Genomic DNA, 57,229 nt, shown 5'->3' on the forward strand with positions numbered 1-57,229 from the left:
CGCATTGGCGCGATGCGCCGGCCCGGGCCGGCGGCCCACAGAAGAATGCTTGATGGAGCGTGCATGGACGAGTTGACACTCGGATTGATCGGCGCGGGTGCCGTGGTGGTAGGGGGCGTGGTCGTGTACAACGCGTGGGCTGCGGCGAAGGTCCGTCGCCGGATGCCGAGACCAATGCCGCCCGATACTGTCGATCCGCATACGCGCCACGATCACGAGGAAGAGCGGCCGTTCATCGAGCCCGCGCGTCCGACCGCGCGGCGCGAGCCGGATGTCGGGGAGGCCCCGCGCCAAGGGGCGAGCGGGCGCATCGAGCCGAGCTTCGGCGGCGCCGCGCCGCTCGACACACCGGCCGACATTCAAGCCGACAGTACGATACCGAACGGCTATCTGGACGAAGCGGAGCCCTCGATCGACGAGAGTGGCGCCGCGAAGCCCGAGGAGCCGATTGCTCCGGCCGCGACGACGATCTCGGCCGCGCCGCCGCACGTCGTCGATCGGCGCATCGACTGCGTCGTGCCGATTCGCCTCGGCGGACCCATTGCGGGCGACAAGGCGATGCCGTTTGCGCAAAGGCTGCGGCGTGCGGGCAGCAAGCCCGTCTATATCGAAGGCAAGCCCGAAGGCGGGGCCGGCTGGGAGCTGCTGCAAAGCGGGCATCGCTATGAAGAGCTGCGGGCGGCCGTGCAGCTCGCGAATCGGTCCGGCGCGCTCAACGAGCTCGAGTTTTCCGAATTCGTCTCGGGCGTGCAGCAGTTTGCCGACGCGGTAGATGGCGGGCCGGAGTTTCCCGACATGCTCGAGACGGTCTCGATGGCGCGCGAGCTCGATGCATTCTCGGCGCAGTGCGATGCGCAGCTCTCGATCAACGTGCTTTCCGACGGCGCGCCATGGTCGGCGAACTACGTGCAGGCCGTCGCTTCTCAAGACGGCTTGCTGCTCTCACGCGACGGCACGCGCTTCGTGAAGCTCGATGCGAAGCAAAGCCCCGTCTTCATGCTGCAGTTCGGCGATACGAATTTTCTGCGCGACGACCTCACCTACAAGGGCGGGCAGACGATCACGCTGATTCTCGACGTGCCCGTCGCCGACGAAGACATCTTGCCGTTCCGGCTCATGTGCGATTACGCGAAGTCGCTCGCCGAGCGCATCGGGGGACGCGTCGTCGACGATCAGCGGCGGCCGCTGCCCGAAGCGGCATTGCTCGCGATCGAGAAGCAGCTCATGACGCTCTATGCGAAGCTTGAGGAGGCCGGCATTCCGGCCGGCTCGGCGGCAACGCGTCGGCTATTCAGCCAATGATCCTGCCCCGGTGAACGCAAGCCCGGGCTTGCCTGCGATAATGCGGGATCACCTGAAAAGCGAAGGCGAACGCCGACAGCATGGCCCTGAACACCGTTGAACCGCCCGCAGACAAGCCGGCCGAGCGCGCAGCGTGGCTGCGCGCCGAGATCGAACGCGCGAACCATGCGTATTACGTGCTCGATCAGCCGGAGATTCCCGATGCCGAATACGATCGAATGTTCCTCGAACTGCAGCGCATCGAGAGCGAGCATCCCGATCTGATCACGCCTGAATCGCCGACGCAGCGCGTCGGCGGCCAGGCAGCGAGCGGGTTCTTGCCCGTCGTGCACACCGTGCCGATGCTCTCGCTCAACAATGGCTTCTCTGACGACGACATCATCGCATTCGACCGCCGCAGCGCCGAGGCGCTCGGGCACGCGCCGATCGAATATGCGTGCGAACTCAAGTTCGACGGCCTCGCGATCGCGCTGCGCTACGAGGACGGCCGCCTCGTGCGGGCCGCGACGCGCGGCGATGGCGCAACGGGCGAGGATGTGACGCAAAACGTTCGAACGATCCGCGCGATCCCATTGAAGCTGAAAGGCGCAAACGTGCCGCGCGTGGTCGAAGTGCGCGGTGAAGTGCTGATGTTCAGACGCGACTTCGAGCGGATGAACGAGCGTCAGCGCGAGGCGGGGCAGCGCGAGTTCGCGAATCCGCGCAACGCCGCGGCCGGCAGTTTGCGCCAGCTCGATCCGAGAATGACGGCGCAGCGGCCGCTGTCGTTCTTTTCATATGGAATCGGCGAGCTCGAAGGCATCGAGATGCCCGATACGCATAGCGGGCTGCTTGAATGGTATGGCGAGCTGGGCCTTCCTGTGTGCGCGGAGCAGGCCGTCGTCAAAGGCGTGCAAGGGCTGCTCGAATTCTTCCGGCGCATCGGCGAAAAGCGCAAGTCGCTCCCGTATGACATCGACGGCGTCGTGTACAAGGTCAATCGGCGCGACGAGCAGGACAAGCTCGGCTTCGTCTCGCGCGCGCCACGCTTTGCGCTTGCGCACAAGTTTCCCGCCGAAGAAGCGATGACGGAGCTCGTCGATATCTACGTAAACGTCGGCCGCACGGGCGCGATCACACCAGTGGCGCGGCTCAGTCCTGTGTTCGTCGGCGGTGTGACGGTCACCAATGCCACGTTGCACAACGAGGACGAAGTGCGCCGCAAGGACGCGCGGATCGGCGACACGGTGATCGTGCGGCGCGCGGGCGACGTGATCCCGGAGCTCGTATCGGTCGTGCTCGAGCGCCGGCCCGAGAATGCGCGCGAATTCGTCATGCCGACGAACTGCCCCGTTTGCGGCTCGCGCATCGAGCGGCTGCCCGACGAGGCCGTCGCGCGCTGCACGGGCGGCCTCTTTTGCCCTGCCCAGCGCAAGCAGGCGCTCTGGCATTTCGCGCAGCGGCGAGCGCTCGATATCGACGGGCTCGGCGAGAAAATCATCGATCAGCTCGTCGAGCAAAATCTCGTGCGCACGCCCGCGGATCTGTTCAATCTCGGTTTCTCGACATTGGCGGAGCTCGACCGGTTCGCGGAGAAGTCGGCGCAAAATCTGCTTGATTCACTCGAAAAGGCGAAGAAGACGACGCTCACGCGCTTCATATACGCGCTCGGCATCCGCCATGTCGGTGAATCGACTGCCAAGGACCTCGCTCGCCATTTCGGCTCGCTCGATCCGCTGATGAATGCGTCGCTCGACGAATTGCTCGAGGTCAAGGACGTCGGGCCAGTCGTCGCCGAGGCGATACATCAGTTCTTTGCCGAGGAACACAACCGCACGGTGATCGAGCAATTGCGGGCGCCGGGTAAGGTGACGTGGCCGGAGGGGCCACCCGCGCCGCGCGCGCCGCAGGGTGTGCTGGCCGGCAAGACGGTCGTGCTGACCGGCACTTTGCCATCGCTGTCGCGCGAAGAGGCCAAGGAAATGCTGGAGGCGGCCGGCGCGAAGGTGGCCGGCTCAGTGTCGAAAAAGACCGATTACGTGGTGGCGGGCACAGAGGCCGGCAGTAAGCTGGCGAAGGCCGAGGAACTCGGCATCCCCGTACTCGACGAAGACGGTATGCGCAAGCTCCTGGAGGGCGACAATTCATGATACGAGAAATCCTCAAGATGGGCGATGAGCGCCTTTTGCGCATCGCCCAACCCGTCGACCATTTCGATACGCCGGAGCTGCACGAGCTCATCGCCGATATGTTCGAGACGATGCACGCGGTAAACGGCGCGGGGCTTGCGGCGCCGCAGATCGGCGTCGATCTCCAGGTCGTCATCTTCGGCTTCGGGCACAACGAACGGTATCCGGAGGCACCGGCGGTGCCGGAGACGGTCCTCATCAATCCGACGGTGACACCTGTCTCGCAGGACATGGAAGAGGGTTGGGAAGGGTGCTTGTCGGTGCCCGGGATGCGCGGCGTCGTCAGCCGGTTTTCGATGATCCGCTATCACGGCTTCGATCAGCACGGTCAGCCGATCGATCGCGTTGCGGAAGGATTTCATGCGCGCGTCGTGCAGCACGAGTGCGATCATCTGATCGGCAAGCTTTATCCGATGCGGATTACGGATTTCTCGAAGTTCGGTTATACCGAGGTGCTGTTTCCCGGCCTCGACCCGAACAGCGACGATTGACGTACAGCGCAGGTGCCGGGCGGCCGTGGCTGCTGCATCGCATATGAGGCAGCAGCGCTTGGCTGCGCCAGGTTTAGAGCACCCGGGTGGCGGTCGAGCGCCGGGTACGCTCGAGCGCCGGCGCTGCCCCGCTCAAAACGCCTCGTTCGGCAGCAGATAGCGCCATTTCCCCGGCGGCAGGGCGCCGAGCGTCACACTGCCCATCCGCACGCGCTTCAATCCCACCACCTGCAGGCCGACCAGTTCGCACATGCGGCGGATCTGCCGCTTCTTGCCTTCGCGAAGCACGAAGCGCAGCTGCTCTCCGTTTTGCCAGCTGACTTTGGCCGGCTTGAGCTGGCTGCCATCGAGCGAGAGGCCGTACCGCAACAGCGCGAGCTTGTCCGCCGGGAAGTGCTGCGCGACGTCGGTCGCCCGCTCGCCATAGGCGACGCGCACGAGATACTCCTTTTCCACGCTCGAATGCTCGCCGATGAGCAGCTTGGCGATACGGCCATCCTGCGTCAGTACGAGGAGTCCCGTCGAATCGATGTCGAGCCGGCCCGCCGGCGCCAGGCCGCGCAGGTGACTTGCCGAAAACCGCAGCGGCGAGCGATCGCCATCCCAGCGATTCGCCGCCGTGACGAGCGTGACCGCGGGTTCGTAGCCGTCTTCGGCCTGGCCCGAAACGTAGCCGACAGGCTTGTGCAGCAGGACCGTCACCTGGCGCGCCTGCACCGCGCGCGCATCGGCGCTGACTTCGATACGCTGGTCGGGACGCACGCGCGCGCCGAGCGTATCGACGCGTACGCCATCGACGTTCACCCAGCCGTTCTCGATCCACTCGTCGGCCTCGCGCCGCGAGCAAAGGCCGAGCTCGGACATCCGCTTCGATAGGCGCAGGGTGCCGGACGTGTCGCCGTCGCGCTGCTCGCGTTCTGGGCTTTCGGCGTGCGTGGAGCGTCGCGCGGCTCGCTCGCCGCTGAGGCGTTTAACGGGCTGAGGCCTGCGTTGCTCGCGTTCCCCACGTTCCCCACGTTCGGCGTGGGTTGCGCGCGCGGCCCGCTCGCCGCTGGCGCGTGTGGCGGGCTGAGGCTGGCGCTGCTCGCGTTCCCCGCGTTCCCCACGTTCGGCGTGCGTTGCGCGCGCGGCCCGCTCGCCAATCGAGCGCTTGGCGGGTTGCGGCTTGCGCGCTTCGCCTTCCCGACGCTCTGGCTGCCTCGATCGCGTGGCCTGCTCGCCGCTCACGCGTTTGACCGCCTGCGGTCTGCGCTCGTCGCGGTCCCGGCGTTCAGTGTGCGCGGATCGGGCAGCGAACCCGTCGCCCGAGCGCTTGACTGGACTGCCGGTCTTCCGCGCGCCGTTTCCCGCCTCGGTGTCGCTCCGGCGCGCGCCGGGCGTCACGTTGCTGCCGGCCGGTTTCGCCTTCGCCGGTTGTCTTGCCGAATCGGTCGCACGCGGCGCCTTCCTGGCCGGTGCGCGATCGGGGCGAGCGCTACTGCCAGGCTTCGGTTTCGGCGCGGCGCCTGGCGCCTTCGCCGGCGAGCGGTCCTGTCGGCCTCCGGACGGCACCGCTCCCGCCGGCTTGGCGGGGGCGGCGGCGCGAACCGGTTTTCGTCCGGAAGGGCTGCCGGCACGGACAGGCGCGCGATCCGGCGCGGCCGGTCGCGGATGCTTGGCTGTCAACTTGACGCGCATAAATTCTCGAAAAAGATGCAATAACAGAGGAAGCCCGATTATCGACGGCAGAGCAGCCGCCCGGGCTTACGGCTCAAAGGGCGATCGCGCGCAGCAGCTCCGTTTCGACCTGAATCTGCAGCCGATTGTCGGAAAGCCCCCGACCGTCGAGCAGGAACACGTCCTCGACGCGCTCGCCGAGCGTGTTGATGCGCGCCGCGTGCACGCCGACCCGATGCTCCGCGAGCACGCGCGAGATGGCGTACAGGAGACCGAGGCGGTCGTTCGCCGAAATCGACAGAATGTAGTACTGCCCGCGCTCGTCGGCCCGCAGGTCGACGCGCGGCGTGATCGGAAACGTTCGCGAGAGCCGCGAGAGGCGGCCCTTCGACGGTTCCGGCAGCGTCGCCTCGGAGGCGAGCCAGGCCGCGAGCTGCTGCTCGACGAGATTGGCGATGTTGCGGTACTGCACGTCCTCTTCGGTATGGGCAACGATGAAATTGTCGAGCGCATAGCCGTGACGCGTCGTGTTCACGCGCGCGTCGAGCACCGAAAGGCCGTTGCGGTCGAAATAAGCGCAAATGCCGGCGAAGAGATCGGGCCGATCGCGCGTATAGACCAGCACTTGCAGCGCCTCTCCGATAGGCGAGGGCCGCGCGCGGACGATCGGCGCGTCCGCCGCGACATGGCGGTACAGCACGCGCGTCTGCCAGGCGATATCGGCAGCATCGTGCCGCAGGAAGTAGCCGACGTCGAGCTGATCCCAAAGTGCGCGATGCGCGTTTTCGGGCACGGTCTCGAGGCGCAGCAGCGCGATCGCTTCCTCCTGGCGCATTTTGAGCTCCGAATGCTGGTCCGGATGCGCGCCCCCGAGCACGGCGAGCGTCGTGCGATAGAGATCCTCGAGCAGCTTGCCCTTCCAGGTGTTCCAGACTTTCGGGCTCGTGCCGCGAATGTCGGCCACGGTGAGCAGGTAGAGCGCCGTCAGGCGCCGCTCGCTGCCGACGAGCTCGGCAAACTGCTTGATGACCGCCGGATCGCTCGTGTCCTGCTTTTGCGCAACCTGGCTCATCGTCAAATGATGCTGAACGAGCCAGACGATGAGCGCCGCGTCGTCGCCCGTGATGCCGTGCTCGCGGCAAAAACGGCGCGCGTCGGCCATGCCGAGCGTCGAATGATCGCCGCCGCGGCCCTTGGCGATGTCGTGAAAGAGCGCCGCGACATAGAGCACCCATTGGCGTTCGAAGTTCGCCATGAGCTGGCTGCAGAACGGATACTCGTGCGCATGCTCCGCGAGCGCGAAGCGGCGCAGATTGCGCAGCACCATCAGGATGTGCTGATCGACCGTGTAGACGTGATAGAGGTCGTGCTGCATTTGCCCGACGATGCGCCGGAAATTCAGCAGATAGCGCCCGAGCACGCTCGTCTGATTCATGAGCCGCAGCGCATGCGTGATGCCATGCGGCTGCTTGAGGATCTCCATGAAGAGGCGCCGGTTCTCGGGGTTCTTGCGCCAAATGGCATCCATCGCGTCACGCACGTTGTAGAGCGCGCGCAGCGTGCGCGCCGACAGACCTTTCGTGCCCGGCGTGGCCTCGTAGAGCAGGAACGCCTCGAGGATTGCGGTGGGCGTGCGCTCGAAAACGTCGTCGCTGACGATTTCGATCATGCCCTGCTTTTCGACGAAACGCTCGGACAGCACGCGCGTCACGCCGCTCGTGCGCGGAAAGAGCTGGGCTTCGATGTTCTGGATCAGGATCGTGGCGAGCTGCGTCACCGCCTTGGCCGCCCAGTAGTAGCGGCGCATGAGCTGCTCGCTCGCGCGGCGCGCCGCCGTCGCCTTGTAGCCGAAGCTTTCGGCCGCCGCCGTCTGCAGATCGAAGACGAGCATGTCTTGGCGCCGCCCCGCGATCAGATGCAGGCGCGCGCGCAATGCCTTCAGGAACGCCTCGTTGCGGCGCAGCTCGCGCGCTTCGCGTGCCGTGATGAGCCCGCGCTCGTCGAGCTCGCGCCAGCTGCTGCCGAATCCCGCCGCGCGGGTGATCCAGAGGATCAGCTGCAAATCGCGCAGCCCGCCGGGGCTTTCCTTGACGTTCGGCTCGAGGCTGTAAGGCGAGTCCTGAAACTTCGCGTGACGCTGGCGCATCTCGAGGACTTTCGCCTGGAAGAACGCGCGCGCATCGAGCGTTTCGTTCAGGCGCAACGCGAAACGCTGAAAGAGCGTCGTGCTGCCGACGATGCGCCGCGCTTCGATGAGCGAGGTGCGCACCGTGATGTCGCGCTCCGCCTCCTCGAGGCATTCGCCGACCGTGCGAACGCTGCTGCCGATCTCGAGCCCGAGATCCCAGGCGAGGCCGATGAACCGCTCGATGCGCGCCTCGAGCGCGGGCTCGGGCGATTCGGGCAGCAACACCAGGATGTCGATATCGGAGAACGGAGCGAGCTCGCCGCGCCCATAGCCGCCGACGGCGACGAGCGCGAGCGAGGCAGGCATCTCGCAGCCGACCCAGGCGCGCCGCAAGGCGTCGTCCGTCGCGCGGGCGAGCGCGCGCATCGCCGTGTCGACGTTGCTCGCGGTCTTGAAGCGCTCGAGCAACGCGGTTTTGGCGACCCGATAATCGGCTTTCAGCGAAAGGGGATCGGGCAGGGCGGCGGCGACGCTCATCTCCCCGCTCATGCGGCGACGGGCAAGCGCGGCCGCTCGGGCGTTCCCGCCGAGACGGTCAGCACGTCGAAACCGGAATCGGTGACGAGCACCGTATGCTCCCATTGTGCAGAGAGGCTGCGGTCGCGCGTCTTGACGGTCCACTGATCGGGCATCGTACGGATTTCGCGGCGTCCGGCATTGATCATCGGCTCGATCGTGAAGATCATGCCCGACTGCAGTTCCAGACCGGCGCCCGGGCGGCCGTAATGGAGGATCTGCGGATCCTCGTGGAACACGGTGCCGATCCCGTGTCCGCAGTACTCGCGCACGACGCTGTAGCCGCTCGCCTCGGCGTGCCGCTGGATCGCGTGGCCGATGTCGCCGAGGTGCGCGCCTGGGCGGACCTGTTCGATGCCGAGCCACATGCACTCGTAAGTAACCTGCACGAGGCGCTTCGCGAGGATCGAGCCTTCGCCGGCGATGAACATTCGGCTCGTGTCCCCGAAGTAGCCGTCCTTGATCACGGTGATGTCGATGTTGAGCGCATCGCCGTTCTTGACGATTTTGTCGCCCGGAATGCCGTGGCAGATCACGTCGTTGACGGAAATGCACGTGGCCTTCGGGTAGGGCGGATAACCGGGCGGCTGATAGTTGAGCGGCGCGGGCACCGTGCCTTGCACGTCGAGCATGTAGTTATGGCAGAGGCGGTCGAGCTCGCCCGTCGTCACCCCTGGCTTGACGTGCGGCGTGATGTAATCGAGCACTTCGCTCGCAAGCCGGCACGCGACGCGCATTTTGGCGATGTCGTGTTCGTTTTTGATCGTAATGGCCATGGATTCGTGCCTGAAACGTGGATCCGGCGATTATCGCACCATATTCGGCCGCTGGCAGGGTCTATGCCGGGCCGCGCGCCTTCGCGGCGCCGGTTTCGAGCTACGGTGGCGGCAAGATTGGCATTCCCAGTGCGGCCTTGAGGCACCTTCGGCGCGCGTGCTATACTCTCGGGCTAGTCGTCGAGTGGAAGTTCGGCCCGATTCGATCCGGAATTGGATGGATCGGATGGGAGTCGAACATTCCGTCTGTCGGCGGCTGATTCGCAAGCCGGGGCATCCAAGGGTGCCGGTTGCGACGAGCGCGTAGTCCGCCGCGAGCGGGCGGGCTTTCCCGATGCGGGAGGCAGAGCGCGAGCGCGACCGGTGCGGCAGCCGGCTTAAGTCCCAACCCTCGTGGAGAATTTCATGGCAGTCACCATGCGTCAGATGCTGGAAGCCGGCGTCCATTTCGGACACCAGACGCGCTTCTGGAACCCCAAGATGGCCCCGTTCATTTTCGGCCATCGCAACAAGATTCACATCATCAACCTCGAAAAGACGCTGCCGATGTACAACGACGCACTGAAGTACGTGCGTCAGCTGGCGGCCAATCGCGGCACGATCCTCTTCGTCGGCACGAAGCGTCAGTCGCGCGACACGATCGCGGAAGAGGCGGCGCGCGCCGGCATGCCGTACGTGAACCAGCGCTGGCTCGGCGGCATGCTGACCAACTTCAAGACGCTCAAGCAGTCCATCAAGCGTCTGAAGGACATGGAAACCGCGGTCGAGGCGGGTGAGCTCGAGCGCATGAGCAAGAAGGAAGCGTTGCTGTTCGAGCGCGAAATCGCCAAGCTGCAGAAGTCGATCGGCGGTGTGAAGGACATGGGCGGGATTCCGGACGCGATCTTCGTCGTCGACGTCGGCTATCACAAGATCGCCGTGACCGAAGCGAACAAGCTCGGCGTGCCGGTGATTGCCGTTGTCGATACGAACCACTCCCCCGAGGGCGTCGACTACGTGATCCCGGGCAACGACGATGCAAGCAAGGCCGTGGCGCTTTACGCGCAAGGCGTGGCCGATGCGATCCTCGAAGGCCGTGCGAACGCGGTGAATGAAGTCGTGCAAGCCGTGCGCGGCGACGGCGACGAGTTCGTCGAGGTCAACGGGGAAGCGTAACGCAATCCCTCAGCCGGCAAAAAGGGGGCTTCTCAAAGGCCCCCTTTTTTTAAGTTACGAGACAAGTCTCAAGGAGCGAATGATGGCGGCAATTACCGCAAGCATGGTGGCAGAACTGCGCGCGAAAACCGACGCGCCGATGATGGAATGCAAGAAGGCGCTGACCGAAGCGGACGGCGACATGGGGCGTGCCGAAGAGCTGCTGCGCGTGAAGCTCGGCAACAAGGCCAGCAAGGCCGCTTCGCGCGTGACGGCGGAAGGCGTCATCGCCGCGTTCGTGAGCGGCGGCAAGGGCGCGCTCGTCGAGCTCAACTGCGAAACGGACTTCGTTGCGAAGAACGACGATTTCAACGCATTCGCCAAGCAAGTGGCCGAGCTCGTCGTCCAGCAAAACCCGGCCGACGTCGCGGCGCTTTCGGCACTGACGCTCGACGGCCAGACCGTCGACGCCGTCCGCCTGGCGCTCGTCGGCAAGATCGGCGAAAACCTGTCGATCCGTCGTTTCGAGCGCTATGAGACCGCGAACAAGCTGGCCACCTACCTGCACGGCACGCGTATCGGCGTGATCGTCGAGTACACGGGCGCGGACGAGCAGGTCGGCAAGGACGTCGCGATGCACGTGGCCGCGATGAAGCCAGTCTCGGTGTCGGCCGACGACGTTCCGGCCGAGCTCATCGCCAAGGAGCGCAGCATCGCCGAGCAGAAGGCGGCCGAATCGGGCAAGCCGGCCGAGATCGTCGCGAAGATGGTCGAAGGCAGCGTCCAGAAGTACCTGAAGGAAGTGTCGCTGTTGAACCAAACGTTCGTGAAGAATGACAAACAGACAGTCGAGCAGATGCTGAAGGCGGCTGGCTCGTCGGTCCAGCGGTTCGCGCTTTTCGTCGTCGGCGAAGGCATCGAAAAGCGGCAGGACGATTTCGCGGCCGAAGTGGCCGCGCAGGTCGCCGCGGCGCGTCAACAGTAAAGCAGGACGGCGGCGGGCGCCAAGCCGGGAGCAGTGCTTGCGCAGCTTTGGCCAGCCGCGCCTAAGCGGCCTGGCGCTCGCCCAGGACATCACGTCGGCGGGCATTCGGGGTTGCCGTTACGGGTTAACCCGAGTGTCCGGCGGCGAAACGTGCGGTTCGGCGCCTGCGCGCGCGGGGCCACGCGGCACGCGGCAAGGCGGGCATGCAGGAGGCGCCGGCGCTTGCTCCAATTCAGGTTTCACCCCTACAGTTCCACATTGTTGTCATCTCCTTCGGCGCGATCGGATACCGCTATGCCCACAGCCTACAAACGCGTTCTTCTCAAACTCTCCGGTGAAGCTTTGATGGGCGAAGATGCCTTCGGCATCAACCGCGCGACGATTGAAAGAATGGTGACGGATATCGCCGAGGTGGTGCGCCTCGGCACGCAGCTGGCGATCGTGATCGGCGGCGGCAACATCTTTCGCGGCGTAGCGGGCGGCGCGGCCGGCATGGACCGCGCGACGGCCGATTACATGGGCATGCTGGCGACGATGATGAACGCGCTCGCGCTGCAGGATGCGATGCGTCATGCGGGCATTGAGGCGCGCGTCCAATCGGCGCTGCGCATGGATCAGGTGGTCGAGCCGTACATCCGTCCGCGAGCGATTCGCCAGCTCGAGGAAGGCAAGGTCGTGATCTTCGCGGCCGGCACGGGCAACCCGTTCTTCACGACCGATACGGCGGCGGCGTTGCGCGGCTCGGAGATCGGCGCGGAAGTCGTTTTGAAGGCAACCAAAGTGGACGGCGTATACTCCGCGGACCCGAACAAGGACCCGACGGCCACGCGCTATTCCACGATCAGCTTCGACGAAGCGATCGGCCGCAACCTGCAGGTCATGGATGCGACGGCGTTTGCGCTCTGCCGCGATCAAAAGCTGCCGATCCGTGTGTTTTCGATCGTCAAACCCGGCGCATTGAAGCGCATCGTACAAGGTGAGGACGAGGGTACGCTCGTCCACGTGTAAACTCTCGCAGGGCGCGGGCGCGCCTCGCGCCAGCGGCGTTCGAGGCCGCTGGTGTGGCCGGCCCGTACTGCCATGAAGGTTCGGAGGTCCAAATGAGTGTCGCAGAGATAAAGAAGAGCGTCGATCAGAAAATGCAGCGCTCGATCGAGGCGTTCAAGAGCGATCTGGCCAAGATTCGCACGGGGCGCGCGCATACCGGGCTCCTCGACCACATTCAGGTCGATTATTACGGCTCGAACGTGCCGATTTCCCAGGTCGCGAATCTGACGCTCATCGACGCGCGGACGATCGGCGTGCAGCCGTGGGAGAAGAAGATGGTCGCCGTGGTCGAGAAGGCGATTCGCGAATCGGATCTCGGTCTCAACCCGGCCACGCAGGGCGATCTCATCCGCGTGCCGATGCCGGCGCTCACCGAGGAGCGTCGCCGCGAGCTGACGAAAGTCGTGAAGAGCGAGGGCGAAACGGCCAAAGTCGCTGTGCGCAATCTGCGCCGCGACGCAAACGAGCAGTTGAAGAAGCTCGTGAAGGACAAGGAAATCTCGGAAGACGACGAGCGCCGCGCCGGCGATGAAGTCCAGAAGCTGACCGACAAATACGTCGCGGAAATCGACAAGCTCGTTCATACGAAGGAAGCCGAGATCATGACCGTCTGAGGCCTCCGGGTCTCGACCGACTCGTCGGATCTCACTATTTCCAGCAGTTTTTCGTATCGGCGGCCATGACATATACCAGCTCAACTGTTCGCGTGCCTGATGTCGCAGCGGTCCCGCGCCATATCGCGATCATCATGGATGGCAACGGGCGCTGGGCAACGCAGCGCCGCTTGCCGCGCGTGGCGGGCCATACGCGCGGCGTCGATGCCGTGCGCGCCTGCGTCGAAGCGTGCGCGCGAGCCGGCGTCGAATATCTGACGCTCTTCGCGTTCAGCTCCGAGAACTGGCGCCGGCCCGTCGAAGAGGTCTCGTTCCTCATGCGTCTCTTCGTGACGGCGCTCGAGCGCGAAGTCGGCAAGCTGCACGCGAACGGCATCCGGCTGCGCGTGATCGGCGATCTCTCGCAATTCGATTCGCGCATTCAGGACCTCATTCGCCGGGCCGAAACGAAAACGGCCGGCAATAAGCGCCTTACGCTGACGATCGCGGCGAACTACGGCGGTCGCTGGGACATTCTGCAGGCGGCCCGGAAAGTCGCCGAACAGGCCACGCGCGAAGGCAGCGCCGGCGTCATCGACGAGCAGGCATTCGCCGAGCATCTGGCGATGGCCTACGCGCCCGAGCCGGACCTTTTCATCCGTACGGGCGGCGAAACGCGCATCAGCAACTTTTTGCTCTGGCAACTCGCTTACACGGAACTCTACTTCACCGACACGTTCTGGCCCGATTTCAACGCTGACACGTTGGCCGACGCCATCGCCTCGTTTGGGCGGCGCGAGCGCCGGTTCGGCCGGACGAGCGCTCAGCTCGAGCCGCAATCGCAGGACGCCGATTCGCTCCCATGCTGAAGACCCGTGTCGTCACAGCCGTCGTGCTGCTGGCGGTGTTCGTTCCGGTGACGCTCTATGCGCCGGCGGCCGGGTTCGGCGCGCTGATCGGGCTCGTAGTCGTACTGGCGGCCTGGGAATGGGCACGTCTTTTGAATCTTAACGGCATGACGGCGGTGGGCTATGCCGCGATCGCAGCGCTCGCGGTGCTCGTGAGCACGAGGCTCGGCCCCGGGATGCGCGCCGCGCGGCCGCTGTTCGAGGCGGCGGCGGTATTCTGGCTGCTGACGGGGCCGTTCGTGCTCGCACGCAAGCCGCGGCTCGCGCACGGGGCATGGCGCGTCTTTCTGTTTCTGGCCGGGATCGTCGTGTTCACGGCGTGCTGGCATGCGCTCGTCGTGGCGCGGGCGATCGGGGTATCGTTCGTCCTGTCGATACTGATCGTCGTCTGGCTCGCCGACATCGGCGCATACTTTTCGGGCAAGGCATTCGGAAAACACAAGCTCGCGCCGGCGATCAGCCCCGGCAAGACGTGGGAGGGGGCCTTCGGCGGCTGGATCGCCGTAATCGTCGTAGGGGTGGCCGCGCTCGCCACGCATGCGCTCGCGCCAACGCTTTTCACGACGCTCGGTGCACGCCTCGGATGGGCGCGCGCGGTGCTCGTGCTGACGCTCATCGTCGCGTTCAGCATCGTCGGCGACCTGTTCGAATCGATGCTGAAGCGCCAGGCCGGCGTCAAGGACTCGAGCGGCCTGCTACCGGGGCACGGTGGCGTGCTGGACCGTGTCGATGCATTGCTGCCGGCGTTGCCGCTCGCGATGCTCTTCATCGGCTAGCGCGCTGCGTCGGAGGATGAGGGTTAGGGCCTCAGGCAAGCTGCGCTGAGGCCTCGGGAAAGAGATATGAAAAAACGTTTGACACTGCTCGGTTCCACGGGCTCGATCGGCGACAGCACGCTCGACGTCGTCGCCCGCCACCCGGAACGCTTCGAGGTCCACGCGCTGACCGCCCATCGCAACGGCGAGAAGCTGGTCGCGCAATGTCTGAAATTCCAGCCCGATGTCGCGGTGGTCGGCGATGCCGATACGGCGGCGAGCGTCGAGGCGCAACTGCGCGCCGCCGGCTCGGCCACGCAGGTGGCCTACGGCCAGGAGGCGCTCGTCGAGGTGGCGAAAAGCGCCGCCTGCGATACGGTGGTGGCGGCAATCGTCGGCGCCGCCGGTCTCGCGCCGACGCTCGCGGCGGCCATGGCGGGCAAGCGGATTCTGCTCGCGAACAAGGAAGCGCTCGTCATGTCGGGCGCAATCTTCATGGATGCCGTGCACGATCACGGCGCGACGCTTTTGCCCGTCGACAGCGAGCACAACGCCATCTTCCAATGCTTGCCGCGTGAAGTGGCGTCGGGCGGCGCTCCGCTGCACGGCGGTGTCGCGAAGATCATTTTGACCGCGTCGGGCGGGCCGTTTCGGACGCGCGATCCGGCGACACTCACCGACGTGACGCCCGACGAGGCCTGCAAGCACCCGAACTGGGTCATGGGTCGCAAGATTTCGGTCGATTCGGCGACGATGATGAACAAGGGCCTCGAAGTCATCGAGGCGCACTGGCTATTCGATTTGCCCGGCGAGCGTATCGACGTGCTGATCCATCCGCAGAGCGTGATTCATTCGCTCGTCTCCTATGCGGACGGCTCGGTCCTCGCCCAACTCGGCAATCCCGACATGCGCACGCCGATCGCTCATGCGCTCGCGTTCCCCGAGCGCGTCGATTCGGGCGTCCCGCAGCTCGACCTGGCCCAGGTCGCATCGCTCTCGTTCGAGAAACCCGACTATGAGCGCTTTCCGTGTCTCGCGCTTGCGATGCAGGCTCTAGCCGCGGGCGGCGTCGCGAGCGCGGCGCTCAACGCCGCCAACGAGGTGGCCGTCGAGGCGTTCCTCACACGGCGCATCGCGTTCACGACGATCGCGGAAACGGTTGCCGCCGTGCTCGACGCGCTGCCGAACCGCACGCCGAACGGTCTTTCGGACGTGCTCGACGCCGACGCCGCGGCGCGGCGCGCGGCGCTCGATTTCATCGCGGCGCGGCCGGCCGCCGGCCGTCGCCTGGGCAGCGCCGGCTCCGCCGATCGCGCGGTGCAGTGAGGCATCGATGAACGTGCTGATCGAAATCGCCGCATTCGCCGTCGCAATCGGCGTGCTCGTGGTCGTACACGAGTACGGGCACTTCAGCGTCGCTCGGCTGTGCGGCGTCAAGGTGCTGCGGTTTTCGATCGGCTTCGGCAGCCCGCTCGTGCGCTGGGTCGGCAAAAAGAGCGGGACGGAGTGGACGATTTCCGCTTTGCCGCTAGGCGGGTACGTGAAGATGCTCGACGAGCGCGACCCCGGTCCGGGCATCGACGAGAAGGATCTGCCGTTCGCGTTCAACCGGCAATCCGTGGTGAAACGTATCGCGATCGTGCTCGCCGGTCCGCTTGCCAACTTCGTGCTGGCGATCGTGCTCTTCGCGGTCGTCTTCGCGACGGGCGTCGTCGAGCCGACGGCGACCCTGGCGACGCCGCCGGCCGGCACCGTCGCCGCGCGCGCGGGCTTCGAAGGCGGCGAGACGATCCTCTCGATCGGCGACGAACACGGCGCGGATATCGAGCCCGTGCGGTCATGGTCGGACTTGCGCTGGAAGCTGCTCGATGCGGCATTCGATCACAAGCGCGTGGTCATGCGCGCACGCGACGGGCACGGCGTCTACGACTTTCAGGTCGATCTCAGCAAGGTTTCCGATCGCGACGTCGACGATGATTTCATGTCGAAACTCGGCTTCGACGAAGGCGGGACGCTCTCGGTCGCCGCCGTCGAGCCCGGCAGCGCGGCCGCGCGCGCCGGCCTGGCCCCGGGGGATTCGCTGCGCGGCGTCGATGGCCGGCGCGTCGATGGGGCTCAGGCGTTCATTGCCTATGTCAAGTCGCACGCCGGACGCCCGATCGTCCTGCGCATCGAACGTGGCGGCGCATCGAAGGAACCGATCGCCGTGACGGTCACGCCGGAAGCGCGCCGCGATCGCGAGACGGGCCTCGAGGTCGGCCGCATCGGCGCCGCGCTGGCGACCAAAGTCTCGACGGTCGATGTCCGCTATGGCCCGCTGGAGAGCGTCGCGCGCGGCGCGCGGCGCACCTGGGAGATCGGCGTGTACTCGCTGCGGATGTTCGGGCGGATGCTGACGGGCGAGGCCTCGATCAAGAATCTGTCGGGTCCCGTGACGATCGCCGACTATGCGGGCAAGAGCGCGCGCCTCGGATGGGAGCCTTTCCTGTCCTTTCTTTCGCTCGTGAGCATCAGCCTCGGCGTGTTGAACTTATTGCCGATTCCGGTATTGGACGGGGGGCATCTGTTATATTATTTGGTTGAAGCCGCGACCGGCAAAGCTGTATCGGAACGCTGGCAGCTCGTTTTGCAAAGAGCCGGCCTCGTTTGCATCGTCGCCTTGTCGGCCATCGCGCTATTCAACGATCTGGCTCGGTTAATCCACTTCTAATGCGTCCGGCGGCTCCTGTCCTCGGCAGGCCGCTCAAGGATGGTTGCAGCTAAAAATACTGGGGATGCACGTTGTTGAAACCTCATCGCTTTGCTCGTAGTACCGTCGCGGCCGCGGCGCTCGCCGCTCATGGGCTCGTCGCTCATGCAACGACGCCTTTCGTGGTGAAAGACATCCGAATCGAAGGGCTGCAACGGATCGAACCCGGCACGGTGTTCGCCTACCTGCCGATCAAGCAAGGCGATACGTTCACGGACGACAAGGCATCGGAGGCCATTCGCGCACTCTATGCGACGGGTTTCTTCAACGACGTACGCATCTCGACCGAAGGCGAAGTCGTCGTCGTCAACGTGATCGAGCGGCCCGCCATCGCCTCGATCGACTTCTCGGGGCTGCACGAGTTCGAGAAGGATGCGCTGCTGAAGGCGTTGAAGACCGTCGGCTTGTCGCAGGGCCGCTATTACGACAAGTCGCTCGTCGATCGCGCGGAGCAGGAGTTGAAGCGCCAATATCTGACGCGCGGCTTTTACGCGGCCGAAGTGACGACGACGGTCACGCCGCTCGACCAGAACCGTGTGTCGGTTCTGTTCTCGGTGGCCGAAGGGCCGAAAGCCAAGATTCGCCAGGTCAACTTCGTCGGCAACCACGCGTTCAGCACGAGCACGCTGCGCGACGAAATGCAGCTCTCCACGCCGAACTGGTTCTCCTGGTACACGAAGAACGACCTTTATGCGAAGGACAAGCTGACGACCGACCTCGAAAACGTCCGCAAGTACTATCTGAACCGCGGCTACCTCGAGTTCAACATCGAGTCGACGCAGGTCTCGATCTCGCCCGACAAGAAAGACATGTACCTCACGCTGACGGTGCATGAGGGCGAGCCCTACACGATTTCGAGCATCAAGCTCGCCGGTAACCTGCTCGATCGCGGGCCGGAGCTGCAAAAGCTCATCAAGATCAAGCCGGGCGAGCGTTTCTCGGCCGACAAGCTGCAGGCCACCACGAAGGCGATCGTCGACAAGCTCGGCGAGTACGGCTATGCGTTCGCAACCGTCAACGCGCAGCCCGATATCGATCAGCAGCACCACAAGGTGGCGCTGACGTTGCAGGTCGATCCGAGCCGGCGCGTCTATGTGCGGCGCGTCAACATCAACGGCAACACGCGCACGCGCGACGAGGTGATCCGCCGTGAGATGCGCCAGCTCGAAAGCTCGTGGTTCGATTCGAGCCGCCTCGCGCTCTCGAAAGACCGCATCAACCGGCTCGGCTACTTCACCGATGTCGACGTAACCACGGTGCCCGTGGAAGGCACGGCGGACCAGGTCGACGTCGACGTGAAGGTGGCTGAGAAGCCGACGGGCGCGATCACGCTCGGTGCCGGCTTTTCGTCCACGGACAAGGTCGTCCTGTCGGCCGGCGTCTCGCAGGACAACGTGTTCGGCTCGGGCACGAGCCTCTCGGTCAACGTCAACACGGCGCGCACTTACCGGACGCTGACGGTCACGCAAGTCGATCCATACTTCACGGTGGACGGCATCAAGCGAATCACGGATGTCTACTACCGCACGACCGAGCCGCTCTATTACTCGACGACTTCCAGCTTCCGGATCATCACGGCGGGCGGCGACCTGAAATTCGGCATTCCGTTCTCCGAAGTGGATACGGTCTACTTCGGCGCGGGCTTCGAGCAGAACCGGCTCGATACGGATGCGAACACGCCGCAAAGCTACAAGGACTACGTGAGCTCGTTCGGGCGCGTCTCGAACAACATTCCGCTGACCGTGGGCTGGTCCCGGGACGCGCGCGACAGCGCGCTCGTGCCGAGCCGCGGCTACTACACGCAGGCGAACGCCGAATACGGCACGCCAATCGGCGCGACGGAGTACTACAAGGCCGACGTGCAGGCGCAGTACTACTACTCGTTCGCGCGCGGCTTCGTGCTCGGCCTGAACCTCCAGGGCGGCTACGGCAACGGACTCGGCGGCAAGCCTTTCCCGATCTTCAAGAACTACTTCGCGGGCGGTATCGGCTCCGTGCGGGGCTACGAGCCGAGTTCGCTCGGTCCGCGCGACCAAACGACGGGCGACCCGATCGGCGGCTCACGGATGGTCGTCGGCAACATCGAGCTGACGTTCCCGCTGCCGGGCACCGGCTACGACCGCACGCTGCGCGTGTTCACGTTCCTGGACGGCGGCAACGTCTGGGGCAGCTTGGGCAACAGTACGGGGGCGAACGGCCTGCGGTACGGCTATGGTGTCGGTCTCGCCTGGATCTCGCCGATCGGCCCGCTCAAGCTGAGCCTCGGCTTCCCACTCCAGAAACATACGGGCGACCAATACCAGAAGTTCCAGTTCCAGATCGGGACGGCGTTCTGATCGCGTCGGCTCAAACAGCATCGAGAGGAAGATTTTGCTAACCGGTTCGTTTTCGAAACGCTTGATGTGCGCCGCGACGTTGATCGCCGCGCTCGCTGCGGGCAGCGCGCAGGCGGTCGGCCAGGAAGCGCGCATCGCGGCCGTCAACTCCGATCGCATCCTGCGCGAATCGGCTGCCGCGCAAGCCGCGCAAAAGAAGCTCGAGGCCGAGTTCGCGAAGCGGGACAAGGATCTGCGCGACATGGCGCAGCGCTTGAAGACGATGTCGGATGCGCTCGACAAGAACGGTGCGTCGTTGTCGCCGACCGAGCGGGCGGACAAGCAGCGCGACCTGTCGAATCTCGATAGCGATTTCCAGCGCAAGCGCCGCGAGTTCAACGAGGATCTGAACCAGCGCCGCAACGAAGAGCTCGCCGCCGTGCTCGACAAGGCCAACAAGGTCATCAAGCAGATCGCCGAGCAGCAGCATTACGATCTGATCGTGCAGGAAGCCGTCTACGTGAGCCCGCGCATCGACATCACCGATCAGGTGCTGAAGGCGCTCGCGGCATCGCAGCCGGCCGCAACGAACTGAACCGCGGGAGTCGCAGGGCAATGGCATTGACGCTGGAAGAAATCGCTCAGCGTTTCGGCGGTGAGATCGTAGGCGACGCCACGGTGCGCGTCGGCGGGCTGGCGCCGCTCGATCAGGCGCAGCCGCATCAGCTCGCGTTTCTCGCCAATCCGAAGTACCTCGCACAAGTGGAAGCGACGCGCGCCGGGGCGGTGCTGATCGCGCCGGCGGATCTCGAGAAGCTCTCGTCGCACGAAGGGCGTAATTTCATCGTCACGCCGAATCCTTACGCTTACTTCGCTCGCGTCGCGCAGATGTTCATCGATCTCGCGGCGCCGGCATTGCCGCACGGCGTGCATCCGAGCGCCGTCGTCGATCCTTCCGCGCAAGTGGCGAAAACGGCCGTCATCGGTCCGCATGTCGTGATCGAAGCCGGTGCGATCGTCGACGAGGGCGCGCGGCTCGACGCGAACGTCTTCGTCGGACGCGGCACGAGCATCGGCGAAGGCTCGCATCTCTACCCGAACGTGACTGTCTATCACGGTTGCAAGATCGGGCCGCGCGCGATCGTCCATGCGGGCGCCGTCATCGGCTCCGACGGTTTCGGTTTCGCTCCGGACTTCACCGGGGCCGGGGACGCGCGTACCGGCACGTGGGTCAAGATTCCGCAGGTGGGCGGCGTGGCGATCGCGGCCGATGTCGAAATCGGCGCGAACACGACGATCGATCGTGGCGCGATGGCCGATACCGTCATCGAGGAGTGCGTCAAGATCGACAACCTCGTCCAGATCGGCCACAACTGCCGCATCGGCGCCTACACGGTGATCGCGGGTTGTGCCGGCATCGCGGGCAGCACGACGATCGGCAAGCACTGCATGATCGGCGGCGCGGTCGGCATCGCGGGGCACGTGACGCTCGGCGATTACGTGATCGTCACGGCGAAGTCGGGGGTATCCAAATCGTTGCCGAAGGCGGGCATCTACACGAGCGCTTTCCCGGCCGTCGAGCACGCGGAATGGAACAAGAGTGCCGCGCTGATGCGCAATCTCGACAAGCTGCGCGAGCGCATCAAGGCATTGGAGGCGGCAGTCGAAAAGCGCGACGGCGGCGCGTAGCGCAGTCATCGGCGGCGCGAGCGCTGCGCGCCTGAAGTATCCGCAGTTATCATCCGCGCAGTCAGGCGTGGAGTAGACAGACCATGAGCACCGAAAAAATCAATCTCGACATTCACAAGATTCTTACCCTGCTGCCGCATCGCTATCCGATCTTGCTCGTCGATCGCGTGCTCGAGCTGGAGCCGCACAAGAGCATCAAGGCGCTCAAGAACGTGTCGATCAACGAGCCCTATTTCATGGGGCATTTCCCGCAACGACCGGTGATGCCGGGCGTGCTGATCCTCGAGGCGCTCGCTCAGACGGCGGCGCTGCTGACTTTCGCCGAGGAGCCGCACGATCCCACGAAGACGCTTTACTACTTCGTCGGCATCGACGGTGCGCGCTTCAAGCGGGTCGTCGAGCCAGGCGACCAGCTCATCCTGCATGCGTCGTTCGAGCGCTACATGCGCGGCATCTGGAAATTCAAGGCGCGCGCGGAAGTGGACGGCGTGACCGCCGCGGAAGCGGACCTCATGTGCACCGTGAAGCACACAGGCGATCAATAAGGAAGGGCCAAGCCGCATGAGCAAGATTCATCCCACCGCAATCGTCGAGACCGGCGCCGAACTCGCCGACGATGTCGAGATCGGTCCCTACTCCATCGTCGGCGCGCATGTCGTGATCGGAGCAGGCACCGTCGTCGGCTCGCACAGCGTGATCGAAGGCCATACGACCCTCGGCGCCGCCAACCGGATCGGCCACTACTCGTCGATCGGCGGCCGGCCGCAGGACATGAAGTATCAGGGCGAGCCGACGCGCCTCGTCGTCGGCGATCGCAATACGATCCGCGAGTTCACGACGATTCACACGGGCACGACCCAGGACGGCGGCGTGACGACGGTCGGCGACGACAACTGGATCATGGCGTACGTTCATATCGCCCACGACTGCCGCGTCGGCAGCCACGTAATCCTCTCGAACAACGCGCAGATGGCCGGACATGTGACCGTCGGCGATTGGGCGATCGTCGGGGCGATGTCGGGCGTCCATCAGTTCGTCAAGATCGGCGATCATGCGATGCTCGGTGGCGCATCGGCCGTCGTGCAGGACGTGCCGCCGTTCGTCATGGCGGCCGGCAACAAGGCCGAGCCGCACGGCATCAACGTCGAAGGCTTGCGCCGCCGCGGCTTTTCCGCCGATTCGATTTCGGCGTTGCGCACGGCTTATCGTTTGCTCTACAAGAACGGCCTTTCGCTCGAAGACGCGAAGGCCCAGCTTGCCGAGCTCGCGTCGGCGGGCGGCGATGGCGACGAGCATGTGCGCAAGCTGATTGCGTTCATCGAGACGTCGCAGCGCGGCATCATTCGCTAAATGCCGTTGGAGACGAGTCCGCTGCGCATCGCCCTGGTGGCGGGCGAGCCGTCGGGCGATTTGCTCGGAGGCGCGCTGCTGGGTGGCCTGGCGCGACGCTTGCCCGAAGAGACGCGCTACTACGGTATTGGCGGTCCGCGCATGATCGCTCACGGCTTCGAGGCGCATTGGCCGATGGAGAAGCTGACGGTACGCGGCTATGTCGAGGCGCTGCGGCACATCCCCGAAATCCTCGGCATTCGCGGCGAGCTCAAGCGTCAGCTGCTCGCCGAGCGGCCGAATGCGTTCATCGGTGTCGATGCCCCCGATTTCAACTTCGGGCTGGAAGAGGCGCTACGCGCGGCGGGCATTCCCACGATCCATTTCGTCTGCCCATCGATCTGGGCCTGGCGCGGCGGCCGCATCAAGAAGATCGTCAAGGCCGTCGATCACATGCTCTGCGTGTTTCCATTCGAGATCGAACTGCTCGAGAAGGCGGGCGTGGCGGCCACCTATGTCGGCCATCCTCTTGCCGACGACATTCCGCTCGAGCCTGATATGGCCGGCGCGCGCCGGGCGCTGGGCTTGCCCGAAGGCGGCGCCGTCATCGCCGTGCTGCCCGGCAGTCGGCGCTCCGAAATCGCGCTGATCGGTCCGACTTTCTTCGACACGATGGCGCTGATCCAGCAGCGTGAGCCGGGCGTTCGTTTCGTGATGCCGGCCGCGACCCCGGCGTTGCGCGCGTTGTTGCAGCCGCTCGTCGACGCGCACCCCGGTCTGGCGCTGACGCTCACCGATGGCGATGCGCAGCGCGCGATGACGGCCGCCGACGCGGTGCTCGTCAAGAGCGGCACCGTGACGCTGGAGGCCGCGCTGCTGAAAAAGCCCATGGTGATTTCCTACAAGGTGCCCTGGCTGACGGGACAGATCATGCGCCGGCAGGGCTATCTGCCGTACGTCGGCCTGCCGAACATCCTCGCCGGGCGCTTCGTCGTGCCCGAGATCCTGCAGCACTTCGCGACACCGGAAGCGCTCGCCGACGCGACGCTGACCCAGTTGCACGACGAGGCGAATCGGCGCACGCTCGTCGACGTATTCACGCAGATGCATCACACGCTGCGGCGGAACACGGCGCAAAGCGCGGCAGAGGCCGTCGAGCGCGTGATCGAAGCAAGGAAGCTGCGCAGATGACGGCAGCGGCAACGAAGCGGCGCACCGGCGTATCCGACACCGGAAAAGCGCCGGCGCGCAGTGCGGCGAAGAACGCGAAGGCGGATTCGAACCCGTCCGCCAAGTCCCCGGCATCGGCGAAGACGGCGATGAAAGCGACGACGAAAACAGGCAAGGCGGCAACCGTGAGAGCGGCCAAGCTCGCTCAAACCGCGCTCGATTTCGAGTCGCCGCTCGATATCGTCTGCGGCGTCGACGAAGCCGGCCGCGGGCCCCTTGCGGGACCGGTCGTCGCGGCAGCGGTGATTCTCGATCCCAAACGCCGCATTCGCGGGCTCGACGATTCGAAGGTGCTCAATGCGAAGACGCGCGAGGCGCTCTACAAGAAGATCGTCGAACGCTCGATCGCCTATTGCGTCGCTTCCGCGAGCGTCGAGGAAATCGATACGCTCAACATCCTGCATGCGACGATGCTGGCGATGAAACGCGCGATCGAAGGGCTGGCCGTCACGCCGACGCTCGCCAAGATCGACGGCAACCGTTGCCCCACGCTGTCCGTGCGCAGCGAGGCGATCATCGGCGGCGATGCGCTCGTGCCCGCGATTTCGGCTGCGTCGATTCTGGCCAAGGTCACGCGCGATCGGATGTTGGCCGAGCTGCACGAGCGGTTTCCGGTCTACGGATTCGATTCGCATGTCGGCTACAGCACGCCCCAGCATTTGGCCGCGCTGCTCGCGCACGGCCCCTGCGAGCATCATCGGCGCTCTTTCGCGCCCGTGCGCGAGGCGTACGAGCGGCTCGGCATTCGAGTGGAGCTGCCGCGGGGCGTCGCCGTCGTCGCACCAGCGACGATCGAGGAAGCATTCGATCTCGTCGATGCCGACGCGCAGGCGGAGGCGGAAGCTGGCGCCGGCGAGTTTGCGCCAGAGGCCGGCGCGTCCGACGCGGCACCTTTCGCGGAGCTGGCCGCCGACGAAACGGCCGGGCGCGCGGCCGTGGCCGGCAGCGACGCCGCAGCCACCGAGCGCGACGCCGAGCGCCGCCCGTGAAAGCGATCACCTCGCGCGACAACCCGCTCTACAAGCGCCTGAAGGCGCTCGCCGGCTCGACGCACCAGCAGCGCAAGAGCGGCCAGGCGCTGCTCGAGGGCTTTCATCTCGCGAGCGCTTATCTCGACGTCGCCGGCGAGCCCGAGACCTGCGTCGTGACGGACGAGGCCATGCGGCATGCGGAGGCACAGGCGATCGTCGGCCGGATCGATCCATCGCGCGTCGTCACGCTGCCGGAGGCGCTTTTCGGTCAGGTTTCGAACGTGGTCAACGGCGTTGGGTTGGTTTTCGTCGTACCGAAGCTTGCGCCGACACTGCCGGAGCGGATCGAGACCACCTGCGTCGTGCTTGACGGGGTGCAGGACGCCGGCAACGTCGGCTCCATCCTGCGCAGCGCGGCCGCGGCCGGCGTGACGCACGTGTTTTGCGGACCGGGGACCGCTTACGCGTGGTCGTCGAAAGTCCTGCGCTCGGGCATGGGCGCGCACTTTCTGCTCGACGTGCACGAGGACATCGAGCCGCGCACGCTCGTCGAGCGGCTGGCGGTGCCCGTGGCGATCACCGATTCTCATGCCGATGCGGCGCTTTACGACTGCGATCTGTCAGGGCCGGTTGCTTGGGTGTTCGGCAACGAAGGGGCGGGCGTCTCACTCGCCTGGCGCGAAGCGGTGACCTACCGGCTGACGATTCCGCAGCCGGGCGGCATGGAGTCGCTGAACGTGGCGGCGGCCGCAGCCATCTGTCTTTTCGAGCAGTGCCGCCAGCGGCGCGGCTGAGCACTGCGCGTGTCTTCGCTGCCGCTCAATAGGCCGGTCGATCGAGCTTGATCTCCTGCAAGATCGTGGTCGCGATTTCCTCGATCGATTTGTGCGTCGACGAAAGCCACTTGACGCCTTCGCGCCGCATCATCACCTCGGCCTCGTTGATCTCATAGCGGCAATTCTCGAGCGCGGCGTACTTGCTGCCGGGGCGCCGCTCGTTGCGGATCTCGGAAAGACGTTGCGCGTCGATCGACAGGCCGAACAGCTTGTCGCGATGTTGCAAAAGCGGCGTCGGCAGCTTGCCGCGCTCGAAATCCTCGGGGATCAGCGGATAGTTCGCCGCCTTCACGCCGTATTGCATGGCCAGATAGAGGCTCGTCGGCGTTTTGCCGCTGCGCGAGACGCCGATCAGGATGACGTCGGCTTCGGCAAGATTCCGGTTCGATTGACCGTCATCGTGGGCCAGCGAGAAATTGATGGCCTCGATCCGCTTCTTGTACTCCTCCGTATCGGCGTTCTGGTGCCCGCGCCCCACCGCGTGCGTCGATTTCATGTCGAGTTCGAGCTCGAGCGGTTCGACGAACTGCTGGAAGATATCGAGCACGAGCGCGTTCGAGTTCTTCACGATCGAATTCGACGAGCTATCGACGAGCGTGGTGAAGACGATCGGCCGGCGGCCGTCCAGGACGGCCGATTCGCTGATCTTTTCGACAGTCGCAAAGGCCTTGTCGGCCGAATCGACAAACGGCACGCGCACGAGGCGGAATTTTTGGTCGAACTGGGACAGGATCGAATGCGCGAACGTTTCGGCAGTGATTCCAGTACCGTCGGAGACGATGAATACGGTGGGCGGCGGCATCGACAAAAGCTCGAGTGGGGGAAGGCCGATCGGCCTTTTCAAAGACGAAGCGCGGCAATTATCGCGCCGCCGCCACCGTTTGGCGAGTCGGCACGGTAAAATAGCGACGAACCTGTTCGATAAGCCATTGCTATCAAAACGCGCCGGCGATTGCTTATCGAACAGGTTGCGCATGATGCGGGGAGCCGGTTGCCCGGTTCCCGCATCCAAGCCCGCGTGCGCAGCCGAGAATTTTCTTCACACTTAGGGGCTTGTATGTCTAACGCAGCAAACGTCGTAAAGGACCAGGCGTATGTAATTCCGTTCGAGCAGTTGCGAATGACTGATGTCGAAATCGTCGGCGGCAAGAATGCGTCGCTCGGCGAGATGATCAGCCAGCTGGCCGAGGCGGGCGTTCGCGTGCCGACCGGCTTCGCAACGACCGCGCTCGCCTTTCGCGATTTCCTCGAGCACAACCAGCTGACCGAGCGGATCGCCGCACGGCTCGAATCGCTCGACGTCGACGATGTAAAGGCGCTCGCGGCCGCGGGAAAGGAAATCCGGCAATGGATCGCGGACGCGCCGCTGCAACCGCGCCTCGAAGCCGAGATTCGCGCCCATTTCGAGACGTTGCAAAAGAGCTCGCCCGAAGAGCTGTCTTTTGCCGTGCGCTCGTCGGCGACGGCCGAAGACTTGCCGGACGCGTCTTTCGCGGGCCAGCAGGAAACCTATTTGAACGTGGTCGGCATCGAGGAAGTGCTCGATCGCATGAAGCACGTCTTCGCGTCGCTCTATAACGACCGCGCGATCTCTTACCGCGTCCACAAAGGCTTCACGCATGCCGAGGTCGCGCTTTCGGCCGGCGTGCAGCGCATGGTGCGCTCCGATGTCGGCGCGGCCGGCGTGATGTTTACGCTCGATACCGAATCGGGCTTCAAGGACGCCGTCTTCATCACGTCGAGCTACGGTCTTGGCGAAACGGTGGTGCAGGGCGCGGTGAACCCGGACGAGTTCTACGTCTTCAAGACGACGCTGGCCCAGGGCAAGTACCCGATCATCCGGCGCTCGATCGGCTCGAAGCTGATCAAGATGGAGTTCACGCAGCCGGGCGAGCCGGGCCGCGTGAAGACGGTGGACGTGGCGCACGAGCAGCGCAACCGTTTCTCGATCACGGACGACGATGTGATCGAGCTCGCGAAGTACGCCGTCATCATCGAGCAGCACTACAAGCGCCCGATGGACATCGAATGGGGCAAGGACGGCCGCGACGGCAAGATCTTCATTTTGCAGGCGCGCCCTGAGACCGTGAAGAGCCAGAACGCCGGCAAGGTCGAGCAGCGCTTCAAGCTGAAGGGGCAGTCGCAGGTGCTCGCAACGGGCCGCGCGATCGGCCAGAAGATCGGTGCGGGGCGCGTCTGCGTCATTCGCGACCCGTCTGAAATGGATCGCGTGCAACCGGGCGACGTGCTCGTCGCCGACATGACGGACCCGAACTGGGAGCCCGTCATGAAGCGGGCATCGGCGATCGTGACGAATCGCGGCGGGCGTACCTGCCATGCGGCAATCATCGCGCGCGAGCTCGGCGTGCCGGCCGTGGTCGGCTGCGGCGACGCCACCGACGTGCTGAAGGACGGCACGCTCGTGACAGTCTCGTGCGCCGAGGGCGACGAGGGCAAGATCTACGACGGTCTGCTCGAGACGGAAGTGACCGAGATCGACCGCGGCGATCTGCCGCCGATTCCGGTCAAGATCGCGATGAACGTCGGCAATCCGCAGCTCGCGTTCGATTTCGCGCAGCTGCCGAGCGCCGGCGTCGGCCTCGCGCGGCTCGAGTTCATCATCAACAACAACATCGGCGTGCACCCGAAGGCGATCCTTGAGTATCCGAACGTCGATCCGGACTTGAAGAAGGCCGTCGAAAGCGTGGCGCGCGGCCATGCGTCGCCGCGCGCGTTCTATGTCGACAAGCTCGCCGAGGGCGTGGCGACGATCGCGGCCGCGTTCTATCCGCGTCCCGTCATCGTGCGCCTGTCGGACTTCAAGTCGAACGAGTACAAGAAGCTGATCGGCGGCTCGCGTTATGAGCCGGACGAGGAAAACCCGATGCTCGGTTTCCGCGGCGCTTCGCGCTACGTCGCGCAGGAGTTCGCTCAAGCATTCGAGATGGAATGCATCGCGCTCAAGCGTGTGCGCGAGGACATGGGGCTCACGAACGTCGAGATCATGGTGCCGTTCGTGCGGACGCTGAAGCAGGCCGAGCGCGTGATCGGGCTGCTCGCGAAGTTCGGCCTAAAGCGTGGCGTGAACGGCCTGCGCCTCATCATGATGTGCGAGATTCCGTCGAATGCGATTCTGGCCGAGCGGTTCCTCGAGCACTTCGACGGCTTCTCGATCGGCTCGAACGACCTGACGCAGCTGACGCTCGGGCTCGACCGCGATTCCGGCATGGAGCTGCTGGCCGCGGATTTCGACGAGCGCGACGATGCGGTCAAGTTCCTGTTGAAGCGGGCCATCGAAGCATGCCGGAGCCAGAACAAGTACGTCGGCATCTGCGGTCAGGGTCCCTCCGATCACCCCGACTTCGCGCAGTGGTTGACCGACGAGGGTATTTCGTCGATCTCGCTGAACCCGGACACGGTCATCGAGACGTGGCAGGCGCTCGCAAAGGCTACGGCAACCAGTTGATCGGAATGGTCTGATTTCCAGGTTGCACGTCATCGGTGCAACGGCTTCATGCTATAACGCCTCGGTAGTAGGACCGGGGCGTTTTTTTTTGTGGTGCGGCCGGCATCGATTAGCCGCGGCGAGGCGTCCTCGGCTGCCTCCAGCCGCATCGGAAAAAGGGGAGACCACTATGTCGCCGAGCGACTTTATCTGGTGGGTTGGCGCGGGGGCGCTGATCGTCGCCGAGCTGCTGACGGGGACGTTCTATCTGCTCATGATCGCGCTCGGCTTCATCGCCGGCGCGATCGCACACTGGGCGGGCGCGAGCGCGGCCGAGCAATACCTGGCCGCCGCGCTCGTCGCGCTGGCGGCCGTGATCGTGCTGCGGCGCTCGCGATTCGGGCGCCGCAAGGCGCGGCGCGATGCGTCGACGAATCCCGACGTCAATCCCGATATCGGCGCAACGCTCGAGGTCCATGTCTGGCACGACGGCCGTGCCCGCGTGCCATACCGTGGGGCCGAATGGGACGTGGAGCTCGCGCCCGGAGCGAGTGCCGATGCGCGCGTCTACGAGATCGCCGCCGTGCGGGCGAACCGCCTGATCGTCGTGGAGAAGAAGCCGGCGCGATCCGACCATCCTCTGTCAACAACGAAGGAGTAAAAAACAATGGACATAACCATCGTCGCGCCCGTGCTGCTCGTGGTCGTGATCGTGATCGCCGCCCAGACGATCAAGATCGTGCCGCAGCAGCATGCGTGGGTCGTCGAGCGGTTCGGCCGCTATCATGCGACGCTCGCGCCCGGCTTGAACCTCGTGCTGCCGTTCGTGGACCGCGTAGCCTACCGGCACGTTCTCAAGGAGATTCCGCTCGACGTCCCGGCGCAGGTCTGCATCACGCGTGACAACACGCAGCTGCAGGTGGACGGCGTGCTGTACTTCCAGGTCACGGACCCGATGAAGGCGTCGTATGGCTCGAGCAACTTCGTGCTCGCGATCACGCAGCTCGCGCAGACGACGCTGCGCTCGGTCATCGGCCGGCTCGAGCTCGACAAGACGTTCGAGGAGCGCGATCTCATCAACCGCAGTATCGTCGCGGCTCTCGACGAAGCCGCCGAGAGCTGGGGCGTGAAGGTACTGCGCTACGAGATCAAGGACCTGACGCCGCCGAAGGAAATCCTTCATGCGATGCAGGCGCAGATCACGGCCGAGCGCGAGAAGCGGGCGCTGATCGCCGCCTCGGAAGGCCGCAAGCAGGAGCAGATCAATATCGCGTCGGGCGGCCGCGAGGCGGCCATTCAGCGCTCGGAGGGCGAGCGGCAGGCGGCGATCAATCAGGCGCAGGGCGAGGCCGCCGCGATTCTCGCCGTGGCCGAAGCCAACGCGCAGGCGATCAGGAAGATTGCCGAGGCGATTCAGTCGACGGGCGGCATGGACGCCGTGAACCTCAAAGTGGCCGAGCAGTACGTGAACGCGTTCGGGAATCTGGCCAAGGCAGGCAATTCGCTGATCGTCCCGGGCAATCTGTCGGATCTGAGCACGATGATCGCGTCGGCGCTCACGATCGTCAGCCGCGGCAAAAACGCGCAGGCGGCCGAAATCCGCTGAGTTCGGCCACGGCTGGCGTTTCGGCGAAAGCTGGGCGCCGTGGCCGCGAGCGCCCCTTCGTCAGCCGGCCGTGCGCATCAGCCGCGCTTTTTCGCGCTCCCAATCGCGCTTCTTCTCGGTTTCGCGCTTGTCGTGCAGCTTCTTGCCCTTGGCGAGACCGATTTCGCATTTGACGCGGCCCCCCTTGTAGTGAAAGTTGAGGGGCACGAGCGTATAGCCACGCTGCTCGACCTTGCCGATGAGCTTTTTGATCTCGTCGGCGTGCAAAAGCAGCTTGCGCGTGCGCACGGGATCGGGGTTCACGTGCGTCGACGCTTCGGGCAGCGGACTGATGTGCGCGCCGATCAGAAAGAGCTCGGCGTCCTTCACCACCACGTAGCCCTCCTTGATCTGGGCGCGGCCGGCGCGCAGCGCCTTGACCTCCCATCCCTCGAGCACGAGCCCTGCCTCGTAGCGTTCTTCGATGAAGTAATCGAAGAAGGCTTTTCTGTTGTCGATGATGCTCATGAATGACCGGCGGCGAACTCGTTTAAAATCGCAATTTTAGCAAAGCGGTGCCTCGAGAGGCCGTAGCGCCGACTCACTTTCGCCTCGCGCGGTGCAATTTTATGGCAGATGTCCAAAAAACCGTATTGATCCGTCATTCGGCTGAGGAGATGTTCGACCTCGTCACGGACGTGAACGACTATCCGAACTTCCTGCCGTGGTGCGGAGGCGTGCAGATCCGGCACCAGGACGAGCACAGCATGGAGGCGCGGATCGACATCAATTTCAAGGGCATCAAGCAGCACTTTGCCACGCACAATACCCAGCAGCGGCCGACTCGCATCGACATGGAGTTCACCGACGGCCCGTTTCGCAAGTTCACGGGCTACTGGCGCTTCACGCCGCTGCGCACCGACGCCTGCAAGATCGAATTCGCGCTCCACTATGAGTTTGCGAGCGTCATCCTCGAGAAGCTCATCGGGCCGGTTTTCCATCACATCGCGAATACTTTCGTCGAATCGTTCGTGAAGCGCGCCAATCAGCGCTACGGAAAGTCATGAGTACGGAGTTGAGAGTCGAGGTCTGTTACGCGCTCGCGAAGGCGCAGACGCTGATCCAAGTGCATGTGCCCGCCGGCTCGACCGTGCGGGACGCTCTCGAGGCCAGCCGCATCGTCGAGCGCCATCCCGAGATCGATCTAGCGACGGCGAAGGTCGGCATCTACGGCAAGCTGAAGCCGCTCGATGCGCCGCTTGTCGATCATGACCGCGTCGAGATCTATCGCGCGCTCATCGTCGACCCGAAGGTCGCGCGGCAGCGGCGCGTCGACAAGACGCGCCGTGAAGGATCGATCGAAGGGCGCAAGTGGCTGCCCAAGGATTCACGCTGAAGGGCTGCGCGCCTCATCCCGGGAACGGGCCGAGGCTTCGTGCGCCTGATGCGCCTCCAGCACGGTAGCGTCCTGCTTTGGACGCTTTCCCGCTCGCTCTCCGCTGTGCCGGCGCACCGCCCAGACGACGCCCGCGAGCAGGAGCAAGATCGCGGCCGCTTCGAGCGGTCTCGGCAGGCGACCATCGTAAATGAAGCCATAAAGCAGGGCGAACAGCGTTTCGAAGACGATCATCTGACCCGAAAGCGTCAGCGGCAGCCGCGTCGCGGCGGCATTCCAGAGGCCGTTGCCGAGCCATGAAGCGCCGACGGCGAGCCCCAGATTCAATACCCAGAAGATCTGCCAGCGGGCGTCGCCCGCGCCGGCCGCTGCTATCGCGCTCGCCTTCGCGATGCCGCCCGGCCCGTCGGTCAGCGCGGAAGCGGGGAGCCACAGCATCGCGCCGAAGAGCCCCGTCAGGATGCCGAGCAGGACGGACCATTCGTTGCTGTCGAACTTCGTCTCGTGCGCATTGAGACGCCGCAGCGTGCGCGCATTCTCCACGGCGAACCACGTCCAGCTCGCGAGTGCACCGAGCGCGCAGACGAGGCCAAGGAGCTTGCCGGGCACCGATTCGGCGTCCGGCGGCGGCGCCGGGGCGTTTGCGAAGACGTCCACATTCATGCAGACGATACCGGCCATGACGAGCGCGAGCGGCCAAATCAGGCGGCCGAGCGGTACGGCACCGTGATCGCGCCGGCCCGCGAGCGTCACGGTGACGGGCAACACACCGACGATCAGCGACGTGGGCCCGATGCCGACATGATGCACGGCGGCAGTCAGGAACACGTAGTAGACGAGATTGCCGACCAAGGCGAGGCGAGCGAGCGCCACGAGGTCGGCACGCGCAAGCTTCGGAGCGACGCGTCGGGCAATCGGCACCGCGGCGGCCAGCGAGACCACCCCGTACATCATGCAGCGCGCCGCGGCGAGCAGGGCCGGGGAGAAATCGGCCAGGAGCCGCGGCACGAGAAAGACCGTGCCCCAGAGCGCTCCCGCCATCATGCCGTACATCACCCCGCGTCGCATTGTCGCTTCCCCGTTTCTCGTATGGACCGGCTCGCAGTCTAGGCGGTTCGGATCGCCGATGTCTTGTTCGATTCTGCAATCGCGGCCCTTCGTTCTTTCCAGTTGCGCGGCCTCGCGCTCCGAAAAACGAACGAACATCGACCGAACGAAGAACCGAAAGCGAGGGCGCGAATCGGCCGCAAAAATCGCTAACTTGCTGTTCGCACAGTGAAAAACCAGGGAGGTATCGCGTATAATTCGGTTTTGCGCCTATAGGATTTGCCATGCGTCTGATCCAGAAAGCACTCACGTTCGATGACGTGCTCCTCGTCCCGGCCTTCTCCGAGGTTTTGCCGCGCGACACCAGCCTCAAGACCCGGTTGACCCGCAATATCTCCCTGAATATCCCGCTCGTATCCGCCGCGATGGATACGGTCACCGAGGGGCGCCTGGCGATCGCGATGGCGCAACAGGGCGGCGTCGGCATCATTCACAAGAACCTGACCGCCGCCGAGCAGGCACGTGAAGTGGCGAAGGTTAAGCGCTTCGAATCGGGTGTCGTTCGCGATCCGATCACGATCCCGCCCGAAATGAAGGTGAGCGACGTCATCGCGCTGTCGCAGCAGCATGGCATTTCCGGCTTCCCGGTCGTCGAGGGCCCGAAACTGGTCGGGATCGTGACGAATCGTGACCTGCGCTTCGAAACGAGGCTCGACGAGCCCGTGCGCAGCATCATGACGCCGCGGGATCGGCTCGTGACGGTCAAGGAGGGCACTTCGCTCGCCGATGCGAAGGCGCTCATGCATAGCCACCGCCTCGAGCGCGTGCTCGTCGTGAACGACGCCTTCGAGCTGCGCGGGCTTATGACCGTCAAGGACATCACGAAGCAGACCGAGCACCCGGCCGCCTGCAAGGACGAGCACGGCAAGCTGCGCGTCGGCGCGGCCGTCGGCGTCGGTCCCGATAACGAAGAGCGCGTGACGCTGCTCGCGGCGGCGGGCGTCGACGTGATCGTCGTTGATACCGCTCATGGCCACAGCAAAGGCGTGCTCGAGCGTGTGCGCTGGGTCAAGAAGAACTTCCCGCACGTGGAAGTCATCGGCGGCAACATCGCCACGGCGGATGCCGCGCGCGCGCTCGTCGAATACGGGGCGGACGGCGTGAAGGTCGGCATCGGGCCCGGCTCGATTTGCACGACGCGGATCGTGGCGGGTGTCGGGGTGCCGCAAATCACGGCGATCGCGAACGTCTCCGAAGCGCTGAAGGGATCGGGCGTGCCCGTCATCGGCGACGGCGGCGTGCGCTATTCGGGCGACGTCTCGAAGGCGATCGCGGCCGGCGCGGACGCAGTGATGATGGGCAGCATGCTCGCAGGCACCGAAGAGGCGCCCGGCGACGTGTTCCTTTATCAGGGCCGGCAGTACAAGTCGTATCGCGGCATGGGCTCGGTGGGCGCGATGAAGGATGGCGCCGCGGACCGTTACTTCCAGGACAACTCGGCGAATATCGACAAGCTCGTGCCCGAAGGCATCGAGGGCCGCGTGGCTTACAAAGGCTCGGTCAACGCGATCCTGTTCCAGCTCATCGGCGGTGTGCGCGCGAGCATGGGCTACTGCGGCTGCAAGACGATCGCAGAGATGCATGAGAAGGCGCAGTTCGTCGAAATCACGGCGGCCGGCATGCGCGAATCGCATGTTCACGATGTGCAGATCACGAAAGAAGCGCCGAATTACCACATCGATTGACGACGGCCACGACGGCCGATGAGAGCGTCGCGGCGCGTGGGTTTCTCGATTGATCGATGTTTCTGCCTCGCACTCTTCGATGACGCACGCCGCGCGCCATCGGACGTTGCGCCTTTCAGCCGAAAGAGCTTCCGGCGGGAAGGCGCAATTTGTTTATGTTCGGTCGCCGTGATGGCGGCCAATGAATTGAATTCCATTTGCCCATTTGAGTAACGCGCCCGCCATGCATGACAAGATCCTAATCCTCGATTTCGGCTCGCAAGTCACCCAACTGATTGCGCGCCGCATTCGCGAAGCGCACGTCTATTCGGAGATTCATCCGTACGATGTCGACGACGCGTTCGTCCGCGAGTTCGCGCCGAAGGGCGTGATCCTGTCGGGCGGGCCGAACTCCGTTACGGAATCGGATACGCCGCGTGCGCCGCAAGCCGTTTTCGAGCTCGGCGTGCCCGTGCTGGGAATCTGCTACGGAATGCAGACGATGGCCGAGCAGCTCGGCGGCAAAGTCGACGGCGGGCACGTGCGCGAATTCGGCTATGCGGAAGTGCGGGCACGCAATCATACGAGCCTGCTCGAAGGCATCGAGGACTTCCGTACGCCCGAAGGGCACGGGATGCTGAAGGTCTGGATGAGCCACGGCGACAAGGTCACCGAGATGCCCGAGGGATTCAAGCTGATGGCGTCGACGGAGTCGTGTCCGATCGCGGCGATTGCCGACGAATCGCGCCATTTCTACGGCGTGCAGTGGCACCCGGAGGTCACGCATACGGTGCAAGGGCGCGCGATGCTCGAGCGCTTCGTGCTGTCGATCTGCGGCGCGAAGGCCGATTGGGAAATGGGGCATTACATCGACGAAGCCGTCGAAAAGATTCGCGCGCAAGTGGGCAGCGAGCATGTGATCCTAGGCCTGTCGGGCGGCGTCGATTCGTCGGTCGCGGCGGCGCTTCTGCACCGTGCGATCGGCGATCAGCTGACTTGCGTCTTCGTCGATCATGGTTTGCTCCGTTTGAACGAAGCGGAGCAGGTGATGGCGACGTTTGCCGATCACCTTGGCGTGCGCGTCATTCATGTCGATGCGAGTGAAGCGTTCCTCTCCAAGCTGGCCGGCGTGACCGATCCCGAGCAGAAGCGCAAGATCATCGGAGCGGAGTTTGTCGAGGTCTTCCAGGTCGAGGCGGGGAAGCTCAAGGATGCGAAGTGGCTCGCGCAGGGGACGATTTATCCGGACGTCATCGAATCGGCCGGCAAGGGCAAGAAGGCGGCCCATACGATCAAGAGCCACCACAACGTGGGCGGTCTGCCCGAGACGTTGAACCTGAAGCTGTTGGAGCCGCTGCGCGAGTTGTTCAAGGATGAGGTGCGCGAGCTCGGCGTGAAGCTCGGTTTGCCGCATGAGATGGTCTATCGGCATCCGTTCCCGGGGCCGGGGCTCGGTGTGCGGATTCTCGGGGAAGTGAAGCGCGAGTACGCTGATTTGTTGCGGCGTGCCGATGCGATCTTCATCGAGACGCTGCGCAACACCATCGACAAAGAGACGGGCAAGTCATGGTACGACCTCACGAGTCAGGCGTTCGCCGTGTTCTTGCCGGTGCGCAGCGTGGGCGTGATGGGCGATGGGCGGACTTATGAGTTTGTCGTCGCGCTCAGGGCGGTCCAGACGCTCGATTTCATGACGGCGCACTGGGCGCATCTGCCGCATGAGTTGCTCGGGCATGTGTCGAATCGGATCATCAACGAAGTGCGCGGGATCAATCGCGTCGTTTATGACATCTCGGGGAAGCCGCCGGCGACGATTGAGTGGGAGTAGGGATGGATATGGACGGTGACGAATCCGCTGCCGCAAGAAAGAAAGGCATGACCGATGACGAAAAGAACCATCTGGAAGACCACTGATGAGGATTCGCCGGCCCTCACGCAAATACGAGAATCGAATCCGTCCGATCACATCGCGATCGCCATGTTGTTGCATCAGCTTGGGTACGATGCGACGCTCGCGCTGATACTCGAGAAGCTGCAAACATTGATTCTCAGTCCGACCGACAAGATACTGGTGGCTACATTGAACGGTAAAGTCGTCGGTAGCGGACAAAGTCCAAAGGCTCTAGGCGGTTCTTCTTCAGGAAGGCTGCCCACTGCTTCTGTTTCGTGGCATCCTGCGCAAAGGCGTCGCTCAGACCCGTCGGGATCGCTTCGGGGATGGCCAGCCTTCGCCGGGCGAACGTGGCTTGGACTGCGCGATGCAGTTCGGCAGGGTCCAACGTCTCCTCGGTCAGCAACATCCAGAGATCGAAGTAATCCTTCATGCGGGTGTTGGCCATGCCCAGCAGGCACACTGCGTGAAACTTCTCTGCCACCACGGTGTACTTCGGATAGGCCCGCAGTTGTGGAGCCGGCAGATCGTCGAGCAGCACGGGGTAGTTGACGGGTTCAGGTGCCGGCGTGACGGCATCACCGAAACCGATATCCACCTGCAGCGCAATGCGCGCGCCATCCAGCTTCGCCTGCAGGTCGATCCGTACGCCGCCATAGCCCGCCTCCTTGCGGATTTCGTAGCCACTGACCGATCCCGGTTCGAACGCGATGCCGTCCTCGACTTCGATCTGGCAGATCTCGCGGAAAGTCGAGACGGCGGTGTCGATGTCGTCTGGGCCATAGCCCAGCAGATCCGCGTCCCGCGTGGGCCGGTGCGGCTGGTCGTACCACAAGGAGAACAGCAGGGCGCCCTTGAGCAGGTAGTTTGCGGCATGCTGGGAGATCGACAGCCGGTACAGCAGCCGCTCCAGCCCGTACCGGGTGAGTGTCAGGTTGAAGTCCTGCTTCGAGGCATCCACGTGCTGCTTCAGGCGGGCCCGGATGGAGGCGGCGAGGTTGCGGCTCATGTAGTCACGCTCTCGAGATAGGGGCGCATGACATTGGTCACGCGGTTGACTGTCGCGTAGTGCCAGAGCGTGTCCATCGTGAGCCTGCGCTGCGACCAGCCATCGCGCAGCGCTTCCAGGGCTACGTCAAGGCCGATCTTGTTGCGGTACTTGAAGCAGTCCGCCACCGTCTTGGCCAAGTTAAATACGGGCACCTGTACGCCATCGATCTCCATGTGCTCGACGCCTTCGGTCAGGGCTTCGCCTGACATGCGCACCACGCGTAGGGCCGGCTGATCTAGGCGCGGCGTGGGTGTATGTGGGGGAATCGCCATCCAGACCTCGAAGGGGGCCTGTGTGCCGATGCCGTGAACGCGCAGTGCCGACAGCAGGCACACCACGCCGCGTGGCACGCGCAGTGCGGACTCGGCCAGAGATCGATGCTCGCTCGGGGCGCGCCCTTGCAGGCTGTAGACGCCGCGGGCGACGCGTTCCAGCTTGCCCGCCGCAACGAGCCGGCTGAGCACCATGGTCGGCAGCCCTTGTTCGACCAGATCGCGGGCGCGCAGCAGCGGCTGGCGCTCAGCGAGCGCCAGGACCGCTTGTTCGAGCGTCTTATCAGTGGAAGGCATCGTACCCGGAGTGTGTTGCATTTTTTAGTTGTTTGTCAATAAAAGACTAGCCAATGAATCGCGGGAGCATGACGCTTGGCGGATGATCGGCACTCCGACGAGGCAGCAGTAGCTCTCTGAGAGGCGTTGAAGATGACGGTATCGACGACGGTAACGTTGCGCGGCGGCCTCGTGGCTGACTTCATACTCGACGTCGTGCATGTCAAAGACTTCACCAATCCGCACCGCCAGCATTTCGGCCTTCGTGCCCGGCACATAGTACCGTCGCAAGTTTGGCTGGCGGATAGTGGCAACCTGCTTGGCCCATGCGTCCAGCAAGGCCGTCGGCTCGCGAAGATGACGCTCCTTGCTCGGGCCTTGCCCTCGCGCCAACAGCCAGTCGAAGCGCTCCAGTTCGGTCAACACTTGGGAGGTGGTAGCGGGCGACACCGTCGCCTGCTGTGCCAGTTCCGTGTCTTCGGTGGTCTTCCGGAGTTTCGGCAGAAGTCCTTCAACCTGCGACCATTCTCGTCGATCAGATCCGTCGAATAAGGCGCGTGTTCTTCTCGATCGCGACCATCCGAATCCGATTCGCTGGTGTCCGCAAGAGTTTGAATCAGGGGCTGCCTCGAACCGCCACCCGACATTCAAGGGGGCTTTTGGGCTCGCATCGCGGTCGTGAGGGTATCGCGGAGCGCATTCGAAAGAGGGTGACGGTGGACGGTATCGCGGAGCGCATTCGAAAGAGGGTGACGGTGGACGGTATCGCGCCCACAAACCTACGCAGCGACGACGTCCTGGTTCTGTTGGCTGCTCTTATTTTGAGCCACCGGCTTGCAGGCCTTTCTCTAGGCTCTGCGCTACTGTCAGATAGTAATTGCGCGCCGTGGCATTCATCTGACGTCCGCCCAGTTCTCTAAGCGCGCGCACCTTTATTATGGTTGCCCGATTGCTCTGCGGTGCGATGGCAAGAACATAGTCGGCCTGCTCGGCGGCCCACTGAAACTCACCGGCAGCGAGCGATGCTTCCGCGCCTTCCAACATTTTTTCTTTTCCACCTGCCAGCGCAATGACTTTTTCCGCTCGTTCCTTCTCGGTCAGCGGGAAGATATGCGTTGGGTTGCCGTCGAACCAACCAGCATTTTGCGAATAGATGCCGCGCACTGACCAAGCTACAGTGCCGTAATACTCTTGTAGATATGGGTGTTGCGCTAGCCGCGCTGGAAGTTTTACTTCCTGAACCAACTCATCTGGGGTCTTGCCGCTGCTGATCCCTTCCATGGTTTTGTCATAGACGAACTTGATACCGTCCCGATAAGCCGTGAGAGCGTCCCTGACTTTGTCCGCGCCGGCTAGCGTGCTCATGTGGCCGGGAATGACATATTGGGCATTCAGAGCGATCAGCTTGTCTAGGCTGGCGACCCATTTGTCCGCCGGACGCGTGGGGAGTCCGCGAAGGGGGGCAATGTTGGGGAATGTTTTCAGAATTACGTCGCCTGCGATCAGTACCTTGCGGTCCGGCAGCCAGACGGAGATGTTTTCGTCAGCCTCGCCGGGGGTGAAAATGAGCTGCATCCGCACGCCGGCAATCGTCAGGCTTTGTTGCTCGCCGTCGAAGGTTTTCGTGGGCGGGAGAAAACCCTCGCGCGTGTGCGGCGTCTTCCTGCCGTATTCGAGCTGGGTGCCGGCATTGATGAACTGGTCGTCGGGCAGAGCGGTTCCGAACACATCGCCGCCATCGCGCCGGCCGCGTCCCGTGTCGGGTTTGGCCGAGACCAGCAATTGGTGGCTGTAGATCTCGGGCTTGTCATTGCCCGCGAATATCGTCGCACCGCCTGAATGGTCGGGGTGGTTGTGCGTGTAGATGATCGCACGCACAGGTCTGGTCATGCGATCCCCGAAGGCATTGATGATCGCTTGAGCATCGACCGGGTTGGCCGAGGTATCGACGATGATCGACCCGCCGTCGGCCCGGATCAGCGTGACGTTGCTGGCGGAGTAGCCGATGGCGGTGTACACGCCATCCGTAACTTCGACGACGCGCTTGCGAAATTCCTCGGAGTGCGCCTTCAGCTTCTCGCTCCCCGCGAATTCGTCAGGTGCGGCCACGCCATTTGTTGCGGTTAGCGTCGCTATGGTTGTGACTATCGCCATAAATGTCCTCATTCGACATGTCCACGTCTGTTGCATACGCGTCCTCATTCTTGGAATTGAGATCTTTAAGGCAACAGGATATCGTTGCCATAAATGAATTAACATTGTCAAAAATTGGAAGCGGCCTCTCAATTATGAGAGGCATGCCGTATGGACCTGAACGCCACTCACATGTTCGTTACCGTCGTCCAGGCGGGTAGTCTTTCGGCGGCGGCGAGCCGTCTTGGAATCCCATTGCCAACGCTGAGCCGTCGGATACGGGAGCTGGAACGGCAGCTTATGGTGCAGTTGCTGGAGCGCTCGGCGCGAGGGGTGAGGCTGACTGATGCCGGAACAAAGCTGTACGAGCAGGCTAGTCGTGGCATCGAGGCGCTACTTGAGGCCGAGCAAGCCATCGTAAGCGATCAGGCGCAGTTGAAAGGGCGCTTACGGCTATCGTTCCCTCAGTCTTTTGAGCCATGGTGGGATTTGCTTGCGGCGTTCCAGCGCCGCTATCCGGACATCCAAGTCCACGTCTACTCAACTGAACGTCGGGTGGACTTAATCGAGGACGGCATCGACGTCGCCCTGCGTGTCGGCTCGATCGTTCACGAGGCTATGGTGGCGCGACACGTCTTGTCCTATCGCCATGTTCTAGTAGCTAGCCCGAAGCTAGTGGAGCGCCTCGGCGTGCCGGCATTACCCGACGAACTCTATCGCTTCCCGTGCGCTGTATGGATGTCGCGTGTCGATGCCCAGGCACGATGGGACTTGGCTGGGCATATCATCGAGCCAAAGGCCCTTCTGTCCACCAACGATTACCATCACTTGTGCGTGCGTGCGCTCGCTAATGATGTGGTAACTGAGTTGCCGCCTTTTCTAGCGGCTGCGCCTATTCAGGAGAAGCGCCTGGTGCAATTGCTGCCGCAGTTTCCGTTGCCCGAGCAGCCCATCCACCTCCTTTATCCATCCCATCGCCATCCCTCGACTATTGTTCGGACATACCTGACCTTCTGCCAGAACTACGTCCCGAAGATTCTTCATGCCTGCGACATCGGACGTCGGCAGTGAGCAAGGCAGGGCGGAATGGCGAGTTGACGTGCCGGGCCTGCCCCTACCGGCCATGATGACTCTTTCTGAAGTGGCATGCCTTACATATCGACGATCTCGCCGATACAGTCAGCGATGTTGACATTGCGCAACTTGAGGGCATTGCCTCGTGCCCCGGTTCAACACCCCTGCTGCAATGCACCAGCATCCTATACCGACGAGCAGCCCGTGAGCGAGGCGGAGCGGCTGCGTTCCAAAGAACTGCGGGATATAGAGCGCGAGGCCAATCGCCAAGGGGATGCCGCTCCATCTTGGGTAGCTAACCGACCGCCAGATTGTAATGGCGACGATGATTGCTGCGATGGCTAGCAATGAGCCAGCGCTGGCGTTGACGCGAGGGGTCTCTTCCCGCCGCCGGCTGACCAACCCATTTTTGGTTCGATCGGCGATTCGGCGCCGGACACTTTGGGGGCCCCGCCTCATGCATAACGCAAATAAGCGAAGACAGCCAGCGCGGTCATCACGGTAACGGCTCCGCCGATGCGAGTCGCGATCTGCGCGAACGGCATCAACTCCATACGGTTGGCGGCTGTCAGGATCGCGACATCGCCGGCGCCGCCGAGGCCGCTATGCGTCGCGTTCACGATCGCCGCTTCCACGGGATACATCCCTACCATGCGTCCAACGAAGAATCCGGTCGCAGTCAGCGCAAGCACCGTCGACACAGCCGTCACGATATTGATCCACTGAAACGCGGTGACAATTTCGCCCCACGGTGTCATCGCGACGCTGATGGCGAACATCAGCGGATAGGTGACGGCCGTCGAGAAGAAGCCATACATGAAGCGTGCCCCGCCGCGCACGCGCGGCGACACCACCTGAAAGCACTGCGCCGCGACCACGAGCACCAGCATGACGACCGGAGCGGGCCAGTCGAACAGTTGATGGCTCAGCACGCCGAGCAGATAGAGCGCGATCGCCGTCGCACCCGCTGCGGCGACCGAACTCACATCGAATTCGAACGAAGGCGCGGCCGCGTGGGCGGTGTCCTCAGCCGATCCGGCGATGGTGAGTTGGCCATTCCCGGTCAGACTGGGCTTGCGTGCGCCGAGGTAGCTCAGCAGACCCGCGCAGCAGATCGCAGCGATGTTACCGAGCATGACGGCCGACAGCACCTGCGCAAAGAGCGGTCCTTGTTCGACACCCAGAATCTGCGCATAGCCCGCGGAGAGCGGAAGCGCGCCCTCGCCGACACCGCCATGATCGGCACGACGACGAAGAAAAGCGCGTGCTTTGCTTGCATGCCGAGCGCAACGCCCACGCCAGTCCCCACGAGGGCCGCGACCACGGAGCCGCTCGCAACCGGAATGAAAATGCGCACGAAGCCTTTAATCAACGTCTGCCGGTCCATGCTGAGTACGCTGCCCACAATGATCGCCGCGATGAAGAGATAGAGGAAATTGGAACTCTTCGTGAAGTCGGTGACCGCCTTGACGACTGGCGCGGGCATCAGCTTGTAGTAGACGAGCATCGACGGAATGAACGCTGCGAAAATCGATGCCGCGCCGATGTGGCGAATCCACGGAATGCGTTTTGCGAGTTCGGCGCATGCGAAACCGCCGACCGCCACCAGCGCAATACCGGTGGGCAGGTCCGAAGCGAGCTTGCCCTTTAGCGTCATCGCGGCGAGCACGGCCAGTAGCGCCAGAAACACCGGTACGGGCAGCGCGCCGATGCGCGTGTCGAACAGGCGCCACCAGCGCTCCGTCAGCGATTTCGGATGGGCGTGCGCCCGTGTTGGTTGAGTCGTCGCTGATTCCATACGTCTGTCTCCGTTCGATTTGTTCATGCGTGTCCGTCAGACCAGCAGCAACAGCGCCATGCCGTAGACCACCGTGCCGAGCAGAAAAGTCATCACGGTGAAGCCAAGCACGCGCTGCACGCCGATGCCTGCCATCGCGACGACCGGTGCGGCCCAGAACGGCTGCATCATGTTCGATACCTGTTCACCCATCGCGACCGCCATCGTCGTGGCCGGCACGGACGCGTGTAGCGCAACGGCCGCCGGAACGACGAACGGACCCTGCACGGCCCAGTGGCCGCCACCGCTCGGAATGAAGAAAGTCACGATCAGGGAGCACACGTAGCTCCAGAAGGGCAGGGTATGCGCGTTGGAGATCGCGATGAAAAAGTGCGAGATAACGTCGGGCAAACCGGTCGCGTCCATCATGCCCATGATGCCGCCATAGAGCGGGTACTGAAGCATCATCGAGCCGGTCTGTTTGGCGGCGTTCTTCACGGCGTCTGCATAGGCGAGCGGATGGCCATGCAGGATCACGCCCGCGATGAACATGATGACATCGGGGCGCAACACAGCGACGCCGCGCGCGTGGTCGATGCCGAGGTGGGCGATAGCATCGAGCGTCACGCGATTGTCAGTCTCATAAAGGCGCGGAGTGACGACGACCGTGCGTTGCGTGCCAATGCGCGCCTGCACCTTGCGGTAATCGTGGACAGTCGCGCCTTCGACGAGGCCATTGGCGGGGCGATCGCCGAGGTAGCGCCGATCGTAGATGTGCATGTGTGAATCGCACGCGTGCGCGGGTAGATCGAACGGCATCGCGCACCTCCTCACAACACCGCGCGCTTCGCGCGCAGCGACTCGATGGCGTCGTCCGTCCAGCCGAACTCGCGCAAGAGCGCATCGGAGTGCTGGCCGAATGCGGGCGCGGCTGCCGGATCGCGTCCAGGCGTTGTGCCAAACCGAATCGGATGCTTGATGCCGCGATAGCTGCCGATGCCCGGATAGTCGAAGCGGGTCACCATGTCTTCCGCCAACACTTGCGGGTCGTCGAACATGTCTTCGACACTGCGCGCGGCCGCACAGGGTACGGCGTCGCCGAAGTGCGCTTCCCATTCGAGCGCGGTGCGCGCCTGAAGTGCAGCGTGCAACTGCGGAATGATTTCGTCGCAATGCAGTGCGCGCTTGCGTACCGAGTCATAGCGTTCGTTCTGCGCCAGCGATGCTAGGCCGGTCTTCTCGCAGAGCGATTGCCAGAAATGCGGCGTGTTGGCCGAAATGTACAGATAGCCTTCGCGTGTCGGATGGATGCCGGTGATGCCGCCTGAACGCATGTCGCGGCTGATGTCCTTCGGTTCGCCCTCGGCCCAGATCATTCGAGCGGACTGCATCGCCAGCGCACTGCGCAAGAGGGATATGCCGACATATTGACCTGCGCCGCTGCGCTCGCGCTCGAAGAGCGCCGACGACACACCCGCCGCGACGAGGGCGGCAGCGTAGTAGTCGACCACCGATCCGTACAGTATCTCGGGCGGTCCGCCGCGCTTGCCTTGCAGCGTGCACATGCCCGTCATCGTTTGCAGCACCTGATCGTATCCCGCCTTGTCCTTGTTCGGGCCGGTCTCGCCGTAGCCGGTCACCGCGCAATAGATCAGGCGCGGATTGACCGCGCGCAACTGCTCATAGGCGATACCGAGCCGCTCGGGCACGCTCGGGCGAAAGTTGTGGACAAGCACATCGGCGGCTTCAACAAGGCGCATCAGCACCGCGAGCGCCTCCGGCTGCTTGAGATCGAGCACGAGGCCACGCTTGCCGCGATTCACGCCGAGGAATGCGCGGCTTTCTGCTTCGAGCGTCGACGGATATTTACGCAGATTGTCGCCCGTGGGCGGTTCGATTTTGATGACGTCGGCGCCCTGATCGGCGAGCAGCGTGCATCCGTACGGGCCGGCGATATAAGCGCTCAGATCGAGCACGCGCACGCCCGTGAGCGGGTCCGCGCTCGCGGCACTGGCGTGATTGGCCGATGCTTGCATGAAATTCTCCTTCCGTTCGAGTGAGTCAGCGTGCTTGCGCATCGCAGATTTCGGCATGCGCGCGTGCGAGTGCGAGGCGCTGTTCGCCCGTCAGCAAGCCGAGCCGCTGTGCCTGGGCGACGAGCGCACGTGCGCGTTCGACGAAAGGAGGGTCGATCATGCGGCCGTCGACCACATAGGCGGCGATGCCCTTCGCTTCAGCGTCGCGCGCCGCCTCGACGACACGCACCGCATGCGCGATGTCTTCGTCACAGGGGCGAAAGACCTCGTTCGCGAGCGCGATCTGGCTCGGGTGAATGCAACTCTTGCCGAGAAAGCCCATCGATCGCGCGAGTTGCGCCTCGGCGCGGAAGCCGGCTTCGTCCTTGATATTGGCGAATGCGGAGTCGTAGGCGAAGACGCCGGCTTCGCCCGCCGCGATACGCAGCCCGAACATGGCCTGCTGGACTGCGGCCACGTCACCGCGACCGACGCCGAGCGGCTCGAACAGATCGCCGAGACCCAGTTGCAGCCCCGCCACGCGCGGATGGGCGCTCGCCAGTTCGGCTGCGTGGCGAAACGCTTTCGGCGACTCGATGTTAAGCAGCAGTTTTATGGGCCGGCTGATGGCGTTCGCCCGCTCCGCCCGCTCAATCGCCGATGCGGCCGCATGAACGTCATCGACCGTCTCGGGCTTCGGAAGATTGATGTATTCCAGGCCTTGCTGAACGACGGCGTCGATGTCGGCGGCGAAATGCGGCGTGTCCAACGCATTCACGCGAACGATCAGCACTTTCGTATGGCCGGTAATCTCGTTCGAGCGCAGCAGTTCGCAAAGCGCATCGCGCGCCTGCTGCTTGCGTTCGGCGGCGACTGAATCCTCCAGATCAAAAGACAGCGCATCGGCGGCGCTCGCGAACGCCTTGGCAAAAAGCTCCGGACGCGATGCCGGCACGAAGAGCTTGCTTCTCATGTCTCCAGTCCTTCTATGTCTGGAAAGGAGTCTAAGACTGTTGTGGATTTAGATGAACTATCTACGTCTATCTTCAAATAATAGATAAACTATCTTCATGGACATCGATTTTCTCGCCAATCTGCTGCTCGTGGTCGATAGCGGTTCAATGGCCGAAGCGGCGCGCCGTATCGGTGTGACGCCGGCGGCAGTCGCCCAGCAAATTCAAGCGCTCGAGCGCGAACTGGGCGTGTCGCTTTTCGTGCGCGCCGGGCGCACGGTCATTCCCACGGAAGCCGGGCATCGCGTGATCGACAAGGCGCGGGGACTCGTGCGTGAGTGCTCGGAACTCAAGGCCTTCGCGCTGGAAGGCGAAGCGGCGGGTGAGTTGCGGATCGGCACGATTACCACGGCGCTCCTAAGCCTCTTGCCTGACGTGCTTGCAAACTTCGCGGCTGCGTTTCCTCGAGCCAAGGTACTGATCCGTGCAGGGACGTCGATGGAGTTGTACGAGACACTGCAGCGCGGAGACCTCGATGTGGCGATCTGCCTTCATCCAGCATTTGCGCTCCCCAAGGCTTATGACTGGCATCTGTTGCGCGAGGAGCCGATTGTCGTGCTGGCGCCCTTGCGAATGAAGGATGAGGAACCGCACGAATTGCTGCGCCGCGAGCCATTTATTCGCTATGACCGTTCGCTCGGCGGCGGCAAGCAAGCTGATCAATACCTCCGCGCGGCGAAAATCGTTCCGCACGAGTTGTTCGAACTGAATTCGCTGATGGCCATCGCGATGATGGTCGACCGTGGGCTCGGGGTGTCGCTCGTACCGGACATCATCTCGCCTTTGACAGCGGGGCTCGCCATCGCAAGGATGGTACTACCGAGCAAGACGGAACCGCGGCGCTTTGGTGTGCTTTGGCACAGGGCATCGCCTCGCGCACGTTTGATCAACGGGCTTCTTGAATGCGCCGAGCATGTATTGGCGCGAGAAGGAGAACGCAGGAAACGTTGATGCCGAGTGGGAGTGATGCGTACAGGGAACTGAAACCGGCGCAGCGCTCGATCAGGAGGCTGCGCGAGTTCGAGCATTTTTGGCGGCAGAGCTCAGTCGTTGAACTTTTGCGCGCGGGTCAACTTGGCCACTTCGGACAGAACCTTTAGGCCCTCGGCGCGTTCCCGCTGCCAGATGTTGCGGCCAACGATGACGCCGCGCGCGCCAGAACGAATGGTCTGCGCGACCGCATCGATCGTGTCGGCAGGGGTGCCAGCCAGCGGGCCGCCTGCGATGACCAGCGGTACTCTTAATTCGTCGACGAGACGTTTGGTGCGCTCTTCGCCGGGGAATGCAATCTTGATGACGTGCGCGCCCAAATCGTAAGCAATGCGCGCGACCTTCTCTTCCTGGTCGATGACTTCCTCGGTACGCGGCGCGCCAATGATGACCGGTTCGAGCACGAGCGGGATCTCCCAGCGATTGCACTCGTTTACCACTTGCCCGACGCGCGTGCACATGGCGACTTGTTCAGCCCGCGACATGTTCCAGGGGAACAACATTTTGACGGCGTCGACGCCCATACGAACAGCTTCTTCGAGACTGGTGATCAGGCCGTGTGAGCCGCCGCCATCCAGGTTCCGGTAATCGTAGTAGGTGTCGATCGTCAGAACCCGCGTTAGATGCGGGTGAGCTGCAAAGTACCGCGCAGTTTGACGTACTTGGCCCGGCGTCATCATGAAGCCGGTCACGTCGCTCTCGCCCCACGCGGCAAACGGCGCGGACGGCGTCTCGAGGCCTTCGATGCGGTCAAAAATAAGGCCGTGATCGACCGGCATGATGATCGCCACACGGTTACTGGGCAGCGTACGACGAAGGCGGTATTCCATAGACATAAGAGCGTCCCTAGCGAAGATGTGGGTGCGAAAGCCAAATAGAAGCGACCCTGTTGGGAAAACGTACGTGTTGTACGTACAAGACGTACCGTATGATACACACGAACAGAACGTACAAAAGTAGGTGAGAACCCCATCTTCTTTTTCGATTTCGCGACGCCTATACTCGCCTCCACCTTGTACGTACAACACCTACATCACGAACCGAAATGAAAGCCGTTACTCCGCTTGCGTCGGGAATCGACCGCTCATCGCCGGTTCCCTACTATTTGCAGCTCTCGCAATTGCTGGAGCAAGCGATCGATCGCGGCGACTATGCGCCCGGCGACCGGCTGCCCTCTGAAAGCGATCTTTGCCGTGACTATGAGTTGGCTCGCTCGACGGTGCGCGAGATGCTTCGACATCTGGCGGACCAAGGCAAGATCAAAATGGTGCCGCGCCGGGGGGCTTTCGTGGCGGACCAGGCGCAAACCGGCTGGACGTTACAAGTTGCTGAGGGCTTCTTTGAAGTGGAAGTTGAACAGCACCGTTCGGTGGAAACGAAGGTTCTCGAAGCTGAGCGATGCATCTTGCCGGATCACGTTGCGCAAGCGCTGGATCTCAAATCGGGTAGCGGTGGCTTCAAGTTGGCTCGACTGCGCCGACTCGACGGTGAGCTGGCGCTGTACTCGGTCAACTATATGTTGCTGGAAATCGAAAGCGTCCTGCGCTCCAGCGAAGTGTTGACCGGCGGTGCCTCGCTCAACCGCACCCTGAGGGCGGCAGGTTACGACGTGACCCGGGCTCGCCGTGGCGTCGAGGCAGTAGCGGCGACTGAGCCGTTGTCCGCTCTGCTAGAGGTGCCAGCTGGCTCACCGCTGCTGCTCGTGACCTCCGTCTCGTGGGGCGCCGAAGGCAAGCCTTTTGATTTCTACACGTCATGGCTGCGCAGTGACGTCGTGAAGGTGACGGTAGACGCGCAGGCAGCTTTGAACAACGACTAAGGTCCAACGTACTACGCCGAACAGACCGGCGTACCCGCCCAATAAATTAGGAGTACTAAATGAAATACTCGGCTCGACTGCGCTTGCTCGCTGTGCAAACCAGCCTCATTGCTTCTTTTGGATTGGGATTTGCAACGCTTGCATACAGCGAAACCATACTGACAGTTGCGCTCGCCGCCAACCCGCAAATGCAGACCGCGGCGAAGCTTATCGGCAACTTCGAGAAGAAATACCCGGATATCAAGGTTCGCTTTCAGACGCTTCCGGAAAATCAGCTGCGTCCCGCCGTGCTGAAGGACGTCGCAACGAAGTCCGGCCAATACGACGTGGTGATGATCGGCGCGTATGAAGTGCCGCTGTGGGCACAGAAGGGCTGGATCGTCGACCTCAGTCAGTACGCTAAGGCGGACACCGCCTGGAACGAAGGGGATCTTCTGAAGCCGATCCGCAATCTGGTCTCCTATAAGGGGAATCTCTTCGCGACGCCGTTTTACGGTTCGTCTTCATTCATGTTTTATCGGAAGGACCTGTTTGCAAAAGCTGGTCTGACAATGCCCGAGACACCTACTTGGGATCAGGTTGCTCAGTTTGCAGCGAAGCTGGACGACAAGAAGGCTGGTGTCTCCGGCATCTGTCTTCGCGGCGTTCCCGGCTGGGGCCAAAACCTCGCATCGCTCACCACCGTAATCAACACATTCGGCGGCCGCTGGTTCGATCAAAAGTGGCAGCCCGCACTTTCCGAACCCGAATCGAGAGCCGCTATCAATTTCTACGTGAACTTGATTCGCCAACACGGCCAACCGGATGCGGCGAAAGACGGCTGGCAGGAGTGTCTGCAGTTGTTCTCGCAAGGTCATGCGGCAATGTGGTACGACGACACCGTCTTTGCAGGCCCGGTGCTCGATCAAGCGGGTCCCGGCCTGAAGGACAACATCGGCTTTGCGATGGCCCCGGTGAAGGCAACAAAGGCTTCGGGCTGGTTGTGGGCGTGGGGTCTGTCGATTCCTACCACGAGTAAGAACCGAGAGGCAGCGTGGAAGCTGGTCTCGTGGCTCACGAGCCAGGAATACATCAAGTTGGCAGGCGAAAAAGCCGGTTGGGGCCAAGTACCGCCCGGTTCGCGGACTTCGACTTACCAGATTCCCGAATATAAGAAGGCCGTTGCGTCGTTCGGCGACTTGACGCTCCAGTCGATCAATTCCGCTGACCCGCTGCGTCCCACGATCGAGCCGGTCCCGTACACGGGTGTTCAATACGTAGATATCCCGGAGTTCGAGCAAATCGGCGACTTCACGTCACAGCAAATCTCAGGTGCGATTAGCGGACAAGTGACGGTTGATCAGGCCATCAATGCATCCCAGAAGAAGATGACCGACATCATGCAAGACGCCGGTTACATCAAATAACCACGAGCGGAAGCTGATGTGGTAATCGCCGGTGCGAATAGCGCTCAAGTACGCTCGGCACCGGCGGAAACAAACTGGGAAGATGCTCATGGCTTACTCAAGTGCAAATGCTGTCCCGACCGACGAGACTCGTGCGGTAGGGCGCAACAAGCAGCATCGGCGAAAGGCCTGGTTGCGCAGAGCTCCATTGTTACCGGCGGTGATCGTCGTGGTGGCCGTCACGCAAGCTCCATTTTTTATCACGGCTTTCTATAGCCTGTTTCGCTGGAATCTGGTGTCTACAAGTGCGAAGCGATTCGTCGGCTTGAACAACTACATCGACGCCGTTTCGGATCCGGTGTTCCTGAAGGCGATCGTGAACACCGCGTTCATGACGATCAGTATCGTCGTCGGCGCGATTGTTGTCGGAACGCTGCTCGCGCTTGGATTGCAACGCACTTTTCGGGGCCGTGCAATTGCTAGAACGCTGGCGATCACGCCTTTCTTCGTCATGCCTGTTGCAGCGGCGCTGTTTTGGAAGGCCGGTCTTTTTGATCCGACTTTCGGATTGCTCGGATGGTCGACGTCGGCGCTGGGCCTAGGGAAGCTCAATTGGGTCAGCGAATATCCGCGCTTATCGATCATCATCTTGACCGCTTGGCAGTGGGCGTCGTTCGCTCTTCTCATTCTGCTGGCAGGGATGCAATCGTTCCCGGTCGAAGTGACGGAAGCCGCATCAATCGACGGGGCGGATCGTTGGCTCACCTTCCGACGGTTAATGCTGCCTCACCTGCGCCCTTTCTTCGAGCTGACTGCGCTCCTCGCATCGATGTACGTTCTTGAGAACTTTGCGGCCATTGCGACGCTGACGGCAGGTGGCCCAGCCTACGCGACGACCAATCTTTCGTACTACGTCTATCTTGAAGCTTTCAGCGCATTCGATCTCGGTCAGGCATCCGCTTACGGCGTCATAACCCTCGCGATCGCGATCGCCCTTGTGATGCCGATGCTTAAAGTCGTCGCTGGGATCTTCCGTGCTGGGGGCCGATAATGAGACGCAAGACTATAAGCGCTTCTTTCGACATCCTTTTGAGTGTTCTGACGTGGGGCGGTGCGCTCATCATGTTCGCGCCGATCGCATGGATGGTGCTGACGAGCTTCAAGACGGAACAGGACGCGGTGAGCTCTCCGCCGCTGCTGATCTTCCGCCCGACGCTGGAGCACTATGCGCGCATTTTCGACAACGATTTCCTCGACTTCGCTCTGCATTCGGTGATTGCAACTGGCGTCTCCACGGCGATTGTGATCTGCTTGGCAGTGCCCGCGGCATACGCATTATGTGTGCGACCGGTCGAAAAATGGCGCGATGTGCTCTTCTTTTTGATCTCCACGAAAATGATGCCGGTTGCGGCTGGCATCGTCCCGATCTACCTTGTGGCGCAAAGCCTGGGATTGTTGAATTCGGTCTCGCTCCTCGTCATCGTATATACGTCGATGAACTTGCCTCTTGCTGTGTGGATGATTCGATCTTTCATGATCGAGATTCCAGTCGAAATTTTTGAGGCGGTTCGCGTCGACGGCGCGGGCTTCTTCCGGGAACTCCTGCTGGTGGTGGTCCCTCTCATCATGCCTGGACTCGCGTCAACAGCGTTGTTGTGCGGCATTTTTGCATGGAACGAGTTCTTCCTTGCTGTGAATTTGACGACGACGTCAAGCACCCTTCCTGTTTTCTTGCAGAAGTTCCTGAGCTTCGGACAGTTGTACACGGCACAAGTCGCGGCTGTCGCGGTGCTGCTCAATATTCCGGTCGTGGCAGCTGGTTGGCTCGCTCAAAAGAGCCTGACGCGAGGCCTGACATTTGGGGCGGTCCGATAAACGCCATAACTGAATACATCCATTGAGGTTGAGCAATGCGTGCCGTCCGTATTGAAAGTAACCACAAGATTGACGTCATCGAGCTTCCAGCGCCGATTGCCAAGGATAGGGAAATTGTTGTCCGACCGGTCGCATGCGGAATCTGCGGAACGGACCTTCATATTTGCCAGCACGGCTTTCCTGGAACGAATTATCCGGTCACGCCTGGTCACGAGTTCGCTGGCCACGTTGTCGCGGCCGGCCGTGAAGTCAAGGGAATCAAGGAAGGCGATTTTGTCGCGGTCAACCCCAACGTTTCGTGCGGCGCGTGCGAATGGTGCAAGGAGGGCAAGCCTCATCTTTGCAACGCGCTCACCCCCATCGGAGTAGGTCGCCCTGGTGCCGCCGCTGAACAGGTCGTGGTTCCGGGACAGAACGCTCATGTGGTTCGCGAGAGCATCGGTTACGGAGTGGCCGCTCTGATCGAACCGCTCGCCTGTGCGCTGCACGCGGTTGAATCATCGCAAGGCGTCAGGGATCGGCGAGTGCTCGTGATCGGTGCTGGGACTATGGGATTGCTCACTTCGATCATCGCACGGCACCACGGCGCGGCGGAAGTAACGGTGATTGATCCGAACCAGGGCAAGCACCCGATCGCCCTGGACGTCGGTGCGCACAAAGTTGCGACGCCTGAGCAGCTCGGCGACGAGCGATATGAAGTCGTTTTTGAAGCCGCTGGCGCGATGCCGGCCTTGCGCATGGCTCTCAACCACATCCGCAAGACGGGCGTGTTGGTGCAGGTAGGCGTCCACAACGTCGAGGCAATTGTTGAAGTCAATCCGTTCACGATTTACGAGCACGAGTTACGCATCATTGGGTCGAACTCTTTGGCCAACCAATTCCCTGCAGCGGTAGCTCTGATGTACGACATTGCGCAACCCGCCGGCAAGCTCATCGGCGAGACGTACTCAGTGTGGGATTTTGGTGCGGCCGTCCAGAAGATGGCATCGAGCAGCGCGGTCAAAACGCAACTGCGCTTCGACTAATCGTGACATTTGCCGCCTTTAGCTAGGAACGAGAGTGAGCGCGACCGTGACTCCTGCAATGGACGTCCTTCTATGTGGGATTGACTTGGGCTCGACCAATCTGAAAGTCATATTGGTCGATGGTCAGGCACAGACGCTCTGGACCAAAGCCATCCCGGTCCCACGGGTTATGCAAGGCGGTGGGCCAGTAACAGACGCGATGGTCCTGGTTGAGAAACTTGAGCAGCTAGTGATTGAGGGCTGGCAAGCTGTTGGTGCAAAGGTGCCCTTGACCGCAATTTCCGTCACTGGCGTTGGCGAAGACGGGTTGGCGGTCGGACGAGATCTGCGTCCGCTGGATCTTGCCATTCCTTGGTTTGATCGGCGGGCCGAGCAAGAGGCTCGAACGTTACGAGAGTTGACCGGAGACGACATTCGAGCTGGGCTACCGATCGATTACTCGCGTACTGCAGCGAAATGGTCGTGGCTGCGCGCGAACCGCGCGAATGCAATGCGGGAGGCAAGCTTCTGGATCGCCTTGACTGACTATCCGACTGTCTGGTGGGGCCAAACTCCGTTCATGAGTCAGACGCTTGCTGCACGCACAGCGTGCTATGACGTCTTTTCCCGTACATGGATTTCTGGCTTGCTCGAAGCCAGTGGTGCGCCAGATCTGCCAAAGGTTGTGACAGCAGGCACTGTTATTGGTACCGTCGCTACAGGCCGCCTGCTGAAAAGCGGGGCCGCTACTCAGTCCACGCTTCTGGTTGCGGGCGGCCATGATCACCCAATTGCCGCCTCGGCCGTAAGGCGTTTGAAGCAGCACGCGATGATTGATTCGCTCGGGACAGCGAACTTGGTCTACGACGAGGTTCCTGCGCTTGAGCCGCATGGCGACCCCTACGTCGCCTTCTCGGTTCCTGCCTTGGGTACTCCGGGAGTAGCGTGCCTTGGTGTGTTCGAATTCGCGGCGTCGATCGAGCCGTTCCGCGCATCAGACTCCGGTGCGTCGTTACGAGCGTTCCTCGCCAGGTCCCGCGCGCGGGGGGCGCCGAGTGCATTACCCGATATCCGAGGGGCGTTAGATCGTGCAATCCGGCGTCAAGCAGACATTATGGGCACGGCTGATCCTCAACAGTTGCGGGCGACTCTTGAAGCAGCGTGTTTCTACGCCAAGTGTATGCGCCAAGCGATTCAAAAGGCTGGGGCGGCAGCAAGCCCAATCTACGCCGTGGGAGGATGGGCCCGTTCGGATGCGCTGCTACAACTGCGGGCAAGCATCTTCGGAGAGTCTGTATTCGCAGTGGAAGAAGATGAGTTGACCGCGCTAGGCGTTGCGCTCGTTGCGCGAGATGCGCTGGGACCGAGCCTTATATGCGAGCCGTTTTCAAGAAAGTCCCGCGTCGTTCAGCCGGTTCCCGAATGGCAAGACGCTTACGAACGACTCCATGCTGGTGCCACGCGGTTCATTAGCGAGATCAAGGGAGCGCCAGCCGAATAATGGCTCGGGATGACGGCTGAAGATTGGGCCGGTTGCAATTTTAGGAGACTATCGTGGCTGTCGTCGAATTGCGGAACATTAAGAAGTCGTTTGCAGGCGTTGACGCTGTCGACGCGCTCAACCTCACGACGAAAGATGGCGAGTTTATCGTTATCGTCGGACCATCCGGTTGTGGCAAATCGACGACCATGCGAATGATTGCTGGCCTTGAAGAGGTGTCGTCCGGAAAGATCCTTATCGATGGTGCGGACGTGACCGAATTGTCGCCGACCGAGCGTGATGTCGCGATGGTCTTCCAGAACTATGCGTTGTACCCGCATCTGACCGTCTACGACAACATCGCCTTCTGCCTCCAGGTGCGGAAATGGTCGAAAGAGCGTATCAGCCAGCGTGTTCGGCAAGTCGCGGAATCGCTTGCGCTGTCGCAGTATCTGGATCGCAAGCCCGCCGCACTTTCGGGCGGACAACGTCAGCGCGTCGCCTTGGGTCGAGCGATCGTGCGAGAGCCGCGCATCTTCATCATGGACGAACCGCTTTCCAATCTCGATGCCAAACTGCGCGTCGATATGCGCGGCGAAATCATTAAACTGTGCCGTCGTCTAAAAGTCACAACTTTCTATGTTACTCACGATCAGCTGGAAGCTCTGACAATGGGGCATCGCGTCGTTGTCATGCGCAACGGCGTTGCGCAGCAAATCGACACGCCGCAGCGCATTTACGACGAACCAGTCAATAAGTTCGTTGCGAGCTTCATTGGTAGTCCGGCCATGAATTTCTTGTATGCGACGTCGGAGGAGAATGGCAAAGTCTTGCGCGGTCCCGGCTTCGAATTACGTACGTCGGATCGTCTTGCCAAAGCTCTTGCGCGCTCCGACTCGCACAAAATGATTGCCGGTATCAGGCCGGAACATCTATTTCCGGCAGAAGCAGGACCGCTGGAAGGTTGTGGTTGGGTGCGCGGCAAGATCGAACTCATCGAGCCGCTTGGCTCACAGGTCATGATTCAGGTTTCAACTGGCAGCGCGATCGTCATGGCTCAGTTTGAGCGACAGCCTGGTCTAGAACTGGGACAGTCGATCACCCTCAAGCACAAGGAGGACACGCCGCATGCCTTCAACCCGGAAGGCGAGCGCTCTTTCCTCGCCGAGATCGCTGAAGAAGATCGGGCCTCGCTGGTCCGTGCCGCCTAACTACCCGTTACGCCCGACTGAACGTCACTGATCCTCAAAGGTTGCCATGAAAAAGCTCCTCAACAACCCGTCCGACGTAGTACGGCAGATGCTTGAAGGCATTGCACGCCAGGCGCCCGGTGTGGCCATTCTTGGCCAAGAGAACGTTCTTGTCCGCACAGATCTACAAGAAGTTTCCAGTCGTCCGGTCTCGATCATTTCGGGCGGTGGAAGCGGCCATGAACCCGCACATGGTGGATACGTCGGCGCGGGAATGTTGAGTGCGGCAGTGTGCGGGGAAGTGTTCACGTCTCCCTCAACAGACGCGGTGCTCGCGGCCATCCGCGCAACTGCGGGTCCGCAGGGTGCGCTGCTCATCGTCAAAAACTACACCGGCGATCGGTTGAACTTTGGCCTCGCAGCGGAGCTTGCGCGCGGAGAAGGCATCCCCGTAGAGGTGGTGATTGTCGCCGATGACGTCTCGTTGCGCCGGCACACGACGCGCGATCGTGGACGCGGCATTGCCGGGACTGTACTCGTGCACAAGATTGCTGGCGCCGCAGCGGCCGAAGGTCAGTCGCTCGAGCAAGTTGCTGCAGCTGCACGCGGGGCAGCGGCCGATCTTGGAACGATGGGCGTTGCGCTCGACGGCTGTACGCTGCCTGGCTCGCAGACGTCGGGATTCACCCTTGCGGACAATGAAATCGAGCTTGGTTTGGGGATACACGGCGAAAAGGGTGTTGAGCGCACCGTACCGCTGCCTGCCGACAAGCTGGTCGATGTGCTGATTTCCAATATCGTCGATGATATGGAGATCTCACAGGGGGAGCAGGTCGCGCTGCTCATCAACGGGCTTGGTGCCACCCCTCAGATGGAACTCGACGTGGTTCTTCGCGCTGCATACGAGCTTTTGAACAAGCGTGGGATCATCGTCGAACGGGCATGGTCCGGAACGTTACTTTCGGCGCTCAACATGCCGGGCTGCTCAATTTCCATTCTCCGCGTTGACGGCGCACGGCTCAAGTTGCTCGATGCGGCGACCGACGCGCACGCGTGGCCGCGGGGCGGTCAGGTAAATCGATGTATTCGTATCGAATTGCCAGCCAAGGGGCGCGAGACGGCTCACGTGAATTGCGGCGAGAGTGGGCA

Annotated in this window: 50 protein-coding genes and 1 pseudogene (1 of these 51 running past the window's edge); 36 read left to right on the forward strand and 15 right to left on the reverse strand. The window is 62.9% G+C overall.

Annotated features, from left to right (window positions below):
- Window positions 1-63: 63 nt before the first annotated feature.
- From AB4Y31_RS06270 to def, 3 genes are all read left to right on the forward strand, one after another.
- Complete coding sequence (locus tag AB4Y31_RS06270; RefSeq protein ID WP_368673147.1) at window positions 64-1,302, forward strand: cell division protein ZipA C-terminal FtsZ-binding domain-containing protein; 1,239 nt, start codon at window positions 64-66, stop codon at window positions 1,300-1,302.
- Window positions 1,303-1,382: 80 nt separating this feature from the next.
- A complete protein-coding gene (ligA, locus tag AB4Y31_RS06275) occupies window positions 1,383-3,431 on the forward strand; it encodes an NAD-dependent DNA ligase LigA (RefSeq protein WP_368673148.1) in 2,049 nt (682 codons plus the stop codon).
- Window positions 3,428-3,961 (forward strand): peptide deformylase, encoded by a 534-nt coding sequence (def, locus tag AB4Y31_RS06280; RefSeq protein WP_368673149.1) that lies wholly within the window; start codon window positions 3,428-3,430, stop codon window positions 3,959-3,961. The genes ligA and def overlap by 4 nt, the downstream gene beginning before the upstream one ends.
- A 132-nt stretch (window positions 3,962-4,093) precedes the next feature.
- On the opposite strand, the gene AB4Y31_RS06285 is transcribed toward def, so the two are convergent.
- From AB4Y31_RS06285 to map, 3 genes are all read right to left on the reverse strand, one after another.
- A complete protein-coding gene (locus tag AB4Y31_RS06285; protein WP_368673150.1) occupies window positions 4,094-5,638 on the reverse strand; it encodes a pseudouridine synthase in 1,545 nt (514 codons plus the stop codon).
- Between the two features lie 73 nt (window positions 5,639-5,711).
- A complete protein-coding gene (locus AB4Y31_RS06290; protein ID WP_018444195.1) occupies window positions 5,712-8,282 on the reverse strand; it encodes a [protein-PII] uridylyltransferase in 2,571 nt (856 codons plus the stop codon).
- Window positions 8,283-8,290: 8 nt separating this feature from the next.
- Entirely contained in the window at window positions 8,291-9,097 is an 807-nt protein-coding gene (map, locus tag AB4Y31_RS06295; protein WP_368673151.1) for a type I methionyl aminopeptidase, read from the reverse strand.
- Between the two features lie 405 nt (window positions 9,098-9,502).
- On the opposite strand from map, the gene rpsB reads away from it, so the two are divergent.
- The 16 genes from rpsB to AB4Y31_RS06375 all read left to right on the forward strand — a co-directional run bounded on the left by rpsB (window position 9,503) and on the right by AB4Y31_RS06375 (window position 25,596).
- Entirely contained in the window at window positions 9,503-10,252 is a 750-nt protein-coding gene (gene rpsB / locus AB4Y31_RS06300; RefSeq protein ID WP_018444198.1) for a 30S ribosomal protein S2, read from the forward strand.
- Between the two features lie 82 nt (window positions 10,253-10,334).
- A complete protein-coding gene (tsf, locus tag AB4Y31_RS06305; protein WP_026230329.1) occupies window positions 10,335-11,216 on the forward strand; it encodes a translation elongation factor Ts in 882 nt (293 codons plus the stop codon).
- Between the two features lie 294 nt (window positions 11,217-11,510).
- Window positions 11,511-12,224, forward strand: coding sequence for a UMP kinase (pyrH, locus tag AB4Y31_RS06310; RefSeq protein WP_026230330.1), 714 nt, complete (start codon window positions 11,511-11,513; stop codon window positions 12,222-12,224).
- A gap of 92 nt (window positions 12,225-12,316) precedes the next feature.
- Window positions 12,317-12,877, forward strand: coding sequence for a ribosome recycling factor (gene frr / locus AB4Y31_RS06315; protein ID WP_026230331.1), 561 nt, complete (start codon window positions 12,317-12,319; stop codon window positions 12,875-12,877).
- Window positions 12,878-12,942: 65 nt separating this feature from the next.
- Window positions 12,943-13,725, forward strand: coding sequence for a polyprenyl diphosphate synthase (gene uppS / locus AB4Y31_RS06320; protein ID WP_368673152.1), 783 nt, complete (start codon window positions 12,943-12,945; stop codon window positions 13,723-13,725).
- Entirely contained in the window at window positions 13,719-14,540 is an 822-nt protein-coding gene (locus AB4Y31_RS06325) for a phosphatidate cytidylyltransferase (RefSeq protein WP_368673153.1), read from the forward strand. The genes uppS and AB4Y31_RS06325 overlap by 7 nt, the downstream gene beginning before the upstream one ends.
- Window positions 14,541-14,606: 66 nt before the next feature.
- Window positions 14,607-15,845, forward strand: coding sequence for a 1-deoxy-D-xylulose-5-phosphate reductoisomerase (locus tag AB4Y31_RS06330; protein WP_368673154.1), 1,239 nt, complete (start codon window positions 14,607-14,609; stop codon window positions 15,843-15,845).
- A gap of 7 nt (window positions 15,846-15,852) precedes the next feature.
- Window positions 15,853-17,229 carry an RIP metalloprotease RseP gene (gene rseP, locus AB4Y31_RS06335; protein ID WP_018444205.1) on the forward strand — a complete coding sequence of 459 codons (1,377 nt, stop codon included), beginning with the start codon at window positions 15,853-15,855 and terminating at the stop codon, window positions 17,227-17,229.
- A 71-nt stretch (window positions 17,230-17,300) separates the two neighbouring features.
- Entirely contained in the window at window positions 17,301-19,604 is a 2,304-nt protein-coding gene (gene bamA, locus AB4Y31_RS06340) for an outer membrane protein assembly factor BamA (protein WP_368673155.1), read from the forward strand.
- Between the two features lie 34 nt (window positions 19,605-19,638).
- Window positions 19,639-20,178, forward strand: coding sequence for an OmpH family outer membrane protein (locus AB4Y31_RS06345; RefSeq protein WP_085952756.1), 540 nt, complete (start codon window positions 19,639-19,641; stop codon window positions 20,176-20,178).
- Window positions 20,179-20,198: 20 nt separating this feature from the next.
- A complete protein-coding gene (gene lpxD, locus AB4Y31_RS06350) occupies window positions 20,199-21,272 on the forward strand; it encodes a UDP-3-O-(3-hydroxymyristoyl)glucosamine N-acyltransferase (protein ID WP_368673156.1) in 1,074 nt (357 codons plus the stop codon).
- Between the two features lie 83 nt (window positions 21,273-21,355).
- Window positions 21,356-21,817, forward strand: coding sequence for a 3-hydroxyacyl-ACP dehydratase FabZ (gene fabZ, locus AB4Y31_RS06355; protein WP_018444209.1), 462 nt, complete (start codon window positions 21,356-21,358; stop codon window positions 21,815-21,817).
- Between the two features lie 16 nt (window positions 21,818-21,833).
- Window positions 21,834-22,622, forward strand: coding sequence for an acyl-ACP--UDP-N-acetylglucosamine O-acyltransferase (gene lpxA / locus AB4Y31_RS06360; RefSeq protein ID WP_368673157.1), 789 nt, complete (start codon window positions 21,834-21,836; stop codon window positions 22,620-22,622).
- Window positions 22,623-23,792 (forward strand): lipid-A-disaccharide synthase, encoded by a 1,170-nt coding sequence (gene lpxB / locus AB4Y31_RS06365; protein WP_368673158.1) that lies wholly within the window; start codon window positions 22,623-22,625, stop codon window positions 23,790-23,792. It abuts the gene before it with no gap.
- Window positions 23,793-23,920: 128 nt separating this feature from the next.
- The gene (gene rnhB, locus AB4Y31_RS06370) at window positions 23,921-24,820 is read left to right on the forward strand and encodes a ribonuclease HII (RefSeq protein ID WP_368673466.1); all 900 of its coding nucleotides are present in this window, start codon (window positions 23,921-23,923) and stop codon (window positions 24,818-24,820) included.
- Complete coding sequence (locus AB4Y31_RS06375; protein ID WP_368673159.1) at window positions 24,817-25,596, forward strand: TrmH family RNA methyltransferase; 780 nt, start codon at window positions 24,817-24,819, stop codon at window positions 25,594-25,596. The genes rnhB and AB4Y31_RS06375 overlap by 4 nt, the downstream gene beginning before the upstream one ends.
- A gap of 25 nt (window positions 25,597-25,621) precedes the next feature.
- Here AB4Y31_RS06375 and AB4Y31_RS06380 read toward each other — a convergent pair whose 3' ends face one another.
- Window positions 25,622-26,440 carry a pyruvate, water dikinase regulatory protein gene (locus AB4Y31_RS06380; protein ID WP_018444214.1) on the reverse strand — a complete coding sequence of 273 codons (819 nt, stop codon included), beginning with the start codon at window positions 26,438-26,440 and terminating at the stop codon, window positions 25,622-25,624.
- A gap of 255 nt (window positions 26,441-26,695) precedes the next feature.
- Between AB4Y31_RS06380 and ppsA the strand changes: the two genes are divergently transcribed.
- The 3 genes from ppsA to AB4Y31_RS06395 all read left to right on the forward strand — a co-directional run bounded on the left by ppsA (window position 26,696) and on the right by AB4Y31_RS06395 (window position 30,689).
- On the forward strand, window positions 26,696-29,104 hold the full coding sequence (gene ppsA / locus AB4Y31_RS06385) for a phosphoenolpyruvate synthase (protein WP_368673160.1): 2,409 nt from the start codon (window positions 26,696-26,698) through the stop codon (window positions 29,102-29,104).
- Window positions 29,105-29,273: 169 nt separating this feature from the next.
- Entirely contained in the window at window positions 29,274-29,744 is a 471-nt protein-coding gene (locus AB4Y31_RS06390) for an NfeD family protein (RefSeq protein WP_368673161.1), read from the forward strand.
- A 6-nt stretch (window positions 29,745-29,750) separates the two neighbouring features.
- Entirely contained in the window at window positions 29,751-30,689 is a 939-nt protein-coding gene (locus AB4Y31_RS06395; RefSeq protein WP_368673162.1) for an SPFH domain-containing protein, read from the forward strand.
- A 60-nt stretch (window positions 30,690-30,749) separates the two neighbouring features.
- Here the strand turns inward: AB4Y31_RS06395 and smpB are convergent, their stop codons facing one another.
- Window positions 30,750-31,196 carry an SsrA-binding protein SmpB gene (gene smpB / locus AB4Y31_RS06400; RefSeq protein WP_018444218.1) on the reverse strand — a complete coding sequence of 149 codons (447 nt, stop codon included), beginning with the start codon at window positions 31,194-31,196 and terminating at the stop codon, window positions 30,750-30,752.
- 101 nt (window positions 31,197-31,297) lie between these two features.
- On the opposite strand from smpB, the gene AB4Y31_RS06405 reads away from it, so the two are divergent.
- The gene (locus AB4Y31_RS06405; protein ID WP_018444219.1) at window positions 31,298-31,735 is read left to right on the forward strand and encodes a type II toxin-antitoxin system RatA family toxin; all 438 of its coding nucleotides are present in this window, start codon (window positions 31,298-31,300) and stop codon (window positions 31,733-31,735) included.
- Window positions 31,732-32,064, forward strand: coding sequence for an RnfH family protein (locus tag AB4Y31_RS06410; RefSeq protein ID WP_368673163.1), 333 nt, complete (start codon window positions 31,732-31,734; stop codon window positions 32,062-32,064). Before AB4Y31_RS06405 ends, AB4Y31_RS06410 begins: the two co-directional genes overlap by 4 nt.
- Here AB4Y31_RS06410 and AB4Y31_RS06415 read toward each other — a convergent pair.
- A complete protein-coding gene (locus AB4Y31_RS06415; protein ID WP_368673164.1) occupies window positions 32,056-33,132 on the reverse strand; it encodes a DMT family transporter in 1,077 nt (358 codons plus the stop codon). The two genes, AB4Y31_RS06410 and AB4Y31_RS06415, sit on opposite strands and share 9 nt — an antisense overlap.
- Before the next feature lie 263 nt (window positions 33,133-33,395).
- On the opposite strand from AB4Y31_RS06415, the gene guaB reads away from it, so the two are divergent.
- Window positions 33,396-34,856, forward strand: coding sequence for an IMP dehydrogenase (guaB, locus tag AB4Y31_RS06420; protein WP_107151695.1), 1,461 nt, complete (start codon window positions 33,396-33,398; stop codon window positions 34,854-34,856).
- 223 nt (window positions 34,857-35,079) lie between these two features.
- Window positions 35,080-36,663, forward strand: a complete 1,584-nt coding sequence (guaA, locus tag AB4Y31_RS06425; protein WP_368673165.1) for a glutamine-hydrolyzing GMP synthase — start codon at window positions 35,080-35,082, stop codon at window positions 36,661-36,663.
- A 247-nt stretch (window positions 36,664-36,910) separates the two neighbouring features.
- Here guaA and AB4Y31_RS06430 read toward each other — a convergent pair whose 3' ends face one another.
- From AB4Y31_RS06430 to AB4Y31_RS06445, 4 genes are all read right to left on the reverse strand, one after another.
- Window positions 36,911-37,735, reverse strand: a complete 825-nt coding sequence (locus tag AB4Y31_RS06430) for a nucleotidyl transferase AbiEii/AbiGii toxin family protein (RefSeq protein ID WP_368673166.1) — start codon at window positions 37,733-37,735, stop codon at window positions 36,911-36,913.
- On the reverse strand, window positions 37,732-38,367 hold the full coding sequence (locus AB4Y31_RS06435) for a type IV toxin-antitoxin system AbiEi family antitoxin domain-containing protein (RefSeq protein WP_258187720.1): 636 nt from the start codon (window positions 38,365-38,367) through the stop codon (window positions 37,732-37,734). The genes AB4Y31_RS06430 and AB4Y31_RS06435 overlap by 4 nt, the downstream gene beginning before the upstream one ends.
- A 3-nt stretch (window positions 38,368-38,370) precedes the next feature.
- Entirely contained in the window at window positions 38,371-38,751 is a 381-nt protein-coding gene (locus AB4Y31_RS06440) for a hypothetical protein (RefSeq protein ID WP_258187721.1), read from the reverse strand.
- Window positions 38,752-39,141: 390 nt separating this feature from the next.
- Entirely contained in the window at window positions 39,142-40,479 is a 1,338-nt protein-coding gene (locus AB4Y31_RS06445) for an alkyl sulfatase dimerization domain-containing protein (RefSeq protein WP_368673167.1), read from the reverse strand.
- Between the two features lie 150 nt (window positions 40,480-40,629).
- Here AB4Y31_RS06445 and AB4Y31_RS06450 point away from each other — a divergent pair, with 150 nt between their 5' ends.
- Window positions 40,630-41,529, forward strand: coding sequence for a LysR family transcriptional regulator (locus AB4Y31_RS06450; RefSeq protein WP_368673168.1), 900 nt, complete (start codon window positions 40,630-40,632; stop codon window positions 41,527-41,529).
- 458 nt (window positions 41,530-41,987) lie between these two features.
- Here AB4Y31_RS06450 and AB4Y31_RS06455 read toward each other — a convergent pair.
- From AB4Y31_RS06455 to AB4Y31_RS06470, 4 genes and pseudogenes are all read right to left on the reverse strand, one after another.
- A pseudogene (locus AB4Y31_RS06455) lies at window positions 41,988-43,357 on the reverse strand (2-hydroxycarboxylate transporter family protein).
- A gap of 9 nt (window positions 43,358-43,366) precedes the next feature.
- Window positions 43,367-44,128 carry a TIGR00366 family protein gene (locus AB4Y31_RS06460; RefSeq protein ID WP_368673169.1) on the reverse strand — a complete coding sequence of 254 codons (762 nt, stop codon included), beginning with the start codon at window positions 44,126-44,128 and terminating at the stop codon, window positions 43,367-43,369.
- 11 nt (window positions 44,129-44,139) lie between these two features.
- Complete coding sequence (locus tag AB4Y31_RS06465; RefSeq protein ID WP_368673170.1) at window positions 44,140-45,345, reverse strand: CaiB/BaiF CoA transferase family protein; 1,206 nt, start codon at window positions 45,343-45,345, stop codon at window positions 44,140-44,142.
- A 25-nt stretch (window positions 45,346-45,370) separates the two neighbouring features.
- Window positions 45,371-46,297 (reverse strand): CoA ester lyase, encoded by a 927-nt coding sequence (locus AB4Y31_RS06470; RefSeq protein ID WP_368673171.1) that lies wholly within the window; start codon window positions 46,295-46,297, stop codon window positions 45,371-45,373.
- Between the two features lie 97 nt (window positions 46,298-46,394).
- Here AB4Y31_RS06470 and AB4Y31_RS06475 point away from each other — a divergent pair, with 97 nt between their 5' ends.
- A complete protein-coding gene (locus AB4Y31_RS06475) occupies window positions 46,395-47,288 on the forward strand; it encodes a LysR family transcriptional regulator (RefSeq protein WP_368673172.1) in 894 nt (297 codons plus the stop codon).
- 92 nt (window positions 47,289-47,380) lie between these two features.
- On the opposite strand, the gene AB4Y31_RS06480 is transcribed toward AB4Y31_RS06475, so the two are convergent.
- A complete protein-coding gene (locus tag AB4Y31_RS06480) occupies window positions 47,381-48,163 on the reverse strand; it encodes a class I fructose-bisphosphate aldolase (protein ID WP_368673173.1) in 783 nt (260 codons plus the stop codon).
- Between the two features lie 209 nt (window positions 48,164-48,372).
- On the opposite strand from AB4Y31_RS06480, the gene AB4Y31_RS06485 reads away from it, so the two are divergent.
- From AB4Y31_RS06485 to AB4Y31_RS06520, 8 genes are all read left to right on the forward strand, one after another.
- Window positions 48,373-49,146, forward strand: coding sequence for a GntR family transcriptional regulator (locus AB4Y31_RS06485; protein ID WP_368673174.1), 774 nt, complete (start codon window positions 48,373-48,375; stop codon window positions 49,144-49,146).
- Window positions 49,147-49,205: 59 nt separating this feature from the next.
- Complete coding sequence (locus AB4Y31_RS06490; protein ID WP_368673175.1) at window positions 49,206-50,552, forward strand: sugar ABC transporter substrate-binding protein; 1,347 nt, start codon at window positions 49,206-49,208, stop codon at window positions 50,550-50,552.
- A gap of 88 nt (window positions 50,553-50,640) precedes the next feature.
- Complete coding sequence (locus AB4Y31_RS06495; protein WP_368673176.1) at window positions 50,641-51,582, forward strand: carbohydrate ABC transporter permease; 942 nt, start codon at window positions 50,641-50,643, stop codon at window positions 51,580-51,582.
- Window positions 51,582-52,406 carry a carbohydrate ABC transporter permease gene (locus AB4Y31_RS06500; protein WP_368673177.1) on the forward strand — a complete coding sequence of 275 codons (825 nt, stop codon included), beginning with the start codon at window positions 51,582-51,584 and terminating at the stop codon, window positions 52,404-52,406. The genes AB4Y31_RS06495 and AB4Y31_RS06500 overlap by 1 nt, the downstream gene beginning before the upstream one ends.
- A gap of 35 nt (window positions 52,407-52,441) precedes the next feature.
- Window positions 52,442-53,431, forward strand: a complete 990-nt coding sequence (locus tag AB4Y31_RS06505; protein WP_368673178.1) for an alcohol dehydrogenase catalytic domain-containing protein — start codon at window positions 52,442-52,444, stop codon at window positions 53,429-53,431.
- Between the two features lie 34 nt (window positions 53,432-53,465).
- Window positions 53,466-54,911 (forward strand): L-fuculokinase, encoded by a 1,446-nt coding sequence (locus tag AB4Y31_RS06510; RefSeq protein WP_368673179.1) that lies wholly within the window; start codon window positions 53,466-53,468, stop codon window positions 54,909-54,911.
- 53 nt (window positions 54,912-54,964) lie between these two features.
- Window positions 54,965-56,101: an ABC transporter ATP-binding protein gene (locus tag AB4Y31_RS06515; RefSeq protein ID WP_368673180.1), complete on the forward strand. Its 1,137-nt coding sequence runs from the start codon at window positions 54,965-54,967 to the stop codon at window positions 56,099-56,101.
- 46 nt (window positions 56,102-56,147) lie between these two features.
- A protein-coding gene (locus AB4Y31_RS06520) for a dihydroxyacetone kinase family protein (RefSeq protein ID WP_368673181.1) crosses the window boundary here: on the forward strand, window positions 56,148-57,229 show its 5' portion. It continues 634 nt past the right edge of the window; the window shows 1,082 of its 1,716 coding nt (coding positions 1-1,082); the start codon lies at window positions 56,148-56,150; its stop codon lies off the right edge, out of view.

The sequence above is a fragment of the Trinickia sp. EG282A genome (assembly GCF_040965455.1).
Taxonomy (GTDB): domain Bacteria; phylum Pseudomonadota; class Gammaproteobacteria; order Burkholderiales; family Burkholderiaceae; genus Trinickia; species Trinickia symbiotica.

Bases quoted from the DNA above. Each gene is read 5' to 3' on its own strand.
- AB4Y31_RS06270 (WP_368673147.1), top strand. From the start codon at position 64: ATGGACGAGTTGACACTCGGATTGATCGGCGCGGGTGCCGTGGTGGTA.
- ligA (WP_368673148.1), top strand. From the start codon at position 1,383: ATGGCCCTGAACACCGTTGAACCGCCCGCAGACAAGCCGGCCGAGCGC.
- def (WP_368673149.1), top strand. From the start codon at position 3,428: ATGATACGAGAAATCCTCAAGATGGGCGATGAGCGCCTTTTGCGCATC.
- AB4Y31_RS06285 (WP_368673150.1), bottom strand. From the start codon at position 5,638: ATGCGCGTCAAGTTGACAGCCAAGCATCCGCGACCGGCCGCGCCGGAT.
- AB4Y31_RS06290 (WP_018444195.1), bottom strand. From the start codon at position 8,282: ATGAGCGTCGCCGCCGCCCTGCCCGATCCCCTTTCGCTGAAAGCCGAT.
- map (WP_368673151.1), bottom strand. From the start codon at position 9,097: ATGGCCATTACGATCAAAAACGAACACGACATCGCCAAAATGCGCGTC.
- rpsB (WP_018444198.1), top strand. From the start codon at position 9,503: ATGGCAGTCACCATGCGTCAGATGCTGGAAGCCGGCGTCCATTTCGGA.
- tsf (WP_026230329.1), top strand. From the start codon at position 10,335: ATGGCGGCAATTACCGCAAGCATGGTGGCAGAACTGCGCGCGAAAACC.
- pyrH (WP_026230330.1), top strand. From the start codon at position 11,511: ATGCCCACAGCCTACAAACGCGTTCTTCTCAAACTCTCCGGTGAAGCT.
- frr (WP_026230331.1), top strand. From the start codon at position 12,317: ATGAGTGTCGCAGAGATAAAGAAGAGCGTCGATCAGAAAATGCAGCGC.
- uppS (WP_368673152.1), top strand. From the start codon at position 12,943: ATGACATATACCAGCTCAACTGTTCGCGTGCCTGATGTCGCAGCGGTC.
- AB4Y31_RS06325 (WP_368673153.1), top strand. From the start codon at position 13,719: ATGCTGAAGACCCGTGTCGTCACAGCCGTCGTGCTGCTGGCGGTGTTC.
- AB4Y31_RS06330 (WP_368673154.1), top strand. From the start codon at position 14,607: ATGAAAAAACGTTTGACACTGCTCGGTTCCACGGGCTCGATCGGCGAC.
- rseP (WP_018444205.1), top strand. From the start codon at position 15,853: ATGAACGTGCTGATCGAAATCGCCGCATTCGCCGTCGCAATCGGCGTG.
- lpxD (WP_368673156.1), top strand. From the start codon at position 20,199: ATGGCATTGACGCTGGAAGAAATCGCTCAGCGTTTCGGCGGTGAGATC.
- fabZ (WP_018444209.1), top strand. From the start codon at position 21,356: ATGAGCACCGAAAAAATCAATCTCGACATTCACAAGATTCTTACCCTG.
- lpxA (WP_368673157.1), top strand. From the start codon at position 21,834: ATGAGCAAGATTCATCCCACCGCAATCGTCGAGACCGGCGCCGAACTC.
- lpxB (WP_368673158.1), top strand. From the start codon at position 22,623: ATGCCGTTGGAGACGAGTCCGCTGCGCATCGCCCTGGTGGCGGGCGAG.
- rnhB (WP_368673466.1), top strand. From the start codon at position 23,921: ATGAAAGCGACGACGAAAACAGGCAAGGCGGCAACCGTGAGAGCGGCC.
- AB4Y31_RS06380 (WP_018444214.1), bottom strand. From the start codon at position 26,440: ATGCCGCCGCCCACCGTATTCATCGTCTCCGACGGTACTGGAATCACT.
- ppsA (WP_368673160.1), top strand. From the start codon at position 26,696: ATGTCTAACGCAGCAAACGTCGTAAAGGACCAGGCGTATGTAATTCCG.
- AB4Y31_RS06390 (WP_368673161.1), top strand. From the start codon at position 29,274: ATGTCGCCGAGCGACTTTATCTGGTGGGTTGGCGCGGGGGCGCTGATC.
- AB4Y31_RS06395 (WP_368673162.1), top strand. From the start codon at position 29,751: ATGGACATAACCATCGTCGCGCCCGTGCTGCTCGTGGTCGTGATCGTG.
- smpB (WP_018444218.1), bottom strand. From the start codon at position 31,196: ATGAGCATCATCGACAACAGAAAAGCCTTCTTCGATTACTTCATCGAA.
- AB4Y31_RS06405 (WP_018444219.1), top strand. From the start codon at position 31,298: ATGGCAGATGTCCAAAAAACCGTATTGATCCGTCATTCGGCTGAGGAG.
- AB4Y31_RS06410 (WP_368673163.1), top strand. From the start codon at position 31,732: ATGAGTACGGAGTTGAGAGTCGAGGTCTGTTACGCGCTCGCGAAGGCG.
- AB4Y31_RS06415 (WP_368673164.1), bottom strand. From the start codon at position 33,132: ATGCGACGCGGGGTGATGTACGGCATGATGGCGGGAGCGCTCTGGGGC.
- guaB (WP_107151695.1), top strand. From the start codon at position 33,396: ATGCGTCTGATCCAGAAAGCACTCACGTTCGATGACGTGCTCCTCGTC.
- guaA (WP_368673165.1), top strand. From the start codon at position 35,080: ATGCATGACAAGATCCTAATCCTCGATTTCGGCTCGCAAGTCACCCAA.
- AB4Y31_RS06430 (WP_368673166.1), bottom strand. From the start codon at position 37,735: ATGAGCCGCAACCTCGCCGCCTCCATCCGGGCCCGCCTGAAGCAGCAC.
- AB4Y31_RS06435 (WP_258187720.1), bottom strand. From the start codon at position 38,367: ATGCAACACACTCCGGGTACGATGCCTTCCACTGATAAGACGCTCGAA.
- AB4Y31_RS06445 (WP_368673167.1), bottom strand. From the start codon at position 40,479: ATGGCGATAGTCACAACCATAGCGACGCTAACCGCAACAAATGGCGTG.
- AB4Y31_RS06450 (WP_368673168.1), top strand. From the start codon at position 40,630: ATGGACCTGAACGCCACTCACATGTTCGTTACCGTCGTCCAGGCGGGT.
- AB4Y31_RS06460 (WP_368673169.1), bottom strand. From the start codon at position 44,128: ATGCCGTTCGATCTACCCGCGCACGCGTGCGATTCACACATGCACATC.
- AB4Y31_RS06465 (WP_368673170.1), bottom strand. From the start codon at position 45,345: ATGCAAGCATCGGCCAATCACGCCAGTGCCGCGAGCGCGGACCCGCTC.
- AB4Y31_RS06470 (WP_368673171.1), bottom strand. From the start codon at position 46,297: ATGAGAAGCAAGCTCTTCGTGCCGGCATCGCGTCCGGAGCTTTTTGCC.
- AB4Y31_RS06475 (WP_368673172.1), top strand. From the start codon at position 46,395: ATGGACATCGATTTTCTCGCCAATCTGCTGCTCGTGGTCGATAGCGGT.
- AB4Y31_RS06480 (WP_368673173.1), bottom strand. From the start codon at position 48,163: ATGTCTATGGAATACCGCCTTCGTCGTACGCTGCCCAGTAACCGTGTG.
- AB4Y31_RS06485 (WP_368673174.1), top strand. From the start codon at position 48,373: ATGAAAGCCGTTACTCCGCTTGCGTCGGGAATCGACCGCTCATCGCCG.
- AB4Y31_RS06490 (WP_368673175.1), top strand. From the start codon at position 49,206: ATGAAATACTCGGCTCGACTGCGCTTGCTCGCTGTGCAAACCAGCCTC.
- AB4Y31_RS06495 (WP_368673176.1), top strand. From the start codon at position 50,641: ATGGCTTACTCAAGTGCAAATGCTGTCCCGACCGACGAGACTCGTGCG.
- AB4Y31_RS06500 (WP_368673177.1), top strand. From the start codon at position 51,582: ATGAGACGCAAGACTATAAGCGCTTCTTTCGACATCCTTTTGAGTGTT.
- AB4Y31_RS06505 (WP_368673178.1), top strand. From the start codon at position 52,442: ATGCGTGCCGTCCGTATTGAAAGTAACCACAAGATTGACGTCATCGAG.